This window comes from Mycobacterium sp. RTGN4 (assembly GCF_033804635.1).
In the GTDB taxonomy this organism is placed as follows: Bacteria; Actinomycetota; Actinomycetes; order Mycobacteriales; family Mycobacteriaceae; genus Mycobacterium.
This window is the reverse complement of the sequence record NZ_JAPZLB010000001.1, coordinates 288,178-343,948: the sequence shown is the minus strand read 5'-3', so window position 1 is coordinate 343,948 and position 55,771 is coordinate 288,178. Positions and strand designations below refer to the sequence as shown.

Below are 55,771 nucleotides of genomic sequence, written 5' to 3'. Positions count from 1 at the left end.
TGAGGGCAGTCACGTGACGGATGGTGCGGAATGTAACGATCCGGTAGCGTCCGCCGATGTGACGGTCATGCGAATAGCGAAATCCAAGATCGGGTCGGCATTTGCGATGGCGGCGCTGGTGGCGTCCGCCGGAGTCGCGGTCAGTCAGGGCACGTCCGCTGCCGATCCCGCCGCTGGGCATCAGGTCCACTACTCGTTGACGGCGGCAGGAGGTGCGGATTTCGATCTCTACTATCTGACGACGCAACCTGCCAATAAGGCGGCCTACAACGCCGACTCCTACGCGTATTTGAAGAAGGAGACCGTCACGCTCGCCCCGGGCGTGCCGTGGACGTTCGACACCACGCTGGCGGACCCGCAATGGGCGATCTTGACCGTGAGCAGCACGACGCACGGGGGTCGGGAGGCGCCGAATCCGCATTGCGAAATCACCGTCGATGGTCAGATCGCGGTGCAGCAGGACGCGCCATACAACTTGCAGTGCCAGCTCGGTCAGTGGTGACGCTCAGCGCTCGCCGCTGAACACGTAGACCCACGCCCGTTCGCCCGAGCGCAGCGGGACCAAGACACGTTGATAGTCGTCGACCTCGTAGTCGTCGGCGGCTGCCAAATCGGCTGTGCTGATTGCGAATACCGCGCCCTCGACGCTGACGGAGTGCGTTCCTTAGGAACACAACAACTCGGTCGGCTCAGCGGTCACCGATCCATTGAATACATGAGTCGGCGCATGCCACTGGGCGTCATGGTGATGCTGACGTTCGGACGTGCCCGGGGCAAACGCCAATCACCAATGGGCGGCGGGACGTTCGCGAACGGGCTGATCGTCTCGCTGCTCTGACAGCCGGACCTACCCAGCTCGAGCGGCCCGCAAAACACTAAGGGCTGGCAAGGGTTTGACCTTGCCAGCCCAAAGTTTTGTTGACGTTCTTAGATCGCGGTGACGCCGGTGGCCTGAGGCCCCTTGGCGCCTTGACCGAGGTCGTACGAAACGCGCTGATTTTCCTCGAGCGAGCGGTAGCCGCTGCCCTGGATCTCGGAGTAGTGGACGAAAACGTCCGGGCTACCATCTTCTGGAGCGATGAAGCCGAAGCCCTTTTCGCTGTTGAACCACTTCACAGTTCCCTGCGGCATATCTAATCTTTACCTGTCATCAAACTTGGATGTTGAGTACACCCACCTGCGGATGCGTCTCACATCCGCCCATGAGCTTACTGCACTAAGCCGTCAATGGAAGCGCATGTGCGAATCACGCATCCTTGACGAATTTATCGAATGTATGTTCGACTGCACTATGCGATGGGATCGCCAGAAGTCCGCCGTCGACGATGGAGCCCTGCCCGGGCTTGCGCGGCTCGGTTTGGTGCGCTCGGTGCGCACGCCTCAGTTCGAGGGAATCACCTTCCACGAGGTGCTGTCCAAGTCGGCGCTCAACAAGGTGCCAGAAGCATCCAATCTTCCATTTCGCTTCACCGTCAACGCTTTTCGCGGGTGCAGCCACGCCTGTCGGTACTGTTTCGCCAGGCCAACTCATGAATACCTGGAGTTCGACTGCGGCGACGACTTCGACACCCAGTTGGTGGTCAAGGTCAACGTCGTGGACGTGCTGCGCCGCGAACTTTCCCGCAGCTCGTGGACCCGCGAGACTGTCGCACTCGGCACAAACACCGATCCGTACCAGCGCGCCGAGGGCCGCTACGCGTTGATGCCGGGAATCATTGGTGCGCTCACGGACTCCGGTACGCCGTTTTCGATCTTGACCAAGGGCACGCTGCTGCGGCGTGACCTTCCACTGATCGCGGAGGCAGCCGAGAAGGTCGACGTCAGCGTCGCGATATCCTTGGCCATCGGCGATGCGGAGTTGCACCGCCGCGTCGAGCCTGGAACCCCGACGCCCGAGGCGCGCCTCGGGTTGATCCATTCCGTGCGGTCGGCGGGCCTTGATTGCCATGTCATGGTCGCTCCCGTGCTGCCACACCTGACCGACTCCACGGCGCAACTCGATGCGCTGCTGGGCCGGATCGCCGCCGCCGGCGCGACTGGCGTCACCGTATTCGGCCTGCACCTGCGTGGCTCGACACGTGGCTGGTTCATGGGTTGGCTCAACCGTGAACATCCGGAACTGATAGGGGAGTACCGCGCGTTGTACCGGCGCGGCGCATACCTGCCGCAGAGCTACCGCGAGCAGCTGAGCGCCCGCGTGGCGCCCCTGATCGCCAAGCACGGCTTGGCGTCCGACAATCGACCATTTGCGATGCGCAGCGCCCCGGCGGTTCAATCCGCCGGGGCGTTGCCGCACACACTTCAACCGATGTTGTTCTAACCGAACCGTGCCCGTCGGCTGGAAGGCGGCTCAGCTCACGGCTTGGCGCACCTGCTCCCGTGCCGCCGCGGCGCGCGTCGTGAAGACCACGTCGTCGTCGATGGGGCCGCGGCGCAACAGCGCCACGTCGCGGACGTAGTTCTGATGCAGCCGCCACGGAAGCCGATCGCCCTGCTTGGGCATCAAGTCCATACTGCGTTGCACATACCCCGACGTCAGGTCGAGGAACGGATGCGCGGCTGCCACGCCGCGCGCGTCGGGGGTGATGACGGCGTAGCCCTCGCGGTCCATGTGCGCGATCAGTCGGCATACGTATTGCGCGATCAGGTCGGCCTTGAGCGTCCAGGAGGCGTTCGTGTAGCCGATGGTCCATGCGAAGTTCGGGACACCGGAGAGCATCATGCCCTTGTAGGACACCGTCTCGGACAGCTCCACCGGGTGACCGTCGACCTGCAGCGTCATCCCGCCGATCGCGAGCATGTTCAATCCGGTGGCGCTGACCACGACGTCGGCGGGGAGCTCGGCTCCTGAGGCCAGCCGGATGCCCGTCTCCGTGAACGTGTCGATCTGGTCGGTAACCACCGAGGCGCGACCTTCTCGAATGGCCGTGAACAGGTCGCCGTCGGGAATCAGGCACATCCGTTGGTCCCACGGGTTGTACGACGGGGCGAAGTGGGTGTCCACGGCATAGTCCACGGGCAGTTGTTTCACCGCGGCCTTGCGCAGCATCGACTTCACCAGCTCCGGGCGGCGACGGCTGAGTTGGAAGATGGCCATCCCCTGGAGGGTGTTCTTCCAGCGCACGATCGCGTAGGCCAACTTCTGCGGCAGCCGGGACCGCAACCGGTCGGCGAGCAGATCCCTGGCCGGCTTGGTCGCGACGTAGCTCGGCGAGCGCTGCAACATCGTCACGTGCGCGGCCGACTCGGCCAAGGTCGGGACCAGCGTCACGGCCGTCGCTCCACTGCCGATGACGACAATCCGCTTGCCGCGGTAGTCCAGTCCTTCCGGCCAGTGCTGGGGGTGGAGGACTGGGCCCGCGAAGCGTTCCACGCCGGGAAACTTCGGGCTGAAGCCCTCGTCGTAGCGGTAGTAGCCCGAGCAGACGTACAGGAACGCGCAGCTCATGGTGACGGTCTGGTCGAGGTCGGTGCGATGCACCTCCACGGTCCAGCGGGCGGCGGCGCTGTCCCAACTCGCTTGCACCACTCGGTGATTCACCCGAATCAGCCGGTTCACGTCGAACTCGCGAGCGGTGTCGTGGATATAGCGCAGGATGCTTGGGCCGTCGGCGATGGCCTTGGGTTCCGTCCACGGCCGGAACCGGTAGCCCAACGTGAACATGTCCGAGTCCGACCTGATCCCCGGATAGCGGAAGAGGTCCCAGGTGCCTCCGATCGCCGCTCGCGCCTCGAGTACGACCACGGACTTGTCCGGGCAGTCCTGATGCAGTTGGCACGCGGCGCCGACACCGGACAGCCCCGCCCCCACGACGAGCACGTCGGTGTACTCGATGGGATCGCTCGTCGACATGGGGCGCACCTCTCGTTCGGACTGCCGGTACGTGTGAGTACCGGTGACGGTACCTGAAAGTACCACTATTGAACGTGTGTGGAAAGAGCCCTTGTGGAGTTCGGTACTGAGACGTACCGTAGGGGCGCGCCGCCATCGAGGAGAAGAACATGGGTGAAGCCACCACCGACCCCGTCCGATTGCCACCCGGACCGCCGATTCCGAAGCTGCTGCAGGGCATCGGCTTCGTGGTCAATCGCGACAAGGCCGTCAGAGCGTTCGGCCGCCGGTACGGGTCGGAGTTCACGCTGAATCTGCCCATTTTCGGCCACGCCGTGGTGATCAGCGACCCCGCACTGATCAAGGACCTCTTCACGACCAGTAACGACCTGATCGCCCGCGCCGGAACGCTCGGGGAGGTGCTGGGCCCCGGGTCGACCTTCAGCCTCGAGGGAGTCCCTCACCGCCAGCGCCGCAAGTTGCTTGTTCCACCGTTTCACGGCAAGCGGATGCAGGGCTACGAGCACATCATCGAAGAAGAAGTGATGCGCGAGCTCGAGACTTGGCCGGAAGGCGAAGAATTCGCGACGCTGCCCTCGATGATGCGGATCACGCTGAACGCGATCCTCCGAACGGTTTTCGGCGCCCAGGGAGAAGCCTTCGAGGAACTGCGGGAGTTGTTGCCGCCGATGGTGTTGCGGGCTTCCCGACTTGCCGTGCTGCCTCCCATCGCGCGGCGGGATTACGGCCCGTGGAGTCCGTGGGGTCGAGTGGAGGCCATGCGCCGGCGCTACGACGCGATCATTGCCGGGTTGATCGCCGACGCACGCAACGATCCAGGCTTCGACGACCGCAACGACGTGCTCGCCTTGATGCTGCGGGCGCGCTACGAGGATGGGTCGCCGATCTCCGACGACCACGTTGCCGACGAGTTGCTCACCCTACTTGCAGCCGGCCACGAGACCACGGCGACGACGTTGGCGTGGGCTGTCGAGCGGCTGCGCAGGCATCCTCGGCTGCTCAACCGACTCGCCGACGAGGTCGACGCCGGGAAATCCGACTTACTGCAGGCGACCATTTTCGAGGTGCAGCGCAGCCGCCCGGTCATCAACGCCACCGCGCGAATGACCAAGACGCGAATCAAGCTGGGGGAGTGGGTGATTCCAGAGCGCCACGCCATTATCGTCGGTATCTCACTGGCACACGCGTCAGATCGTAGTTTCCCCGACGCCGCAACGTTCAACCCCGACCGATTCGTCGGCAGCCCGCCGGACACTCACGCCTGGGTGCCGTTCGGCGGCGGCGTCCGACGTTGCATCGGAGCCGCATTCGCCAACATGGAGATGATGGTCACGCTTCGCACCCTGCTGCGCGAGTTCGAGTTCGGCACCACCTATGCCGCTGGGGAATCGATGCACTCCCGCGGTGTGGCCACTGCACCCGGCCGCGGCGGCCGCGCCGTCGTCCACCGCCGGGCACCGCGTGCCGAGCCGGCCGTGCGTGACGGCGCAGCGCAGGTGTCGGCGTGAGCCCGGGCGGCGAGCATGTAGTCGACGTGGGTCGCGGCATCCAGCTGTGCTACGACGCGTTCGGCGATCCGGCCGATCCGCCGGTCCTGCTGATCCCTGGCTTGGGTCAGCAATTGCATTCCTGGCCTTCAGATTTCGCAGCTGCGCTCGCGGCCCGAGGGCGCCGGGTCGTGCGGTTCGACAACCGGGACGTGGGCCGGTCGACGCACATGGACTATCCAGCGCCGAACCCGATTGCCGTTTTGCGTGGCGGCAACCACCCCCGGCAATACCATCTCGGCGACATGGCCCGTGACACTATCGGCCTGCTCGATGGACTCGGGTATCGCGACGCCCACCTGGTCGGAATCTCCATGGGCGGCATGATCGCTCAAACCGTCGCGGCGCAGTACCCGGGTCGGGTCCGCACGCTGACGTCGCTCATGTCGAACACCGGTGCGCCACGCATCGGACGTCCGGCGCCGTCCACCTGGTGGCGCATGGCAACCGCGCGTCCGCCCCGCAACCGCGCGCAGGCAGTCGACGGCGCGGTGAAGGTCTTCAAGCACATCGGATCCCACGGTTTCCCCTTCGACGAGGGGTGGGTGCGGGAGAAGGCTGGCATCGCTTGGGATCGCGACCCCACCTCGGACGGCGTCACGCGACAACTCGCAGGCGTCTTCGCCTCGGGCGACCGGACCGCCGAAATCGGCGCGATCGAGGTACCGACTCTGGTGATCCACGGCGACCGGGACCGCATGGTCCATCCGACTGGAGGCATCGCCACCGCCCGCGCGATACCGGGGGCGAAGTTCGTCACGATGCCCGGCATGGGACACGACCTTCCCTTCGGTGCGTGGGGACGCATCCTCGACCTGATCGCAGACCACACCGCACCGGCGTCCGTCGCCAATCCCACCTATGAGGAGCAAGCATGAGTAGCTCGGCCAAACACGTAATCAGCGGTCGCACCGCGGTCATCACCGGCGCGGCATCCGGCATCGGTCGTGCACTTGCGCAGCGACTTTCGGCTCACGGTTCGGCGGTCGCCATCGCGGACGTCGACGAGCGCGGCTTGAAGGAGACGGAAGCGTCGTTGTCAGGGCCTACCCTCACCCGGGTGCTCGACGTGCGGGACGCGGACGCGCAGCGCGACTTCGCCAATCAAGTGGCCGGGTGGGCGCCGACTCCGTTGGGGGCCGTGTTCAACAATGCGGGCGTCGCCGTCGCATCGTCGGTGCTCGACAGCGTTCCCGAGGACGACCAGTGGTTGTGGGACATCAACTTCCATGGCGTCGTCCACGGAACCCGGTCGTTCCTGCCGTTGCTCGTCGCACAGGACTCCGGATCGATCGTCAACACGTCGAGCGTGTTCGGATTGGCAGGCATGCCGAACCAGAGTGCCTACTGCTCGGCGAAGTTCGCGGTGCGGGGCTTCACCGATTCGCTTCGCCAGGAGCTACGCGGGACGGGCGTTAGGGCGGTCAACGTGCACCCTGGCGGAATCAACACCAACATTGTGCGCAACGCTCGCTTCCGGAAGGACCCGGAGGGACGTGGCCGAAGCCAGGATCAGATGGCGCAGGAGTTCGCCGCCATCACGATGACTCAACCCGAGAAGGCCGCCGCGATCATCCACCGCGGGGTCGAACAGGGCAAGGCACGCATTCTGGTTGGCCCGGATGCCTATCTGTTCGACACGCTTTCGCGGATCGCGCCGACCCACTACTACGACATCCTCAGCCGATTCGAGTCACGGTTGCGCGGCAAGGCGCGCGCGAGCGCACCGGCTGAGGAAGTCCGCGCGTAGTTCAGTCGCGCTTGCGCTTCACCTGATTGAACGGCACGCCGCGGTCGGCCGCGTGTTCGCGCGGGAAACCAAGCACCCGTTCGCCGATGATGTTGCGCGCGATCTCGGTGGTGCCGCCACCGAGCGACGCCGCCTGCCGCGATAGATACCGGTTGCCGACGCTGAACAGCCCGCTTCCGTCGTCGACCACCGCGTTGGCACCCGTCATCGCCAACGTGGTGTCGAGCTCGCACTGAACGTTCTCGGCATGCGAGATGCGGATGATGGAACCCGCTGCGGGAGGCAGCGTTCCGTCGAGTACGCCGTGGTAGACGTGGTCGATCAGCTGTTCGTGAACGGCGCGGACCACCAAGGCGCGGCCGGCCAGCTCGCGGATGCGCTCGTTGTCTGACGCTCCGAGCTCGGTGACCAGGTCCACGTAATCGACGGCCTGGTCGGTCTTGCCCTCGGCGCCGATGCCACTGGCGAACTCGGATCCGCCGCCCACCGCGCGGCGTTCGTGGTACAGCTGACGCGACGCGACGTTCCACCCGTCGTTGACCTCACCGACGACGGCGTCGTCATCGAGCTCGAGCCCGTCGAAGAACTCCTCGCAGAACTCGTTGCCACCGTCGACTTGTTTGATCCGGCGCATGTCGATGCCCGGGCTGTCGAGCTTGACGAGGAACATCGTTAGGCCCTCGTGCTTCGGCACGTCCCATGTGGTGCGGGCCAGCAGTAGGCCGTAGTCGGCGGCGAACGCGCTGGTGCTCCAGGTCTTCGCGCCGGTGACCACCCATTTGTCGCCCTTGCGGTCGGCGCGGGTGATGACGCTGGCCAGATCGGATCCGCCGCTGGGCTCCGAAAGCAGTTGGACGAGTACCTCTTCGCCGCGGATCGCCGCCGAGATGTGCTGGCGTTTCTGCGCTTCGGATCCGGTGTCCAGAATGGTCGCCGCGCAGATGGTGAACGTGGGCACGTTCAAGATGATCGGCAGTTCGTAGCCGCGGGAGACCTCGTCGAACGCCTTTTTGTAGGCGATCGGCAGGCCGAGGCCGCCGTACTCGACGGGGAAGCAGATACCGGCGAAACCACCGGCGTACAACATCTTCTGCAGTTCCCTGGCGCGGAGCCACGGTCCATCTTCGCCACGGTCCGCGTCCGGCGGGTTCCGAGGATCGGTGGTCGGCATGTGCTCGGCCAGCCAGTTCTTGGCCCGCAGTGCGAACTCCTCGACGGTTTCGGTGGTCGGCCTGGCTGAGGTGGTGTCGGTCATGATGCCGCCCGCTCTGCTTCGGCGTGCGCGTACACCCGCAGGTTGTGCTCCTCCGGTGTTCCGAACATGGAGCGGTACAACGTGACTCGACGGAGAAACAGGTGCAGATCGTGTTCCCACGTGACGCCGATTCCGCCATGCAGTTGAATGCACTGTTGCAGCATGGGCGCCGCGTGTTCACCGATGTAGGACTTCGCGACACTGGCCAGCAGGTCGGCGTCGGTCGCGCGGGCACCCACTGCGGCGACTGAGGCCCGCGAGGTAGCCCGGCAGGCCTCCAACCAGATCTTCATGTCGGCGAAGCGGTGCTTGAGCGCCTGGTACGACGCCAGCGGCCGTCCGAAGGAGTACCGGTCCAACGCCCACTGGATCGTGAAGTTCATGACGGTGTCGAGCACACCGACTACCTCGGCGCACTGCAGCACCTGGGCAACCTGCGCCTGGCGTGCGATGAGCGCCGCCGTCTGGTCGGCCGAGCCAACCGCGGCATCGGCGCCTACCTCGACGCCGTCGAAGATCACTCGGGCATAACGCTTTACCAGGTCGACCGACTGCTGCGCCTCGACCGTCACGCCTGGCGCATCCGCGGGGACGAGGAACTGCCGCAGTTCGTCGCCGCACCGGGCGACCACGAGGAAGACGTCACTCTCGGACCCGGCCTCGACGCGATCCTTGGCACCGTCGATCCGGAACCCGCCGTCGGCAGGCGTTGCGGTGACCGTCGACTCCAGAGGTGACCAGCCGCACTTGGGCTCGTAGACGGCCCACGACGCGATGAGCTCGCCCGCGACCAACGCTTCGATGGTGTCCGAGTGTGCCCCTGCATTGTCGGCATCCACCAGTCCGGCCAGCACCGTGTTCACCGGATGCAGCGGGCCCGGTGCGACGGTCCGGCCGATCAACTCGGCGATCAACGCGAGATCGCCGACGCCGTCGCCGGAGACGCTGCCGCCGCCGAGTTCCTCAGGCACCAGCATGCTGGCCCAGCCGAGTTCGGCGGCGCGCCGCCACCAGTCCCGTTCGAAAGACTTGCCGGAGGCGTGCAATTCGCGGACCCGACTCAGGGCGGCTTCCTTCTCGAGGAATGCCTGGGCGGTCGAGGCGAAGAGCATCCGTTCTGGGTTTGCGACGTCGGTCATGAGCTCGGTTCAGCCTCTTGGGTTGTGGAGTTGCCGGTTGTGGAGTTACCGCCGCGGCGGGCTCACCGGCAGGATTCCGGCGCGCCCGCCGCAGCGGTATGAGCGATCAGGTAAGGACGAGCGCGGGCACGTCGGGCTTGTGCACGATCTTGTTCTCGACCTTGAAGAGGTCGATCATGTTGCCGCCCATCACTCTCCGTTGGCCCTCCTCATCGAGGCCCTGAAGGTCGTCGACGAGGGTGATCGGGTCGGACATGCCTTCCGGGTGCGGCCAGTCGGATCCGAAGATGATCCGGTCGACGCCGCACAGGTCGGCCATCTCAGCGAAGTCGTCCTCCCAGAACGGTGCGACGTACACACCGCGCTTGAACGACACGATCGGGTCCTCGAGGAACTCCTGCGGCATCTTCGAGTAGACGTCCTTGAACTGCTTGAAAAGGGTGGGCACCCACGATGCGCCGTTCTCGACCGAGAGGATGCGCAGCTCGGGGTTGCGGGTCAGCGCGCCGTGGCACACCAGCGCCGCCATGGTGTCCTCGATGGGCCGCTTGCCCATCGCGACCATCCGGAACGACGTCGGCGAGAACGGCTTGAACTCGCTGGCTGGCTCCCAGTCGTTCAGGTACTCGGAGTAACCCGAATCCGAAGCGTGCATCGACACGGGAATGCCCGCCTTGACGCAGGCGTCCCAGAACGGGTCGAACTCTTCGACACCCATGGAGCGACTCCCGCGGTAGCCGGGCACCGGTGCGGGCCGGACCAGGACGGTCTTGGCGCCCCGATCGAGGCACCACTCGAGTTCCTCGAGGGCACGATCGACGTTGGCCAGGTTGATGACCGGGGTGGAGAAGATGCGGTCCTCGTAGTTGAACTGCCAGGTCTCGTACATCCACTGGTTCAGTCCGTGCACGATGTCGAGGATCAGGTCGGGATCGTCCTTGAGGCGCTCCTCGACCAGGCTGGCCAGCGTCGGGAACATCAGCGTGTAGTCCAGGCCGAGGCTGTCGAGCACCTCGAGGCGCGCCGCGGGATCACGGAAGGCGGGGATGGCCTTCATCGGCTTACCCATCACCTCGCGGAAGCTCTTGCCGCCGCTGCCGTGCCGGAAGTAGTCCTCTTGGGCGCCGGGTCGGGCGACCACCTCGAACGTCGGGTTCGGAATGTAGTCGCTGACCTGGTTGCGGACCATGATCTTGGTGCGGCCGCGGACGTCGATGTAGTCGATGACGCCCTTGCGGTGATCGGGCAAGAACTGAGTGAGCGCTTCCTTGGGCTCGTAGAAGTGGTTGTCGGCATCGAACACCGGATATGGAAGCTCGCGGCTGGGCATTTCCGCCTCCTGAAGGTCTTGTTCTGGTGAAGTGGTAATGACGTTACCACGTCGGGACCAGCGCCGATACCACCCCGGCCGAAACGGCGTGCGGCGTGCTGTCGGTGCTGGTCAGTGGGCTGCGGGGGTTACTTGCGCAGCGTGCGAAGGCAGAAGTCCTTGATGTGGCCCGACTCAAGGGGCACGTCGTTGAGTTCGGCGCCAAGCACGCGAAGGCGCATCGCGCCCATCGAGGACTGCATGATCAGCGTCGCCGTGGGGGCGACGTCCAAGTCGGGTGCGAAGACGTCCTCGGCAATGCCGCGCTTGATGATGTCCTTGATGAGCTCGTGCACCGGGGAGAGCACCCGCGCGTACTCGCGCGGCAACGACTCGGCGAGATGGTCGTTGTAGAAGGTCAACCCGCGGTTGATGCTGTCCTGGGTGGTCGAAGACGCTGGGGCGCTTACCCGATCGATCAGATGGCTCAGTGCCGCGGCGGCGTCGAGGCTGTCGGTCTCCTCGCGCCACTTGAGCGTCGACTCACTCATGATCCGGTCGATGAGCGCCAGCAGAAGTTCGTCCTTAGTCGAGAAGTGCTGATAGAACGACCGGAGTGAGGTCTTCGACCGTTCCACCACCTCGAGCACGGTGAAGTCGGTGCGACCGGTCTCGCCGAGGATCGCCAACGCCGATCGCATGAACCGCTTATCCCGTGGCTCCTCTTCGCCGGCGCCGGCGTCCGCCGCACCGGTCGAGGGACGGGCGCTCGACTTGGCCATGAGAATGACGTTACCGTCTTGGTCGAGCCAGCGGTGTCGTTGCGGCCAAGGTGTCGCTCGCATGGGCGCCCCGACTGGTCCGTCAGCGTTGATACGAGAGATGGAGTCACCATGACCACGGAGTCCGATCAGGCCCAATGGACCGTCGAGCGATTGCTAGACCTGTTCGACGTCGAGCCGGCAGGGGACGGCGCATTCGTCGGGCGGACCGGTATCGCAGGAGCCGACGAACGTCAGGTGGTCGAGGGGACCCAGGTGCTCGCCCAGGCCATCGTCGCCGTGGCCAAACGTTTTCCGGAGAAGTCAGTCCGCTCGGTTTACGCGGTGTTCGCCCGCGCGGTCGTCGTCGGTCCGCCGGTCGAATTCGCGATCGACGTGGTCGCCGAAGGTCGTTCGACGGCAACGGCCGTCGTCAATGTGACACAGAACGGCAAACGCTGCATCACCGTCACGGCGTTCACCGACGTTCCGTCCGGCGACGTGATCCGCCACCATCTTCCACGGCCGGACGTCGCTGCGCCCGCGGACGCCATCCACTCGGAGATGCCGATGGTCGGGCGCCAGCTCAGGCTCGTCGACGTCGCGGACGTCAACAGCCCCGACGAGGTTGGGCCGCCCGAGTTGTTCGCCTGGCTGCACTACGACCCCATTCCTGCGCGGGCCGACCTGGCGAAGGCGCTCGTCGCGTACTTCACTGGGCACCTTGGGATTTCGACCACGATGCGGGCACACGAAGGCATCGGTACCGCCCAAGCGCACCTCACGGTTTCGACGGCACCGATGACGATCTCGGTCAGCTTTCACGAGCCGTTCGGCTGGGGCGGCTGGATTCTGTACTCGCACGAGAGCACTCAGGTGGGCGCAGGCATGTCATATGTTCGCGGCGCGGTGCACACCGAGGAGGGCGAACTCATCGCGTCGTTCGCCCAAGATGCACTGATCCGCCCGCTACGGACCACCGACACGGCAATCGGAGCGGAATCCCGCCTCTAGATCTTGAGGTAGCCCTTGTCGGCCGGAATCTGAGCAGCGGTCACGAGCGACGAGGAGTCGCTGGCCAGCCAGAGCACGATGTCGGAGACGAGGTCGGGCGCTGCCAGCGAGTCCGTCGGCAACGCGCCGGGGGAGAAGCTGTGGATGTAGGTCTGATGGTCGGCGAACATCTGATACATCGACAGGTCGTTGCCCATCGGGGTGTCGGTGCCATACGGGTGGACGGAGTTGACTCGAATTCCGAACTCGCCCAACTCGACTGCCAGCGAGTTGGTCAATGCGACCACTCCGAACTTGCTCGCGCAGTAATGCCCGCAGCCCGGCACGGCCTTGATGCCCGCGGCCGAGCTGATGTTGATGATCGACCCCCCGTTGCCAGCCTCGATCATCGGCGGCACCACGGCCTTGATGGTGTGCCACACGCCGGTCAGGTTGGTGTCCAGGGTGTCCTGCCACTGTTGCTCTGAAATCTCCCACAGCCGGCCCCAATTGAGCACCCCGGCGTTGGCGACGACGACGTCGAGGCGGCCGAACTGTTCGACGGCCTCGGCGACGACCCGCTGCTGACCTTCGAGATCGCGGACGTCGACTTCCTTGGCGAGGATCTTGCGCCCCTCGCTCTCGACCAGTCGTACGGTTTCGCCGAGGTCCTCGGGCGTCGATGGCGCGTAGCCGTTGCTGTCTGCGACCGGGCCGCAGGCGTCGATGGCGACCACGTCAGCGCCCGCCCTGGCCAGTCGCACACAATGCGAGCGGCCTTGTCCGCGTGCGGCTCCCGTGACATAGGCGACGCGTCCGGCGAGTGGCTTGTCTGTGGTCTCGGCGGCGCTCATGCGGAGGTGCTCCTCAATGGGTGACGTCCCATGCGTGGTGAACGATGTCGTGCAGGTGATAGCGCGCGATCGAGGTGATGGTGAATTCGCTACCGTTGCTACGTAGTCCGCGCCGTGGCCATGCGTCGGCCGGTACGCGGGCGTAAGTGTCAGCGATGGCGTTCGCGGCCTGCGATAGTTCGCCCGCGACCGTCGTCGGATCCTGCGATCCATAGTCGTCGGCCGCCGCAGTCTGGTCCTGGTCCCAGTTGGGAAACGTCGGGACCTCTTCGGCGAGCATCAGTTCCACGCGGTGGTTGAAGATGCGGTGAACGTCGCGAACGTGGCAGCCGTATTCGAGGGTCGACCAGACGCTGGGCGTGGGGCGGATGGCGACCCCTGGCCTCTGCAGCCGGGTGACCCAGTCGGTCGCGTCTCGACGAAGGTGTTCCCCGACATCCGTGGGATGCACCCGCGCCCCGTCGTAACCGCATTGGGGACACGGGCGACTCAACACCCAGGTCCAGTCCTTGCCGTCGGGCGTGATGGCGTCATCCGGCGTCATCGCGGTGCGGCGGCGGTCATTACTCGTGGAGGTCCTGAGCGGAGAAGGTGTCGCACTGGTTCGCGTCACCTGTCTTGTAGCCCTGGGTGAACCAGTACTGGCGCGCATTCGACGAACCGTGGGTCCACGACTCCGGATTGACCCGGCCAGTCGACGTCTTCTGGATGCGATCATCACCGACCGACGAAGCTGCCGAGAGCGCATCGTTGATGTCCTTGTCGGACAGCGGTTCCAGGAATGGCACGTCCGAACCTGCCTGCTTCGTAATCGCGGCGTAGTGCGCCCACACGCCGGCATAGCAGTCGGCTTGCAGCTCGGTTCGCACCCCGTTGCCCTGCGACCCGGTAGCACCCTGCTGCGCCCGGCCGAGCGTGCCCATCAGATCCTGTACGTGGTGTCCGAATTCGTGGGCTACCACGTACTCCTGCGCGAACGGGCCACCGCTGGAGCCGAATTGGTCGACCAGCACCTGGAAGAAGGAGGTGTCGAAGTACGCGGTCTTGTCTACCGGGCAGTAGAACGGACCCACGTCGGTGGTCGCAGGCCCGCATCCGGTGTTCACCTGCTGACTGAACAACCGCACCTTGGGTCGGGTGTAGCCCTTCAGTAGTTGTGACCACACCCCGTCCACCGAGTTACCGGTCGCGATGACCCGGCAGTCGACGTTGGTGTTGGCGTCCTTGCCCGTCTTGCACTGGCTCACGTCGAATCCGGGTGCGTCGACGTTTTGGGTGTCGTACTGGTTGACGCTGCCGCCCTGCGGCAGCACCGAGCCGGGGTCGACGCCGAGGAAGAGCGCCACGACGACGATGAGCAGGCCGCCGATGCCGCCGCCGACCGCAATGCCCCGGCCACCGCCTCCGCCGCCACCACCGCTCGTCGACGTGGTGCTGGTGTCGATCTGCATACCTTCGTTGAAGGTCATCCCACGGGTCCTTTCGCAGCGATCGGCCGTCCAGCCGCGTAACTCAGACACCCCCGTTGGGAATGCTTGGCGCCAGCCGCGTTCAGCTTCCCACACTACGATTCAGCCGGTGGGCGCCCTGAAAGAAACTGCCGAACTTTCGACCATCGTTCAGACTGCGGCCGGACTTCTGCGAGGTACCACCGAAGGTGGTGTGAACGTCTGGCGCGGGGTCGCCTACGCCGAGCAACCAGTGGACGGCCGCCGATTTCTGGCGCCTACCCCGCTGGAGCCGTGGTCCGATGTCCGCGATGCCGTCGAGCACGGGCCGCTGCCTCCGCAGGGCCGGTCGTTCGTCGGCGGCGGCCGCGACGACCCGAAGATCCGTGATGAGGCGTGCCTGACCGTGACGGTATGGTCGCCCGACGTCACGGGGGCGTTGCCCGTCATGGTGTGGATTCCTGGTGGGGCATTCGTCTATGGCGCGGGGCAGTTGCAGCTGTACAACGGTTCGAGGCTGGCGGCCAACGGCAACGTGGTGGTGGTCAACGTGACCTACCGGCTCGGCGTATTCGGCGGATTCGAACTAGGAGACCTCGGCCCGGGATTCGACGACAACCTTTGTCTGCGGGACCAACTCGCTGCGCTGGCCTGGGTGCGCGACAACATCGCGGCCTTCGGTGGGGACCCAGATCAGGTCACGGTGTTCGGCGAGTCAGCTGGTGCGACATCGGTGTTGGCGCTGCTGGCCAGTCCGGCCGCCGACGGACTGTTCGGCCGGGCGATCGCCCAGAGCCCGGCGCTGCCGCTGATCGCCGACCGTGAGACGCGGGCCAGGCAGGCGCACCGGTTCGTCGAGCAACTCGGCGTCGGTGTCGGCGAGCTCAAGCTGCTACCGCAGCGGGCCTTGCGTCGGGCGGCGGGGATGCTGCAAGCGGAGAGCGCGGCCAACACTCCGGTGCTTGCGTTCGGGCTCACCCACGGCGTCGATCTTCTGCCGCACCACCCGATCGAGGCGGCCAGGGCAGGCGCGGTGTCCGGCGTGCCGCTGATCGTCGGCACCAACAGCCACGAGGCGTCGATGTTCGCGTGGGTCAAGCCGCCGATGCTGCCGACCACCCGGGAGACCGTCGACGCCTACTTCGACCGCACGGCGCCGGAAGCCAAGCAGCGCGTGCTGGCGGCCTATCCGGATCATCCACGCCGACGCGCCCTCGTCGCCATCGGCTCGGACGCGATGTTCGGCGCCCCGGCGTGGGCGTTCGCCGACGCGTACAGCGGGCACGCCCCGACCTATGCGTATCGCTTCGACCACACCACGTGGACGCTTCGGGTGCTGGGGCTCGGCGCCACGCACGGCAGCGAGATCGTCCACATCCAGCACAGCTACTCGTCGTATCTGGGCCGCAAGCTGCATCCGCTGGGTCGTCGCGTGCAGCCGCGGGTCGGCAGGCGCATGCAGCGCACCTGGTTGAACTTCGCCACCGGCGAGTTCGGGCCGGAAGACGAAGCGTGGCCGCGCTACGAAACCGAACATCGCCGCACCCGCGTCATCCGTTCGACGCGTGACGACACCGTCGCCGACCCGGACGGGGTCAGACGTTCGGCGTGGGAGGGTTTGTACTGACTTCGAGCGAGAAGCGGAGCGGATCGCGTCAGTCGGTAGCAGCGAACCGCTCGTTCGCGTAACGCCGGAGATTGTGCAGGAATCGCTGGAACAACCAGCCCATGACCGGTTGTCCCGCGGTCATGCCGAGCCTGCCCGCCAGGCCGCTCGGCTTCATCGCCATCACCCAGGTGAGGTGGCAGCCTTCGGCCGTCTCGGTGACCCGATAGTCCTCTGCGAAGGCCGAGATGGCGTTCGACGTACTCTGATTGAACCGAAATGCCATGTGCGAGAGCGGCTCCCATGCGATGAACTCTTCGTCGCCGACGATGTTGCCGCGCATGCTGACGGTGCGGGTGGTGCCAATGCCGCGGGGCTCCGGGCTGGTCCAGACCACGTTGGTGATCACCGTCGCCCAGTGCGGCCACGACTCCGCATCGCCCAGCACCTCGAACAATTGCTCCGGGGTGATGGCGAGGTCGACCTTGCTGACGAACCGGAACGGTGCGGTGTCGATGAAGTCGAGCGCGACCTTCTCACACGGGTACGTCTTCGCCATGAGTGGACACTTTAGGCGGCGGTGTCTACTGCTCAGCCGGGACCGTCACTGGCGGCGGCCAGCAGCGGAACCAGGACGTCGCTAACGGGGGTGGGGAGCCCGTGCTCGGCGGCCTTGCGGGCGATGACGCCGTTGCGGATGTCCCACTCCAGCGGCCTGCCCTGCTCGCGGTCGGTCAGGATCGACGTCGTCATGTCCTCGGGCACCTCGGTAAAGAGGCTGACGGTCTGCTCGATGAGCTCGTCGCCGAGCTTGGCGCCCTCCGCCCGCGCCACTGCCAGGCATTCGGCGACGTAGCTTCGTGCGAGCGCGGCGATGTCGGCACGCCGGAACATGCCCGACTTCCGTCCAGTCAGCACCATGAATCCGGCCACGGCGTTGACGAGCAGCTTGTGCCACGTCGCGGTCACGAAGTCGGGATCGGTGTCGAGGGACAGCCGCGGGCCGCGCAGCACCTCGAGTCGACTCGCCGCCGGCTCGTCGGGCAGCACCAGGCGGACGGGCGTGCGCAGTCGCACCCAACCGTCGGGCTGCGTCTGCGCCGAGAACCACACGACGGCGGGCAGCACCGTTGACTCCGGGCACCACCTTCCGACGCGTTCGCGTTGTTCCACGCCGTTCTGCAACGCGCAGACGACGGTCCGCGCGTCGCACAGCCTGGCCAGCCACCCGGCGGCGGCCTCGGTCTGGGTGTCCTTCACCGCAAGCAACACGACGTCGACGGGCCCGGCGACTTCAGCGGGATCGGTGCACACCGGCTCGGGCACCACGATCGGAGCGCCGTCGTCGGGCCTGAGCTCGCTGGACGCCCGGGCGGTCCGGCCGCACACCAACACGGGATGACCTTCGGCGTGCACCAGGGCCGCGATCGTCGTGCCGATCGCCCCAGGGCCGACCACGGCGATCGAAGGAGCCTGACCCAGTGCGCGTTCATCCACACTGGCCAAATTACCTATGGAGTCGCCCCTCTAGACTGATGAGTCAGTCCCATCCCATTTCACTAGGAGTTTTTGTGCTGCGCAGCCATGCCGCCGGTTCGTTGCGGTCCACTGAAGTGGATCAGACGGTCACGCTCGCCGGATGGGTGGCGCGGCGTCGTGACCACGGCGGAGTCATCTTCATCGATTTACGGGACGCGTCGGGCGTTGCGCAGGTCGTGTTCCGCGACGCGGTCGTGCTCGAGCAAGCGCACCGCCTTCGGGCGGAGTTCTGCGTCGCGGTCGAAGGCGTCGTGGAGGCCCGGCCCGAGGGCAACGCCAACTCCGACATCGCTACCGGCGACATCGAGGTCAACGCCACGAAACTGACGGTGCTGAGTGAGAGTGCTCCGCTGCCCTTCCAACTCGACGAGACGGCGGGAGAGGAAGCCCGGCTCAAGTACCGCTACCTCGACCTGCGCCGCCAGGGACCGGGCGATGCAATTCGGTTGCGTTCCAAGGTGAATGCCGCTGCTCGCGGAGTGTTGGCGGAGCGCGACTTCATCGAGATCGAGACCCCGACCCTGACCCGCTCGACACCCGAGGGGGCACGCGACTTCCTAGTGCCCGCCCGCCTGCAGCCCGGGTCGTTCTACGCACTGCCGCAGAGCCCGCAGTTGTTCAAGCAGCTGTTGATGGTCGCGGGTATGGAGCGGTACTACCAGATCGCCCGCTGCTACCGCGACGAGGACTTCCGCGCCGACCGCCAGCCCGAGTTCACTCAGCTGGACATGGAAATGAGCTTCGTCGACGCCGACGACGTGATCGCCGTCTCCGAGCAGGTGCTGCGGGCGCTCTGGGCACTCATCGGGTACGACCTACCGCTTCCCATTCCGCGCATCGGGTACGACGAGGCCATGCGACGGTTCGGCTCCGACAAGCCGGACCTGCGCTTCGGAGTCGAACTCGTCGAGTGCACGGAGTACTTCTCCGACACCACGTTTCGGGTGTTTCAGGCGCCGTACGTCGGCGCGGTCGTCATGCCGGGCGGAGCGTCGCAGCCGCGCCGTACGCTGGACGGCTGGCAGGAGTTCGCCAAGCAACGCGGTCACAAGGGCCTGGCCTACGTGTTGGTCGCCGAGGACGGCACGCTTGGCGGCCCCGTCGCCAAGAACCTCACCGACGCTGAACGCGACGGCCTCGCCGCGCACGTGGGCGCGAAGCCGGGGGACTGCATCTTCTTCGCGGCGGGTACGGCGAAGGCGGGCCGCGGACTGTTGGGCGCCACGCGCATCGAGATCGCCAAGCGGCTCGACTTGATCGACCCGGCTGCCTGGGCGTTCACCTGGGTGGTCGATTGGCCGCTGTTCGAGCCTGCCGACGACGCCACGGCCTCTGGTGACGTCGCGGTGGGCTCCGGCGCCTGGACTGCCGTGCACCACGCGTTCACCTCGCCGCAGCCCGAGTCGGAGGACAGCTTCGACACCGATCCGGGCAGCGCGCTGGCCAACGCCTACGACATCGTCTGCAACGGCAACGAGATCGGCGGCGGTTCGATCCGTATTCATCGCCGCGACGTCCAGGAGCGGGTGTTCGCGATGATGGGCATCGACCACGATGAAGCGCAGGACAAGTTCGGATTCCTGTTGGACGCGTTCACCTTTGGGGCACCGCCACACGGCGGCATCGCCTTCGGATGGGATCGCATCACCGCGCTTTTGGCAGGTACCGATTCCATCCGCGAGGTGATCGCGTTCCCGAAGTCCGGCGGCGGCGTCGACCCACTGACCGATGCGCCGGCCCCGATCACCGCGCAGCAGCGCAAGGAATCGGGAATCGACGCCAAGCCGAAATCCGATTAGTGGTTTGTGCACGCGGACGCGTAGGGCGCGATCGCGCGTGCACGGAAACGCGCGGTGGGGAATACGTACGCGCGGTGGCTCCTTGTCCATTGGCATGACCTCTGAGGACATGAATCAAATCGACCGAAGCAAGCTGGTGGCCGATACGGCAGCGCTCGACGACTTCAATCGCGGCGTCGTCGAGGAGTTCCGCGCGAATGGCGGCAAGGTGGGCGGCCCCTTCGAGGGGGGAACGCTGCTGTTGCTGCACACCACCGGCGCGAAGTCGGGCAAGCAGCGGTTGTCGCCGTTGGCCTACCTCACCATCGACGACAAGCTGCTGATCATCGGCTCGTACGCCGGCGCACCGAAGGATCCGGCTTGGGTGCACAACCTGCGCGCCGACCCGAAGGCTCACATCGAGATCGGCACCGAGTCCTACGACGTCACTGTGCGCGAACTGCCCGACGACGAACGGGACGCCACGTACCCGACGATCACCGAGATCGCACCGGTGTTCGCCGAGTACCAGGCGAATACCACGCGGGCGATCCCGCTGTTCGAGCTCATCCGCAGCTGAACTGAGCGACTTCGGCGCGGAAACCCCACACAGCCAAGGTTTCCGCGCCGAAGTCACTATGCGATGGCGTAGTCCAGTTCGAACAGTGCGCGGTTTCGTTGAGGAAGTCCTCGACGGTGTAAGGGTTTCGGCTCAATGCGGGATGCAGAACCCCCGCAGTCATGCTGCGGGGGTTCTGTCACTCTTGTCCGGTTGCAATCCGAAGTTCGCGGATGCTGTTCAGATGCCGCTTTTCCAGGCGAAAGTATGGAATGACGGTCAATTCTCGGCCCATTGCGGGAAAAATCATGACCGACATCTGCCCCGGAACATCGCTGGCACCGACTATCGCCCCGGCGAACACTTCACCGCCAGGAACCTTCTCCAGCACCGAATACGCTACTTTCTGAACCTCCCACCTGACCTGACCGCTGATCGTCAAATCGTTGACTCGATAGAGGTTTCCGTCATCCGCGACGATGTAGACCTCGTCGGCAGCGGTGTCCAGAGTGTGGGCGAAGTCCCACTGGGGTTCGTCGGGCAGAGGCGAGCCGTCTTTGTTTTGGTGTGCCTGAATCAGCGGATCAGCTCTATCGAGAACTGGTTTCGCGTGAATGAGGATTCCGGTCGAACGCAGAACCATCGCCTCGTTGAAGTCCTTGAATGTCTTGTACTCAACGTGTTGCTTGCCGTCTGGGCCAAACAGCTTGCCGTCCGGGGGAATGCTGAAGGCCGGTGAATTCGTTCCCAGCCAACAGCTTTGGACGGGCCAGCAAAGGTTGAGTGCTAACGTGTGGATGTGGTCGGTGGGTACGCCCGACATGGGGGCGAGGTCGGGGAACTGCTCGGACATCGGTTTGTCCCACGGCTTGAACTGGTAGAGGTCAACGCCGTGATAGTTCGCCTTCTTGATCGCGGTGTCGCTGTAGCCCGACGATGAGACGATTGCGCGGTGCGTGACTGAGGGCATGTCGTTGAACTTGTTGACGAGACTGTCCACGTCGTCCACGCTCAGAGCCGTACCCCAATGCTTGACTTCGTAGCCCTTGAAAGCGTGCACACCGTCTTCTGCGTTGACGGTGACAGTCACGTCCACGTCGCGTGTCGAGTCGGAAGCAACATCGGGCACCATTTTGCCCAACGTCACGTCGACCGCGCTGGCGTCCCACTTCAACGCGCACAAGCCGGCGAGGTATTGCACAAGCATGGGCGAGAGGGGAAGCGTCTCCGACGCAGACTTATTGGACACGAATCTAAGTTAACTGACGACACCGACAAGTCACCTGGAGCACGGAGAGCCATAGGCGGATAAGCGGGGTGGTGGCAGCGTGCCTACCACCCCGCGCGGCTATGCCGACCCGACTAGTTCAGCCGCTCGATGATGGTGGCGTTCGCCATCCCGCCGCCCTCACACATCGTCTGCAATGCGTACCGTCCGCCGCGCTGCTCCAAAGCGTTGACCATCGTCGTCATGATGCGGGCACCGCTGGCGCCCAGCGGGTGGCCGATGGCGATCGCGCCGCCGTTGACGTTCGTCTTGGCGAGATCGGCGCCAGTGTCGCGCGCCCACGCCAGCACGACCGGTGCGAACGCCTCGTTCACCTCGAACAGGTCGATGTCGGACAACGCCAGCCCTGCGCGAGCCAACACCTTCTCGGTGGCGGGGATGACGCCGGTGAGCATGTACAGCGGGTCGGACCCGACCACGGTCATGGTGTGGATGCGGGCCAGCGGGCGCAGGCCCAACTCGCGGGCAACCTTGCCACTGGTGATCATCACCGCGGCGCTACCGTCGGACAGCGGCGACGAGTTGCCGGGTGTGATCTCCCAGTTGATTTGCGGGAAGCGCGCCGCGTAGGCCTCGTTGTAGAACGCAGGCTTCAGGCCGGCCAACGTCTCGACAGTCGTTCCGGGACGGATGATTTCGTCAGTGGACAGTCCCGCGATCGGAATTAGTTCGTTGTCGAACAGCCCGTCCTTGGTGGCGCGGGCGGCCTTCTCGTGGCTGCTTGCCGAGAACTCGTCGAGCTCGGTGCGCGAGAGCCCCCACTTGGCGGCGATCAATTCGGCGCTGATGCCCTGTGGGACGAGCCCGTCGGGGTAGCGCTCGCCCATGCCGTGGCCAAACGGGTCACTGCCCGGCAGCACGCTAGAGCCCATCGGCACCCGAGACATCGACTCGACACCGGAGGCGATCACGATGTCGTAGGACCCCGCGAGCACGCCCTGGGCCGCGAAACTGATGGCCTGCTGGCTGCTTCCGCACTGCCGGTCGACCGTCGTGCCTGGAACGCTCTCCGGGAAACCGGCGCCGAGCAACGCGTTGCGGGCAATGTTGACGGACTGATCGCCGACCTGGGTGACCGCGCCCGCGATGACGTCGTCCACCGTGGCCGGATCGATTCCGGTGCGTGCGACGAGCTCGCGCAAGCTGTGGGCGAGCAGGTCGACGGGTAGGACGTCGTGCAATGCGCCGTTGGCCTTGCCCTTCCCGACGGGTGTGCGCACGGCTCCGACGATGACGGCGTCGCGATCCGAATATCCGGCCATTTTGGTTCTCCTGAACTCGTCGCTGAGTACTGCTCTCTATACTTAGATGTAACACCTAGGTCTAGTTCTAACAACCCAGCTGCGGAGTGATGTACATGACAATGCTGCAAGGCGGTCTCGCCGATCGCGACGCGTGGTCGCCGGTGGGGAAGTGCTCGATCGAGAAGACGATGGCGCTCGTGGGGACCAAGTCGGCCATGCTCATCCTGCGCGAGGCCTACTACGGCACCACGCGATTCGATGACTTCGCCCACCGCGTCGGCATCACGAAGGCGGCCACGTCCACCCGGCTGTCCGAACTGGTGGACGCGGGGCTGCTGATCAAACGCCGGTATCAGGAACCCGGCCAGCGCAGCCGCGATGAATACGTGCTCACCGACGCGGGAACCGAGTTCATGCCGGTGGTGTGGGCGATGTTCGAGTGGGGCCGAAAGCACCTGAGCGACACCGGGCTTCGGCTGACGCACCTCGATTGCGGAGCCGAGGCGACCGTCGAGATCCGGTGCGCGAAGGGGCACGAGGTGCCACCCGACGAACTTGGCGTGCGACTCGTCAGGCGCGCTCGGCGAGAAACGCCCTGACCAACGATAGTGTGCGGCGGTGCTGCACTTACGGGTGATTGCCCCGGAAGACCTTCGTGAACAGGTGCTCGACCTGCTGCGCGCCGAGGTCGGCGTCGCCAACCTGCTGCTCTATCCGGGGGCCGCCCTCATGCCGCCCGGTGACGAGATCACCGCCGACATCGCGCGGGAATGCGCGAACGACCTGATCAAGGAACTCAAGGCACTCGACGTACAACACCGCGGGGCGATCACGCTGGAACTGCTCGACACCATGCTGTCGACAAGGGCGCACCGGGCCGAGGACGAGGCGGAGGGCGACCAGGCGGACGCCCTGCTGTGGGACGAACTGATCTCCCGTACCCGCGACGACGCCACGCTGTCCATCACGTTCGTGCTGTTCCTGACGGTGGCGTGCTTGCTCGCGGCCATCGGTGCGGTCACCGATTCGACGGTGACGGTCGTCGGCGCCATGGTGCTGGGACCGGAGTTCGGGCCGTTGGCGGCGTTGAGCGTAGCCATCGTGCGCCGACGAGCAGACCTGGCCCGTCGTGCGGGACTCGCCCTGCTGGTGGGATTTCCGGTCGCCATGGGAAGCACCGCGTTGGCGACCGTCGGCGCAGAAGCGGTCGGGTGGTTGAGCCTCGACACGGTGAGGCACGTCACCGAGGTGGACTTCATCTTCCAGGTGGGACCGATCTCGTTCGTCGTGGCCCTGCTGGCGGGCGCTGCGGGAATGCTGTCGCTGGTGTCGTCGAAGTCCGCGGCACTCGTCGGCGTCTTCATCTCCGTCACGACGGTGCCCGCCGCGGGATTTGCCGTCGTCGCCGCCATCCTCGGCGATTGGGACGTAGCGACGAAGTCGGCCGCGCAACTCTTCGTGAACCTATTGGGCATCGTCGTCGCCGGCGTCCTCGTGCTCGTCGTCCGCCCCCGGTCTGCATCGATCCCGCGCACGACTCGGACCTGAGCCGCCGGGCACGCATTCTGCGCGGGCGTGCCGCGTGTGGTGGGATCAACCCCTATGGGCATCAAGGTGGCGCTGGAGCATCGCACCAGCTACACGTTCGACCGGCTGGTGGAGGTCTATCCACACGTCGTCCGGCTGCGTCCGGCGCCGCACTCGCGTACCCCCATCGAGGCCTATTCACTGAACGTCGAACCGGCCGACCACTTCATCAACTGGCAGCAGGACGCGTTCGGAAACTTCCTGGCCCGCCTGGTCTTTCCCGATCGCACTCGCAGCCTGACCATCACCGTCGGCCTCATCGCCGACCTCAAGGTCATCAACCCGTTCGACTTCTTCATCGAGGAGTGGGCCGAGCACATCGGATGGGAATACCCGAAGGCGCTGCTGGAGGACCTCAAGCCGTATCTACGCCCGGTCGATGAGTCCGTTGACGAGGACGGAGCCGGGTCCGGGCCCGGTGAGCTCGTCGCCGACTGGGTGAAGAACTTCGCCGTCCGGCCGGGCACCCGAACCATCGACTTCCTTGTCGCGCTGAACCAGGCCGTGAACGCCGACGTCGGGTACAGCCTGCGCATGGAACCGGGCGTGCAGACTCCAGACTTCACCTTGCGCAGCGGGATCGGATCCTGTCGCGACTCGGCGTGGCTGCTCGTCTCGATCCTGCGAGAGCTCGGGCTGGCCGCTCGGTTCGTGTCGGGTTACCTCGTTCAGCTGACGTCTGACATTCCGGCGCTCGACGGTCCGTCCGGTCCGGTTGCGGACTTCACCGATCTGCACGCCTGGACCGAGGTCTACGTCCCCGGCGCGGGCTGGATCGGGATGGATCCCACCTCGGGGCTGTTCGCCGGCGAGGGCCACATCCCGCTGTCGGCCACCCCGCACCCGGCGTCGTCGGCGCCGATCACCGGCGCCACCGAGGTCGCCGAGACCGTGCTTGACTTCTCCAACACCGTCATCCGGGTGCACGAGGACCCACGCGTGACGCTGCCCTACACCGAGCAGGCGTGGGCCGACATCAACGCACTCGGTGCCAGTGTCGACGAGAGGCTCGTCGCAGGCGACGTCCGGCTCACTGTCGGCGGCGAACCGACCTTCGTCTCCATCGACAACCAGGTCGACCCGGAGTGGACGACCGACGCCGACGGTCCGCACAAACGAGAACGCGCCTCGGTGCTCGCGGACCGGCTGAAGAAGGTGTGGGCGCCGCAGGGCCTGGTGCAGCGCAACCAAGGCAAGTGGTATCCGGGGGAACCGTTGCCGCGCTGGCAGATCGGGCTTCACTGGCGGACCGACGGCGAGCCGTTGTGGACCAACCCCGACCTGCTCGCCGACCCGTGGGCCACCGAACCCCCAGCTGATTCCGCTGTTCCAGATTCTCCGCAGCGGCTGCTGGCGGCGATTGCCTCTGGGCTGCACCTACCTGCCACTCAGGTACGACCGGCCTACGAAGACGCGCTGAGCCGGCTGGCCAGTGCGGTCCGGCTGCCCGCGGGCGAGCCGCCCGCGCAAGAGGACGACCTCGCTGCCGATGACGCCGACGCCAGGGCCACGCTGATCGACCGGCTGGAGGATCCAGTCGTCGAACCGGCCGCGTACGTGCTTCCACTACATCGCAGGGAAGACGAACAGGGGTGGGCCAGCGCGGACTGGCAGCTGCGCCGCGGTCGCATCGTGTTGCTGGACGGCGACTCACCGGCCGGGTTGCGCCTGCCGCTGAGCTCGATCAGCTGGCGCCCGCCGCGGCGCACCGTAGAGGCGGATCCACTGGCCGCCCGGGGGCGATTGCGGGCCGAACCCGACGTGATCGAAGCCGTCGTCGACGACGAGGACACCGCCCCCACTACGGCGATGGTGGCCGAAGTCCGGGACGGCATCCTCTACGTCTTCCTGCCGCCGACAGAGGAACTCGACCACTTCGTCGAGCTGATCACCCGCATCGAGGCAGCCGCCGCCGCGATCGCCTGTCCGGTGGTCGTCGAGGGCTACGGTCCGCCGCCCGATGACCGCCTGAAGTCGATGTCCGTCACCCCTGATCCTGGCGTCATCGAGGTCAACGTCGCACCGACGGCAAGCTTCGCCGAACAGCGCGAGCAGCTCGAGACGCTCTACGAAGAGGCCCGCCAGTCGCGGCTGAGTACCGAGGCGTTCGACGTCGACGGCACCCACGGCGGAACCGGTGGTGGAAACCACATCACGCTCGGCGGACTCACCCCGGCCGATTCCCCGATGTTGCGGCGGCCCGATCTGCTGGTGTCGCTGTTGACCTACTGGCAGCGGCACCCGTCGTTGTCGTATTTGTTCTCGGGCCGTTTCATCGGCACCACCTCGCAGGCGCCGCGCGTCGACGAGGGGCGCGGCGAGGCGCTGTACGAACTCGAGATCGCGTTCGCCGAGATAGCCCGCCTGACGGGAACGGACGCCAAGCTGGATCATGGTCGCTCCGAAAGCTTCGCTCCGTCACATGGTCGCTCCGCAAGCTTCGCTCCGTGGATCACCGATCGTGCACTGCGGCATCTGCTGACCGACATCACCGGCAACACCCACCGCGCCGAGTTCTGCATCGACAAGCTGTACAGCCCCGACAGCGCCAGAGGCCGACTCGGGCTGCTGGAACTGCGCGGCTTCGAGATGCCTCCGCACTTCCAGATGGCGATGGTGCAGTCGCTGCTGGTGCGAGCGCTGGTGGCGCGATTCTGGGACGAGCCGCTACACGCCCCCCTGATTCGCCACGGCGACAACTTGCACGGCCGATACCTGTTGCCGCACTTCATTATTCAAGACATCTCCGATGTTGCCGCGGACCTGCGGGCACATGGCTACGAGTTCGACACCAGCTGGCTGGACCCGTTCACGGAGTTCCGCTTTCCGCGCATCGGAACCGCCGTCTTCGACGGCGTGGAGCTCGAACTGCGAGGGGCGATCGAGCAGTGGAACGTGCTCGGTGAGGAGTCCACCACGGGTGGGACGGCGCGCTACGTCGACTCGTCCGTCGAGCGCATTCAGGTGCGGACCATCGGCGCCGACCGACACCGGTACGTGGTCACATGCAACGGCGAGCCGATACCGCTGCTTGCCACCGACAAGTCGGACATCCAAGTGGGTGGGGTGCGCTTCCGCGCATGGCAACCGCCCAGCGCGCTTCACCCGACCATCACCGTCGACGGACCACTGCGCTTCGAGCTCGTCGACCTGTCCTCGGGCACCTCGCGCGGCGGCTGCACGTACCATGTCTCGCATCCGGGCGGGTTGGCGTACGAGAAGCCCCCGGTCAATGCGGTGGAGGCCGAATCGCGCCGTGGCAGTCGCTTCGAGGCGACCGGATTCACCCCCGGCAAGGTCGACATTTCCGACATCCGCGAGAAGCAGGCCCGCCAGTCCACCGATGTCGGCGCGCCGGGCATCCTGGACATGCGCCGGGTGCGTACCGTTCTGCGTTGATGGTCCTTCGCGCTAGCGGCTCTCCGGAGCCCAATCCTGCCGTCGGGCAGCCTGACACCGACAACGTGCTGACGCATTACCGAACCGCACGTGCCCAGGAAACCCTGTTCGATCTTCGTGGCGGATCGGGCACCGGGTACGACGAGTTCGTCGACGGTGTCGGCACCGTGCGACCCGCATGGCAGGAACTGGCCGAATGCGTGGCCGAGCGCGGTCGCGGCGGACTGAATCGGCTCCGCACGGTGGTGCGCAGCCTCGTCGACAACGACGGCATCACCTACGTCCAGGTGGACCCGCACGGTGACGCCGTCACCAATGGCGACGGAACGGCCGTGCCGGGTCCGTGGCATCTCGACGCACTCCCGTTGGTGATCTCCTCATCGGATTGGGACACCCTGGAAGCCGGCCTGGTGCAACGGTCGCGGCTGCTCGATGCCGTGCTCACCGACCTCTACGGCGAGCGCCGCTCGATCACCAGCGGAGTACTGCCCGCTCAGCTGCTGTTCGCACATCCTGGTTACGTGCGCGCCGCCCGTGGCATCGAGGTGCCGGGCCGCCACCAGCTGTTCCTTCACGGATGCGATGTCAGCCGCAATGGCGCGGGCGAGTTCGTGGTCAACGCCGACTGGACACAGGCGCCGTCGGGGGCCGGTTACGCGCTCGCTGATCGCCGGGTGGTCGCACACGCCATCCCCGACCTCTACGAGCGAATCGCCCCTCGGCCCGCTTCGCCGTGGGCCCAAGCGTTGCGGTTGGCCCTCATCGACGCCGCACCTGACTCCGCCGAGGAGCCCGTCGTGGTGGTGCTCAGCCCGGGCATCCACTCCGAGACGGCGTTCGATCAGGCGTATCTGGCGAGTGTGTTGGGCTTCCCGCTGGTGGAGAGCGCCGATCTGGTGGTCCGCGACGGCAAGCTGTGGATGCGCTCACTCGGCACGCTCAAGCGGGTCGACGTGGTGCTGCGTCGCGTCGACGCCGAATACGCCGACCCACTCGATCTGAGGGCGGATTCTCGGCTGGGCGTCGTTGGGCTGGTCGAGGTATTGCGCCGCGGGGCGGTCACCGTGGTCAACACGCTTGGCAGCGGTGTGCTGGAAAGCCCTGGGCTGCTGCGGTTTCTACCCGAGCTGGCCGATCGGCTGCTCGGCGAGACGCCGCTGTTGCGGACCGCGCCGCTCTACTGGGGCGGTATCGACGTCGAACGATCGCATTTGCTGACCCACCTCTCGTCGCTGCTGATCAGGCCCGTCGGCGGGGGCGACGCCATCGTCGGGCCCACGTTGTCTGAATCGCAGCGCGAAGAGTTGGCCGCACGTATTGGCGCGTCACCGTGGCGGTGGGTGGGCCAGGAACTGCCGGAGTTCTCCTCGGCCCCAACGGACTACCATCCTGGCGGCCTGTCGGCGGGGAACTTCGGCATGCGGCTGTTCACCGTCGCTCAACGGGGTGGCTACGCCCCGATGATCGGTGGGCTGGGCTACCTGTTAGCCCCTGGTGCCGCCGCGTACAAGCTCAATACCATTGCCGCAAAGGATATTTGGGTTCGCACTCCCGCTCGCGCGACGGCCGAGCGGACCCCAACTCCGACGGTGGATCTGTCCGCCGGTCTTCCGGCTCCGATGACGCCGAGTCCGACTCGCGCGGTGAGCTCACCCCGCGTGCTTTCCGACCTGTTCTGGCTCGGGCGCTACTCGGAACGAGCGGAGAGTACGGCCAGGCTGCTCAACGTCACCCGCGAGCGCTATCACGAATATCGCTACCGCCGCGAGCTGCCCGGCAGTGAATGCGTGCCGGTGTTGCTTACCGCGCTTGGTCAGATCACCGGAACCGACACCGGGGTGGGAGGGGACGCCACCGAGCTGATTGCCATCGCACCAACCACGCTGTGGTCGTTGACCGCCGACCGCCATCGCTCCGGCGCATTGGCGCAATCGGTGGAACGACTCGGGTTGGCCGCCAGGGCCGTTCGCGACCAGATGTCCAACGACACGTGGATGGTGCTGGCCGCGGTGGAGCGCGCGGTCCTTCAGTCGAGGGCTGTACCGCCTGATTCGAGTTCGGAGGGCGAGGCCTACCTGGCCGAAGCGCACAGTCAGACACTCGCGGGAATGCTGGCGCTGTCCGGGGTGGCCGCGGAATCGATGGTGCAGGACGTCGGCTGGACGGTGATGGACATCGGCAAGCGCATCGAGCGGGGCATCTGGCTGACGGCGCTGCTACGTGCGACGCTGACGACGGTACGCAATCCCGGTGCGGAACAAACGATCACGGAGTCGACGCTGGTGGCCTGCGAGTCGTCGATCATCTACCGCAGGCGAACGCTTGGCAGCATCAGTATCGCCGCGGTGGCCGACCTGGTGTTGTTCGACGAGGAGAACCCGCGCTCGCTGACCTACCAGTTCGAGCGGTTGCGGGCCAACCTGAAGGCGCTACCGTCGTCGTCGGGATCGTCGCGGCCGGAACGACTCGTCGACGACGTCGCCGCGAGGTTGCGCAGAATCGACCATGGTGACCTCGAGGTCGTCGCCGACGACGGTACTCGGGCCGAACTCGCCGACCTGCTCGACGGCCTGCATTCCGATCTCCGAAACCTGTCGAAACTCATTACCACGACGCATCTTTCGCTGCCAGGGGAGATGCAGCCGTTGTGGGGGCCGGATGAACGGAGGGTGGTGTCGTGAGCGACGCACCCCTGGCGGTGGCCGGCCGGAGCTACGAGGTCACTCACCGGACGCTGTACCGGTACTCCGATGACGTCACCAGCTCATACGGTCGCGGCTTTCTGACGCCGCGCGACTCGGCGCGACAGCGCTGCCTGTCCCACGAGCTCGTCATCGAGCCCGAGGCCGCCGACAGTTCCACCAGCCGCGACGGATACGGCAACATCAGCTCGTACTTCCACGTGACCGAACGGCACCGCACCCTCACCATCACCAGTCACTCGGTGGTCGAGGTGGATCCGCCTCCCGCCGGGCTCTATGCCACGGGGTCGGCGTCGGCGCCGTGGGAGATCGCGCGCCCAGTCGGTCCGGATGGCGCACTGGCCACCGAGTTCGTCCTCGATCTGCAGCCGCCGGAGATCACCGACGCCGTGCGCGCATATGCCGCCCCCAGTTTTGTGCCCGAGCGTCCACTGATCGAGGTGCTGCGCGATCTGAACGCCAGGATCAACCACGACTTCACCTACCGATCGGGTTCGACGACGGTGTCCACCCAGGTTGCCGAGGTTTTGGCGGCCGGCGAGGGGGTATGTCAGGATTTCGCCCGGCTCGCGATCGCTTGCCTGCGCGCCAACGGTCTCGCCGCCAGCTACGTCTCCGGATATCTCGCGACGGACCCGCCGCCTGGAAAGGAACGCATGGTTGGGATCGACGCGACGCACGCCTGGGCCTCGGTGTGGACGCCGCAGAATCAGTGGCTCGGGTTCGACCCCACCAACAACCAGTTGATCGACGAGCGCTATGTGGTGGTCGGGTACGGCCGCGATTACGCCGACGTCCCGCCGCTGCGCGGAATCATCTACACCGACTCGGAGAGCAGTAAGATCGACGTTTCCGTCGACGTAGCACCCTTCGATGGAGGGATTCTCCGTGCGTGACTTCATCTGTCCCAACTGCGGGCAGCACCTGGCCTTCGAGAACTCCGTCTGTCTGAGCTGCAAGAGCAAGCTCGGGTTCTCGCTCGACGACATGGCCTTCCTGGTGATCGCATCGGGACCCGAGAGCGAGCACGGCGGTGCCGTTGACTCCAGTGAATATCAGCTGTGTGCCAACCTGCATGCGGCCGAATGCAATTGGTTGGTCAGAGTGGCTCCGGTGCGGAGGTTGTGCACGTCGTGTGCCCTGACCCGAACCAGACCCAACGACGCCGACAAGAAGGCCATGGGGGCCTTTGCGACGGCGGAGAAGGCCAAGCGCCGGCTCATCGTTGAGCTCGTCGACTTGAAGCTCCCGATCGTGGGACGTGACGAGGACCCGAACTATGGCCTGGCCTTCGATCTGTTGTCCAGTGAGCTCGAAAAGGTCTTCACCGGCCACGAGAACGGCGTCATCACGCTCGACCTCGCCGAGGGCGACGACGTGCATCGCGAGCAACTGCGCATTGCGATGGCCGAGCCGTACCGCACGTTGCTCGGACACTTCCGCCATGAGATCGGGCACTACTACTACTACCGCCTCGTCGACACAGCGGCCCAGTATCAGCAGACGGCCCGCGAACTTTTCGGCAACGCCGAAGCCGATTACCAGGCCGCGCTCGATCGGCACTACAGCCACGGCGCGCCGCCGGGGTGGGAGTCGACCTACGTCTCGTCCTACGCCACCATGCATCCCGCCGAGGACTGGGCCGAGACGTTCGCCCACTATCTGCACATCCGCGACACCCTCGACACCGCGGCGGCCTTCGGTTTCGCCGCTGCCTCGGCGACGTTCGAGCGAAGGAACCTGGGGCCCAGCGGGTTCGACGCAATCATCGAGATGTGGCTTCCGCTGTCGTGGGCGCTCAACATGGTCAACAGGTCGATGGGTCACGACGACCTGTACCCGTTCGTGCTGCCGACGAAGGTGCTGGAGAAGATGCGGTTCATCCACACTGTCATCGACGAGGTGACGTCCGACCCGGCCAAGCTCGCAGCTGCCAGCGGCAACGGCTAGCCGCACGACTGGCTCGACTCCAAGGGCTTGGATGCTGCTTCGCTGAAACATTCCTGCACTTGACCTGTGGCAAACCTTAGATCATGATCACGGCTCATGATGCGAACGCGATTAGTCCGTGTTGGGGTGGCACTGTTCATCGGTCTGATCGGGTTGGGAGTCACCGCATGTGGCTCGACGATCAAGCCCGAAGGCGCCGCGCAGTCCGTCACCGACCTGGTGTCGGAGAAGACCGATTTCAAGCCGACCGACGTGAAGTGTCCGGACGGGATCGACGCCAAGGTCGGCGTGACGTTCGACTGCCAGTTCACTGGTCCGGACGGTGACTATGTTGCGCACCTGAGGGTGCTGAAGATCGAGGGCGAGCAGGTCCTCTTCGACATCAACACCGAGCTCAAGAAGTAGCGCTCGGATTCAGCTGTCCAGGTCGGGTGCCCACGCCACGCCGTTGATGTGTCCGCCGCCGTCGACGAACAACGTATTGCCGGTCAGGTAGCGCGAACCCTCACTGGCGAGGAACACGGCAACGGGAGCGATGTCCTCGTACGGGTCGCCCATGCGTCCCATCGGGTTCGCGGCGTCGGCCATCGCCTCAAGCTCCGGGTATTCGCCGATCGCGCGAAAGAAGGCCTGGCTCTTGGCCGCCGGGCACAGTGCATTGACGGTCACCCCGGTGGGGGCCCATTCTCGCGCGGCGGTGCGAGTCAACGCACGTAGCGCCTCCTTGGCGGCGTTGTATTCCAGTGAGCCGACGTGTGCGTTGACGCCGTTGAGGCTGCACATGTTGACGACGCGGCCCCAGCCGCGCTCCTTCATGTGTGGGAACGCCGCCCGCATCGCCCAGAACGGGCCGTAGTAGCCGATGGCGACGCCGAGAGCCAACTCGTCGTCGGTCTTCTTCTCGACTCTGGCGAGTCCGCCTCCGCCCCAGGCGTTGTTGACGAGCACGTCGAGCGATCCGTACTCGGCCAATGCCGCCGCGACGGCGGCCTCGACCTGGCCCCGGTCGGCGACGTTGGTCGCGACGAAGAGTCCGCCGACCTCGTCCGCGACGGCTCTTCCGGAGGCCTCGTCGAATTCGGCGACGACCACGCGCGCACCCTCGTCGGCAAAACGGCGCGCGACGCCCGCGCCGATGCCTGCACCCGCGCCGGTGATGAGTGCGACCTTGCCCTCGAGCAGGGCAGTCATCGGATTACCCCAGCGACGCCAGCCGCCAGCAACTCGCGGGCCTCGGTGCCGCCGTCCAGCGCACGGGTGGTGCGGTGCACGATCTGCCACCTGCCGTCCGTCCGATGGAGTCGGAAGTGATTTGCTCCGGCTCGGGACACGTGAAAGCCCTTGGTGCCCTTGACGAACAGCGCGGATTCGCATACCGCGACGGCGGTGTCTCCGTCGACGGTGGCCACGACCGGGCCGAGAAAGTGACAGCAGCCGCGCGAGATGAGATTTTGATGGGCGTCGGAGCGCACCATTGCGGCGACGTCGTCGCGGCTGCGCATCGGCCAACCCTCCACGTCGTATGTGCCGTCGATCGCCCACATCTCGGCGGTCGCGTCGGCTGCTCCGGCATCGACTAATGGACCGTAGGAAGCGATCATGCGCTCGATGGCGCGCTCGTCCTCGAGTCGCCGCAGCCGCTGCTCCAGCGCGTCGATCCGATCGTCGGTCATCGAGTGCCTCCTTCGATTTCGTCGGAAAGCGCACGCAGTGCGCCGAGTTGTGCGCAGTAGTGCTCGGGCGAGTCCGCCGCGATCGCGCAGGTGGCCGACGTCGCGCCCAATTCCCGGAGCGCCAGCAGTCGCCGCCGGACCTCGTCGGGTGTCCCGGTGGGATCGAGCGGTCCACATGGCAGCACGACCTCGAAGTCCGGCGGAAGCGCAACGGCGGCAAGCATTTTCGCGATGTCCTTTGCGCGCAACCCGAACGGGATCCAGCCATCGGCCAGCGTGACGGCACGCCGCAAAGACCGCCCCGTGCGCCCGCCCACCCAGATCGGCACGCGCTCCTGCGCGGCGCACGGATCCATCACCACCGAGTCGTAGCTGAAATACTCGCCGGAATAGGCGGGCCGGTTGGTCGAGAACGACGCGCGCAGCGCCCGTAGTGCGTCGTCGGCGCGTGGACCCCGGTCGGTGAACGGAGCGCCGAGCAATTCGAACTCCGCCTCGAGTGAGCCGACTCCGACGCCGAGGATCAGTCGGCCGCCGCTGAGCCGGTCCAGTGTTCCGTATCGCTTGGCGATCGCCAGCGGATGGTGATAACCGAGCACCACGACGGCGGTGGCCAGTCGGATCCGTGTCGTGCGCGCAGCCAGAAATGCCAGCGTCGCAACGGGATCCCAGTAGGTGGACCCGCGGATGGCCGCGTCGTCCTCGGGCACGATGACGTGCTCGGGGCACGTCAGGTAGTCGAATCCGAGCCCATCGGCGGTTTCGGCGATGCGGACGATGTCCTCGACCTCGGCGGCTAGTTCCCAGTTCGAGGACGCACCTGGCATCCGTATGACCACCGGGGTGGACAGTCCGATCCGCACGCCCGGTTATATCCCGCGCCGGGCCCGGCGCGGGTCTTGCGTCCCGATGACCGGGACCGCTACGTTGGTAGAACCAATTCTCGTTCAGGGGGCCGCGATGGCGATGGTCGATCGGTTCACGTCGATCATCGACGCATTCGACGACACCACCACGGGGCTGAGCCTCGACCAGGTAGCCACCCGCGCCGAACTGCCCCGATCGACGGCCCACCGGATTCTCGACCACCTGGTGCGGTTGCAGTGGTTGCAGCACACCGAACGCGGTTATGGCCTTGGCGCGCGGGCGATTTCGTGGGGTGCCGGGGACGCCGCCGATCTCCGGCTGCGGGAGGCAGCCGCGCCCGTGCTGCACGAGATACAGGTGCGGACCGGCTCCGTCGTGCACTTGGGGGTGCTCGACGGGCACGACGTGGTGCACGTCGACAAGCTCGCGGGAGCGCTCGCCGAGCGGGTACCCACCCGTGTCGGAACACGCCTGGCCGCCGACCGGGTGGCCCTGGGACTGGCCGCGCTGGCGGCGACGTCAGCCGACGATGCCTCCGTCGACCTGGCCGCCGAACTTCACCGTATTCGCCGCGCGGGCGGACTCGTGCGCTCCGGTGACTACGCGGCAGGGTTGACTTCTGTCGCTGCCACCGTCAGAGGCGGCGCCGCAGTGGGAATCGTGCTGCCAGAGCAGATTTCCGGAGATCGATACCTGCCGCTGGTACTCGACGCGGCAGCCAGGATTCGGCGAGCTCTCGGCTCGCCGTCTTAGTCGGGCCCGATCAACTGCTGCATGAAGCGATGGGTGCCGAGCACGACCTTGGCCCGGTCGGGGTGGTTGCGTCGCACGATGTCCTCGGTGTTTCCGCCGGCAATGAAAACCGGCCCATTCGGCAACTGCGCCAGTCCTTCCCGCGCGACGTCGGCCGGCTCCGCGACCTTGAGGCCCGGCACGTCGAAGTTCAGCCCCACCCGTTCCATCGCCGGCGTTCGGGTGACGCCGAGCACCAACTCGAGGACGTGGACGTCGTACTCGCGTAGCTCCAGCCACAAGCTCTCGGCGAAGATGCGGCCGAACGCCTTCACGCCCCCATAGACGCTGTGCCGCATGGAGCCAAGGTAGCCCGCCATGGACCCGACGAACAGAAGCCCGCCGCGGCGGCGCGCCCGCATCGGGCGGCCGAAGTGCTGTGCCAGCGCCATCGTCGCGGTGATGTTGAGCTCGATGACCCGGCCGAAGTCCGATAGCTCGGCGTCGAGGAAACGCTCGCTGCAGGTGTTGGCTCCCGCGTTGTAGATCAACAGCCCAACCTCGATGTCGGCGGTCGCGTCCGCGATGGCGGCGACGCTCCCCGGGGCCACCAGATCGATTGCCAGCGTGCGGACTTCGACGCCAAGAGCGCGACAACTCGCGGCCGTCTCGGCAAGTGGGCCGGGCTTGCGGGCCAAGAGCACGAGGTTGAGCCCCGCCTCGGCGAGCAGTCGGGCGAACTCCGCGCCCACCCCTTCGGACCCACCGGCGATGACCGCCCACGGCCCATACCCATCGAGTTCCGTCACGGTTCGATGGTCACGCAACGTCGAGACCCATGCGGGAGTCGTCCCGCTCATCGGTACAACACCGGCGTGACGGCACCCATGGCCGATACTCGGGGACATGGTGCGAATCGGCGAGCAGCGGTCACCCGCGCTGCCGTCGACCAGCGACCAGCAAGCCCGTCGGGCCGCGATCCTGACGGCAGCCACCCGGCTTGGCCGCGCCAGTGCGATCGACCGGATTCATGCTCGGGAGATCGCTGCGGAGGCAGGCGTTGCGCTACGCACGCTGTACCGCTACTACCCGTCCAAGTACCACGTGTATGCCGCCGTGCTTCAGTTCCAAGTGGCGGAACTGGGTGCGTCCGCCCGACCCGACACCGGTGCCGCTCCTGCCGCTGCGGTGGCCGCACTGATGGCGGGGGCTTGCCGAAACATGTTGCGACACGGACATCTTGCCCATGCGATGATCACCTCGACACAGACGGTGCGAGCGCAATCGGGCGCCATCGGCGACCACACGGTTCGCGACCTGATCCTGCGCACCGCAGGCGTGGCGGACCCGACCGACGAGCAATTGCGCATCGCCCGATTGATCGAACAGGTGACGTTCGGGGTGCTCACCTGGACGGTCGGAGGAGAGGTGGACGCGACCGACGCGGTCGACGACGTCCGGCGCGCCTGTGAGTCGCTGATCGGTGACTCCTTCGGTTGATGACGGTGTGGCGCCACCGCGTTGGCGCCACGTCTTCCTAGGATTCCTCCGGTGACTGATCGATACGGCTCCGACGTGCTGGCCCGCGACCCGCATGGGTCGAGGCGGCCCCGATCCACCGAGCAACCCGTGGAAATCGGCCTGGTGGTCGAGGATGCGCAGACCGGGTACGTCGGCGCCGTGGTCCGCGTCGAGTACGGCCGGATGGAACTCGAAGACAGGAATGGGCACCGGCGCCCGTTTCCCGTCGGTCCTGGCTACCTGATCGACGGGAAACCGGTGATCCTGACCGCGCCGCGCAAGGCGGCCCCAACGGCCGCGGCCACGACCGCCTCTGGCTCGGTGGCCGTCAAGGGGGCCCGCGCCCGCGTGGCACTGGCCAGTCGCATCTACGTCGAAGGACGCCACGACGCCGAACTCGTCGAGCAAGTCTGGGGCGACGACCTACGTGTCGAGGGCGTCGTCGTCGAATACCTGGGCGGGGTCGACGAACTCGTCGATGTCGTGGCCGACTTCCGCCCCGATCCGAACCGTCGGCTCGGGGTGCTCGTCGACCATCTCGTCACGGGTTCCAAGGAGGCGCGCATCGCCGAGGCCGTCCGTCGCAGTCCGGGTGGCGCCCACACGCTGGTGGTGGGGCATCCGTTCATCGACATCTGGCAGGCGGTCAAGCCCGCCCGGCTGGGCATGGCGCAGTGGCCGGTCGTGCCGCGCGGCATCGATTGGAAACACGGCGTCTGTGAGGCCGCGGGCTGGCCGCACGCCACGCAGGCCGACATCGCGGCGGCGTGGCGTCGCATTCGCTCGCGTGTCCGGGATTGGAACGATCTGGAACCCGACCTGATCGGGCGCGTCGAGGAACTCATCGACTTCGTGACCGCGCCCGACGGATAGCGACGGCCGCCGAAACCTGCGAATTCGGCCCATCCGGGAATTGAGGGTGGACGCGACCGTCGGAATACGCGACCATCCCTGGCATGACCGAGCCTCAGCCGCCGTACGAGCCACCTCCGCTATACGGTGACCAGCCACTGCCGCCGCCCGCGAATCCGTACGGCCCTCCGCCGTCGAACTTCGGGCCGCCCCCGGCGTATGGCGCCCCGCCCCCGCCCTACGGCGCCCCGCCGCCGCCCTACGGCGCGCCGCCGCAGTACCCGGGCAACAATCCCTATCCGCAGCCAGGGGCGCCGTTCGGGGTCGACGCCTATGGGCGCCCGCTTTCGGACAAGAGCAAGATGCTGGCCGGGCTGCTGCAGTTGTTCCTCGGCACATTCGGTATCGGCCGGTTCTACCTCGGCTACACGGGACTCGGCGTGGCCATGCTGCTGCTTTCGTGGCTGACCTGTGGCATCTGGCCGTTGGTCGACGCGATCCTGATCCTGGTGGGCAAGGTGCCCGACTCGGACGGGCGGACGCTGCGCGAGTGAGCGGGCGCTCGGCGCGCCTGTGGTATGCCTGAACCGTGTCCGACGGCCTGTTCGACCTCGCTGGCGACTCCGGTCACGCTGAGCTTGGGGCCGGTGCGCCGGCGTCGGCACCGCTGGCCGTTCGGATGCGGCCGACGAGCCTCGACGAGGTAGTGGGACAGGGCCACCTGTTGCGGCCCGGATCGCCGCTGCGCAGGCTCGTCGACGGTTCGGGCGCGGCATCGGTGATCCTGTACGGCCCGCCAGGAACCGGCAAGACCACGCTTGCCTCGCTGATCTCGCAGACGACGGGGCGCCGCTTCGAGGCCTTGTCGGCGCTGTCGGCCGGGGTCAAGGAAGTCCGTGCAGTCATCGACGTGGCGCGTCGGTCGGCGGTTCACGGTCAGCAGACGGTGTTGTTCATCGACGAAGTGCACCGATTCTCCAAGACCCAGCAGGACGCGCTGCTGGCCGCTGTCGAGAACAGGGTCGTACTGCTGGTGGCGGCCACCACCGAGAACCCGTCGTTCTCGGTGGTCGCGCCGTTGCTCTCGCGATCACTGATCCTGCAACTGCAGCCGCTCACGCCCGAGGACATCCGGGCCGTCGTCGAGCGCGCCATCGCCGATCCTCGGGGACTGAACGCCGCCGTCGAGGTGGACTCCGATGCCGTCGACCTGCTGGTGCAATTGGCTGCCGGCGACGCGCGGCGTGCGCTCACCGCACTCGAGGTCGCCAGTGAAGCCGGCGAGCGGGTGACGGTCGAGACCATCGAGCAGTCCCTCGACAAGGCAGCGGTGCGCTACGACCGCGACGGCGACCAGCACTACGACGTGATCAGCGCGTTCATCAAGTCGATTCGCGGATCCGACGTGGACGCCGCGCTGCACTACCTCGCCAGGATGCTGACGGCGGGGGAGGACCCGCGGTTCCTGGCGCGGAGGTTGGTGATCCTCGCCAGCGAGGACGTCGGGATGGCCGATCCATCGGCCCTGCTGACCGCGGTGGCCGCTGCGCAGACCGTGGCACTGATCGGCATGCCCGAGGCTCAGCTGACGTTGGCACACGCAACCGTGCACCTCGCCACGGCGCCCAAGTCGAACGCGGTGACGACCGGTTTGGGCGCGGCCATGGCCGACATCAAGGCGGGGAAGGCGGGGTTGGTGCCTGCGCACCTGCGCGACGGCCATTATTCGGGCGCCGCCGCGCTGGGCAACGCGCAGGGTTACAAGTACCCTCACGATGATTCGGATGGCGTTGTCCCGCAACAGTATCCGCCAAGCGAACTCGTTGGCGTGGACTACTACCGGCCGACTGCCCACGGCGCCGAGCGCGACCTCGGCAGCCGAATCGACAAGCTGCGCGCCATCATTCGGCGCGGCCGCTAGGCGTGAGATCAACTTTTTGCAGAGGAAGTGCGAGTAGCGGCCTGCAAAAGGTTGATCTCACGGAAGCGCTCGCTCGAATCACCCCTTGACACCGCCGCCGAGTGCCCCTAACTTTGTATTCAATCAATTGATTGATCAAAGAAGAGGTTGACAATTGAGAAGTGATGCAGACGCGGAGACTGGGCTCGACCGGGCGTTCCTGGCGTTGGCCGACCCGGTCCGACGGGCCATCGTGGCGCGGTTGTCACGCGGCCCGGCGACGGTGAACGAGCTGGCCGAGCCGTTCGACATCACGAAGCAAGCGGTGTCCAAGCACATTCAGGTGCTCGAGCAGGCCGGGTTGGTGACGCGCAGTCGCGATGCCCAGCGCAGGCCCGTGCACCTGGACGCGGCCGCTCTGGAGCGACTTACCTCCTGGATCGATCGCTATCGGTTGGACGCCGAACGCAATTACCGCCGACTGGACGAACTGTTGGCAACCATGAACGAGGACAAGGGGAAGCCACGATGACGAACGCACTCAACCTGATCGCGCCGGTCGACACACTGGCGATGGACTTCACTCGCGAGTTCGCCGTACCGAGGGAGACGCTGTTCCGCGCACACGCAGAGCCCGACCTGGTGAAGCAGTGGCTGGGCCCGGCGAGCAACGAGATGTCCATCGACCGTTGGGATTTCCGGACCGGCGGCGGTTATCGCTACCTTCACCTGGGCCCCGACGGCGGCGAGTACTGGTTCAACGGGATTTACCACAGGGTGAGGGACGACGAGCTCATCATCCAGACCTTCGAATTCGAGAGCGCGCCTGACATGGTCAACATCGAGTTCATGTGGTTCGAGGCGCTCGGCGCCGGCCGCAGCCGGTTGCGTGGCCGCTCCATCTGTCCGAACGTCGAGGCTCGCGATGGGCTGCTGTCGTCGGGGATGGAGGGCGGGATGACCGAGGGCTACGACCGGCTCGACGCGCTGCTGGCATCGGCCTGACACTCAGGCTTGGGCAGCGACTCATCGAAAATGGCGTTGCCGCCGGGATCCTCGAAGATCGTGAGGGGGAATCACGATATTTCGAGTTCACTGATCCCGACGGCAACGCATGGAGAGTGCGGCAGATGAAGGTCGGGGCGGGAACCCCTACGGCCGCACTGAAGTCGGTTAGCGCAGCAGCCCCGAGCGGCGGCGTCCTCCGAAGATGCCCGTGCGGCGGCGGCCCATCAAGGCGGACAGCAGCGCGACACCTACCGCCGCGACGACGACCTGCACGAGAAGTTCGAGCCAGTCGATGCCATTGGTCATGGTGGGGATTCCGAGTGCTCGCGCGAGGGCGGTTCCGATGAAGGCCGAAACTATGCCGACCAGAACCGTGACGAGCATGCCTATACGTTGCTTGCCGGGTACGAGGAGGCGGCCGAGCACGCCGACCACGATGCCGATCAGGATCGCGGTGATCACGCCGGTGATGGTCATTTTCTGTCCTCCGTAGATGAGTGGTTGAAGAGCAATACCCCGGAGCCTTCGAAATAAACACCAGCGTCAACCAAGGTGCGCTCGTAGGCTCATCGACGTGGATTCCAACGTGCTCGACGTAGACACCGCGCAGCGGACGACGGCCGATCTCACCGCTGAGGTGAAGGCGTTCTGTGCAGGCCGTGGCGACGGGTTGTGCAACGTCTTCGTCCCACACGCCACCGCTGGGGTCGCGATCATCGAGACCGGCGCGGGCTCCGATCACGATCTGATCGACACGCTGGAGCGGCTGCTTCCGCGCGACGACCGCTACCGGCACGCCCACGGCTCGCCGGGGCACGGGGCGGATCACGTCTTGCCCGCCATCGTGGCGCCGTCAGTCACGCTTCCGGTGCAGGGTGGGCAGCCGATGTTGGGCACCTGGCAGAGCGTGGTGCTCGTCGACCTCAACCGCGACAATCCCCGGCGCTCGGTGCGGTTGAGCTTCGTCAAAGGCTGATTGGGCACCAGTCGGGTCTGCCGTTCGTTGCGCTTGCGGCGCCAAGAACGCGGGCCGGTACTGTAATGCGGTCGAGAAGACCCCGACATCCTCCACGATCGAGAAGGACAGCGAGCACGTGCAGACACACGAGATCAGGAAGCGTTTCCTTGATCACTTCGTGAAGGCAGGCCACACCGAGGTGCCTAGCGCCTCGGTGATCCTCGACGACCCCAATCTTTTATTCGTCAACGCCGGCATGGTGCAGTTCGTCCCGTTCTTCCTCGGTCAGCGCACCCCGCCGTGGGAGCGGGCGACGAGCATCCAGAAGTGCATCCGAACCCCCGACATCGACGAGGTCGGGGTCACCACCCGGCACAACACGTTCTTCCAGATGGCGGGCAATTTCTCTTTCGGCGACTACTTCAAGAAGGGCGCCATCGAGTTCGCTTGGACACTGCTGACCAATCCGCAGGACCAGGGCGGCTACGGCTTCGATCCCGAAACAATATGGGCCACAGTATATCTCGATGACGACGAGGCAATCGCGCTGTGGCAGGAAGTGGCCGGGCTGCCGCTCGAGCGCATTCAGCGCCGCGGGATGGCCGACAACTACTGGTCGATGGGCATTCCCGGACCGTGCGGCCCGTCCTCGGAGATCTACGTCGACCGAGGGCCGGAGTACGGCATCGGGGGTGGCCCGGAGGCCAACGAGGACCGCTACATCGAGATCTGGAATCTCGTCTTCATGCAGAACGAGCGCGGTGAGGGCACCAGCAAGGCCGACTTCGACATTCTCGGGCCGTTGCCGCGCAAGAACATCGACACCGGCATGGGTGTCGAGCGGGTGGCCTTCCTGCTGCAAGGCGTCGACAACGTCTACGAGACCGACCTGATGCGGCCCGCCATCGACCTCGTCGCAGGCATCGCCCCGCGCGGGTACGGCGCGGGCAACCACGAGGACGACGTGCGCTACCGCGTCATCGCCGACCACAGCCGCACCGCGGCGATCATCATCGGCGACGGCGTCAGTCCGGGCAACGACGGCCGTGGCTACGTGTTGCGCCGCTTGCTGCGTCGAGTCATCCGGTCGGCCAAGCTGCTCGGCATCGACACCCCTATCGTCGCCGACCTGATGCTGACGGTGCGCGACGCGATGGGTCCCTCGTACCCCGAACTCGTCACCGACTTCGATCGCATTCAGCGCATCGCGGTCGCGGAGGAGACCGCATTCAACCGCACCCTGGCCTCGGGTTCGAAGTTGTTCGAGGACGCGGCCAACACCACCAGGTCGTCGGGCGCCACCGTGCTGTCCGGCACCGACGCCTTCGCGCTGCACGACACCTACGGCTTCCCGATCGAACTCACGTTGGAGATGGCCGCCGAGGCCGGGCTCAGCGTCGACGAAGAGGGCTTCCGCGGCCTGATGGCGCAGCAGCGCAAGCGCGCCAAGGACGACGCCGCCGTCCGCAAGCACGCCCACGCCGACCTGACCGCCTATCGCGAGTTGGTCGACGCCGGCCCAACAGAGTTCACCGGCTTCGACGAACTGACCTCGGACGCACGAATTCTCGGGATATTCGTGGATGGCAAGCGGGTGCCCGTCGTCGCGCACGGCGGCGAGGCGACCGCGGCCGACCGCGTGGAATTGGTGCTCGATCGCACCCCGTTGTACGCCGAGTCCGGTGGGCAGATCGCCGATGTCGGCACCATCGCAGGCACGGGCTCGAGCGAAGCCGCCAGGGCCGCCGTCACTGACGTGCAGAAGATCGCCAAATCGCTTTGGGTGCACCGGGTCAACGTCGAATCAGGCGAGTTCGTCGAGGGCGACACGGTCGCCGCGGCGGTTGATCCGAAGTGGCGGCACGGCGCCACCCAGGGCCACTCCGGCACCCACATGGTGCACGCCGCACTGCGGCAGGTGCTGGGCCCCAACGCGGTTCAGGCCGGCTCGCTCAACCGGCCCGGCTACCTCAGATTCGACTTCAACTGGCAGGGCGCGCTCTCCGACGAACAGAAGACTCGGATTGAAGAGGTCACCAACGAAGCGGTCGAGGCCGACTTCGAGGTGAAGACCTTCAATACCGAACTCGAGACGGCCAAGTCGATGGGTGCGATGGCGCTCTTCGGTGAGAACTATCCCGACGAAGTGCGCGTCGTGGAGATCGGCGGACCCTTCTCGCTGGAATTGTGCGGCGGCACCCACGTGCGCAACTCGGCGCAGATCGGCCCCGTGACCATCCTCGGAGAGTCTTCGGTGGGATCGGGCGTGCGCCGTGTCGAGGCCTACGTCGGGCTGGACTCGTTCAAGCACCTCGCGAAGGAACGCGCGCTCATGGCGGGGCTGGCGTCATCGCTCAAGGTGCCTTCCGAAGAGGTGCCTGCCCGCGTGGCGAATTTGGTGGAACGGCTGCGGGTCGCCGAGAAGGAACTGGACCGCATGCGGTTGTCCACCGCACGCGCGGCTGCGGTAAACGCCGCCGCAGGAGCGGAGCTGCTCGGTAAGGTCCGTGTCGTGGCGCAGCGGATGCCTGCCGAGACAACGGCGGGAGACCTCCGGTCCCTCGTCGGCGACATCCGCGGCAAGCTCGGATCAGAACCTGCCGTCGTCGCATTGATCGCCGAGGGCGAAGACGATTCGGTGCCATACGTGGTGTCGGTCAATGCGGCCGCCCAGGACCTGGGGCTGAGCGCCAACGATCTGGTGAAGGCGCTGGGGCAGTCAGTAAACGGCCGCGGGGGCGGCAAGGCAGAACTTGCGCAGGGCTCCGGTAGCGGCGCCTCGGGCATCGACGCGGCACTTGCCGCGTTGCGTGCCGAGGTAGGCCGGAGCTAGCTGGGTGGCTGAGAGCGGCGACCGGCAACCCGACCGGCCCGGGGACTCCTTGAATCCCCCAGACCCCGGACGTGGGCGAAGGCTCGGCATCGACGTGGGCACCGTGCGCATCGGCGTCGCGACATCCGACCCTGACGGTGTGCTTGCGACACCCGTAGAGACCGTGCGGCGTGACCGCACCGAAAAGCACATACGGAGGTTGGCGAAATTGGTCGACGAACTCGGTGCCGTCGAAGTCGTCGTCGGATTGCCGCGCACCCTCGCCGATCGGACCGGGCCGTCGGCCATCGACGCGATCGCGGTGGCCGACGAACTGGCAGCACGGATCGCTCCGACTCCGGTGCGGCTGGCTGACGAGCGATTGACGACGGTGACGGCGCAACGCTCACTGCGCGAGGCCGGGGTACGCGCCAAGGGACAGCGGGCGATGATCGATCAGGTCGCCGCGGTTGGAATTCTGCAGTTCTGGCTGGACCAGCGGCGGGCTGCGCTGGCTGAACACGACGGAGCGCCGCGTGCCTGACGAGTGGATTCGCGAACGCCCGGAGCCGGTGGCAGTTGGCCGGCCGCGACGGGTAATGAGCCGAGCGCAGCGCGTGAAGGCGACGCGCGACAAGAAGCGCCGACGGTTCGTCAGCAGCTTCTCGCTGGTGGTGCTGATCGTGGTGGTCATCGGCGCAGTCTTCCTGGGGTCCCGGCTCTGGCATGGCGTCTTCGGCGGCGGCGGGGACGACTACGCCGGTGGTGGCGCCAAGGACCTGGTCATCGAGGTTCACAACGGCGACTCCACGACGACGATCGCGCAAACCCTGCACGAGAAGAACGTCGTGGCCACGGTCAAGGTCTTCGTCGAGGCCGCCGCGCAGAACACCGCGATCGCCGCGATCCAGCCGGGGTTCTACAAGATGCGTACCGAGATCCCCGCGTCCGATGCCGTTGCGCGACTTGCTGATCCGGAGAATCGAGTCGGGCGTCTTGTCATCCCGGAGGGTCGCCAACTCGACGACGTCACCGACGTCAAGACCAAGGCCGTGACGAAGGGCATCTTCTCGCTGATATCCGATGCCACCTGTGTGAACCTCGACGGAACCACGCAGTGCGTGAAAGCGCAGGACATGCAGCAGGCCGCCAAGACGGCCGAGCCATCGGCGCTGTCGATTCCGGACTGGGCGCTGGGTCCGGTCAAGGCGCTTGGTGCCGACCACCGGCGCATCGAAGGCCTCATCGCGCCGGGCACGTGGAACGTGGACCCGTCGGCCACCGGGCAGCAGGTGCTGTCGACGCTCATCGGCGCGAGCGTCAGTCAGTACGAGCAGGAGGGTTTGCTCGACGCGGGGGCGGAGCAGAACCTGTCGCCCTACCAGGTGCTGACCGTGGCGTCGCTCGTGCAGAAGGAGTCCCAACCGCAGGACTTCGGGAAGGTGGCCCGGGTCATCTACAACCGGCTGGTCGCGCCCGATCACCGCAAACTCGAATTCGACTCGACGGTGAACTTCTCGCTCGACCGACAAGAAGTGGCCACCACAGACGCCGACCGCGCCGCCGCTACGCCGTGGAACACCTATGCGCGCGAAGGACTTCCAGCGACACCGATCTGCTCACCCGGCCAGCCGGCGCTTGCGGCCGCAGAACACCCCGAGCCCGGAGACTGGCTGTACTTCGTCACCGTCGACCTCCAGGGCACCACGTTGTTCACTCACGACTACCCACAGCACCTGGCCAACATCGAACTGGCTCGACGCAACGGCGTGCTCGACAGCGCGCGATGAGCGTGCGAAGAGCGCAATTAGACAGCGCGCGATAGGCGGTTCGGGGCATGACCGCACGCAAGGCCGCAGTGCTTGGGTCGCCGATCGTGCATTCCCGTTCCCCTCAGCTTCACCTCGCCGCGTATCGGGCGCTCGGCCTCGATGACTGGACCTACGAGCGGATCGAGTGCAGCGCAACGGAACTGCCCGCACTGGTCGGCGGATTCGGGCCCGAGTGGGTGGGGTTGTCGGTGACCATGCCGGGCAAGTTTGCGGCGCTGCAATTCGCCGCTGAGCGCACCCCGCGGGCCGAACTGGTCGGTTCGGCGAACACCTTGGTTCAGACCGAAACCGGTTGGCGCGCCGACAACACCGACGTCGACGGGGTGATGGGAGCGCTGGGGACGGGAATCGGCAGTGGCGGCCGGGCCGCCGTGTTGGGGTCGGGCGGTACCGCACCCGCAGCCGTCGTGGCCCTCGCGGACCTCGGAATCACCGACCTCACCGTCGTCGCCCGCAATCCCGACAAGGCACGACCGCTGGTGGCACTCGGCAGTCGGCTCGGTATCGAAGCGCGATGGATCGCGTTGGGAGCCCCGATCGTCGGCGTCGACGTCGTCGTTAGCACCTTGCCCGCCGAGGTCGCCGCGCAGTATGCCGCCACCGTGCGCGGCGTTCCGCTGCTACTCGACGCGATATACGACCCCTGGCCGACGCCACTGGCTCAATCGGTGGCTGCGGCAGGCGGCCGCGTCGTCAGCGGACTGCAGATGTTGTTGCACCAGGCCTTCGCGCAGGTCGAACAATTCACCGGGCAGCCAGCCCCGAAAGAGGTGATGAGCGCCGCCCTTGGCTGACGTTAGCCTCGGTTGATGGGGGTCGGGGCCGCCGTCGTGCTGATCGTGTGGATGCTGGCACTGAGCGGCTTCGACATCCGGCAGCGCAGGCTCCCGAACGCTCTGACGCTGCCGGGTGCGGTGGCAGTACTCCTTGCGGCGGCCGCGATGGGACGCGGCGTGCCTGCGGCGGCAGGGTGCGCCGCGCTGGTCTTGGTCTATCTCGCCGTGCACGTCGTCACGCCTGCGGGACTTGGCGCGGGTGACGTCAAGTTGGCGCTGGGCGTTGGCGCGCTCACTGGTGCGTTCGGTGTCGACGTGTGGGTCCTGGCCGCGGTGACCGCTCCGCTGCTGACCGCGTTGTGGGCCGTGCTCGTCGTCGTGGGCAGGCGGTCGGCCACCGTGCCGCACGGGCCGTCGATGTGCGTCTCCGCGCTGGCTGCGGTCGCGCTAGTGATTGGGTAGCCATACGGTTGGGCGGATGCCAGAGTCATCCGTCCGTACTGCGTCACAGACCGACCTCGACGCCATCGCAGCGCTCTATGCCCACTACGTCGACACCAGCGTCGCCACGTTCGAACTGGACGCACCCGACCGGGCGGAATGGGCCAGGAGGTTCGACGCGATCACCGAGGCCGGGTTGCCCTTTCTTGTCACTGAACGTGCCGGAAGTCTGGCCGGCTACGCCTACTGCGCGCCGTGGAAGACACGCCCCGCCTACCGTTCTACCGTCGAGGACTCCGTCTACGTCGCGCCGTGGGCCGTCGGCCAGGGATGCGGCACCGAACTCATGACGGCGCTGCTCGACGCATGCCGCAGCGCAGGCCTCCGGGAAGTGATCGCGGTGATCGCCGACACTGGGGATCCGGCCTCGGTCGAACTGCACCATCGGTTCGGCTTCGTCGATGCCGGGCGGCTGACCCGCGTCGGATACAAGCACGACCGGTGGATCGACACGGTGTTGTTGCAGTGCACGCTGGCCTGACGGAATGGGCGGCTTACTCGACAGTTTTCGCTGGGCCGACCCCGTCATGGGAAGATGGGACGCGTGTTGCGATGGACCACAGCTGGTGAATCCCATGGCCGGGCCTTGGTGGCCTTGGTCGAAGGCATGGTTGCGGGTGTCGCCATCACCTCGGCGGACATCGCAGCAGAGTTGCAGCGGCGCAGGCTCGGCTACGGCCGCGGCGCCAGGATGAAGTTCGAAGCCGACGAGGTCACCATCCTGGCCGGGGTGCGCCACGGCCTCACGCTCGGTGGCCCCATCGCGATCCAGATCGGCAACACCGAGTGGCCGAAGTGGGAAACGGTGATGGCCGCAGATCCGGTGGCCGCCGCTGACCTGGACGTCGCGCGCAACGCACCCTTGACTCGACCGCGGCCCGGGCATGCCGACTACGCGGGCATGTTGAAGTACGGCTTCGACGACGCGAGGCCCGTGCTCGAACGCGCCAGCGCGCGCGAGACCGCGGCCAGGGTCGCCGCTGGGACCATCGCGCGCGCGTTTCTCCGACAGGCGCTCGGCGTCGACGTGTTGTCGCACGTCGTCTCGATCGGCGCATCGAAGCCCTACGACGGCCCGCCACCAGGGCCCGCTGACTTGCCCGCGATCGACGACAGTCCGGTCCGCGCGTTTGACGAGGAAGCTGAGCAGTCCATGATCGCCGAGATCGAAGCGGCCAAGAAGGACGGCGACACGCTCGGCGGAATCGTCGAGGTGGTCGCCGACGGCCTGCCCGTCGGGTTGGGCTCCTTCACCAGCGGGGACAACCGGCTGGACAGCCAACTCGCCGCCGCCGTGATGGGCATTCAGGCCATCAAGGGCGTCGAGATCGGAGACGGTTTCGAAACCGCGCGTCGCCGCGGGAGCGTCGCCCATGACGAGATCTACCCCGGTTCCGATGGCGTGATGCGGTCGACCAACCGGGCCGGTGGACTCGAGGGCGGCATGACCAACGGCCAGGCTCTGCGCGTGCGGGCCGCGATGAAGCCGATCTCGACGGTGCCGCGGGCGCTGGCCACCATCGACATGGCCACAGGCGAAGAGGCCGTTGCCATCCACCAGCGCTCAGACGTGTGCGCGGTGCCCGCCGCGGGTGTGGTCGTCGAGACCATGGTGGCGCTGGTGCTCGCACGGGCCACGCTGGAGAAGTTCGGCGGCGACTCACTCGGCGAAACCCGTTCCAACGTCGACGGCTATCTCAAGGCGATCGCTTCGCGCCGGCCAGCCGAGGTCGCGGACTGATGGCGCCCAAGGCGGTGCTGGTTGGCATGCCGGGTTCGGGCAAGTCGACCATCGGGCGCAGGCTGGCCAAGGCGCTCGACGTTCCGCTGCTCGACACTGACGTCCAGATCGTCGAGACTACTGGCCGCACCATCCCCGAGATCTTCCTCGAGAGCGAAGCGGAGTTCCGTCGCATCGAGGTCGAGGTGGTGCGGAAGGCGTTGGCCGAACACGAAGGTGTCGTGTCGCTCGGCGGTGGTGCCGTCACCTCACCGGAGGTCCGCGACGCCCTTGCCGGCCACACCGTCGTGTATCTCGAAATCAGTGCGGCCGAAGGTATCCGGCGCACGTCTGGAAGTACGGTCCGCCCGTTGCTTGCCGGCGACGATCCGGCCGAGAAGTTCCGCACCCTGATGTCGCAACGTGTCCCGTTGTACCGCAAGGTCGCAACCATTCGGATAAACACCAACCGACGCAATCCCGGCGCGGTGGTGCGCCACATCGTGCACAAGCTGGAAGCGGCCTCCTGCGGTCGACAGCAGACTGCGCGCAAGCGGCGGCCCGCATGGCGGCGGCTGCCCACTGTCCTGAATCCGGCCCCCACCACCGAGGCTCCGCCGAGTCCGGCGGCGTTGGCCCGTCGAGCGGAAGCACGCAATGACTGAACCTGTGACCGTCGACGTCCTCGTCGAGCGGCCGTATCCCGTTGTCATCGGCCGGGGCTTGCTCGAAGACCTCACCCGCACGCTCGACGGTCGTCACAAGGTGGCGATCCTGCATCAGCCCGCGCTCAACCGAACTGCCGAGGCCATCCGAAGTCATCTGTCCGACAAGGGTATTGACGCACATCGCATCGAAATTCCCGATGCCGAGGCCGGCAAGGAATTGCCCGTGCTCGGCTTTATCTGGGAAGTGTTGGGCCGCATCGGAATTGGGCGCAAGGACGCCATCGTGAGCCTCGGCGGGGGAGCGGCCACCGACGTGGCAGGCTTCGCCGCTGCAACCTGGCTACGCGGCATCGACATCGTGCACGTGCCGACCACCCTGCTCGGAATGGTGGACGCGGCCGTCGGCGGCAAGACCGGGATCAACACCGACGCGGGAAAGAACCTGGTCGGCGCGTTCCACCAGCCGCTCGCCGTGCTGGTCGACCTGGCGACTCTGGAAACCTTGCCGCGCAACGAGATAATTGCCGGCATGGCCGAAGTCGTCAAGGCCGGCTTCATCGCCGACCCGGTCATCCTCGAGTTGATCGAAGCCGACCCGGAGGCCGCGCTCGACCCAACGGGAGCCGTGCTGCCGGAACTGATTCGGCGCGCGATCGCCGTCAAGGCTGAAGTGGTCGCCGCCGACGAGAAGGAATCCGCGCTACGCGAAATCCTCAACTACGGCCATACACTCGCCCACGCCATCGAACGCCGCGAACAGTACCGCTGGCGCCACGGGGCTGCCGTGTCGGTGGGGCTGGTCTTCGCCGCCGAGCTCGGTCGGCTGGCGGGGCGACTCGACGACGAGACCGCCGCTCGGCACCGGGCCATTCTCACCTCGCTCGGGCTGCCCGTTTCCTACGACGTCGACGCACTGCCGCAACTGCTCGAATACATGGCAGGCGACAAGAAGACGCGCTCGGGCGTACTGCGGTTCGTCGTGCTCGACGGGCTGGCCAAGCCCGGACGGCTCGAAGGTCCAGACCCGGCACTGTTGGCCGCCGCCTACTCGGAGATCGGAGCCGCATGACCGTCAACGTGATCAACGGGCCGAACCTGGCCAGGCTGGGCCGTCGCCAGCCAGAGGTCTACGGCAGCACCACGTATGGCGATTTGGTAGCGCTCATCGAACACGAAGCCGCGGAGCTCGGGCTGGACGTCCGGGTGCGCCAATCCGACAGCGAAGCGGAATTACTGAACTGGATTCACGACGCGGCCGACGCGGGGGAGCCGGTGGTGCTCAACGCTGGTGCGCTGACCCACACGTCCATCGCCCTGCGCGATGCGTGCGCCGAACTGCGTGCGCCATTGATCGAGGTGCACATCTCCAACGTGCATGCGCGCGAAGAGTTTCGACACTCGTCGTACCTGAGCGCCCTGGCGACCGGAGTGATCGTCGGACTCGGGGTGCAGGGCTACCTGCTGGCGCTTCGTTATTTAGCCGAGGGCGGCTAAGGGGGCATCTAGCCGCGAGCGGCTAGGGGTTCTTCTCGAGGTTGACCGGGGTGGTCTCCTCGCTGGCTGGCGCGCCGGCGTGCACGGTCTCCTGTCCGTCCTCCCGCACCGCCTCGAACACGTCGGTGTCGGCACGGTCGTTATCGATGCGCTGGCGCACGAACGGCCCGGCCTTGCGGTCCACCAGGTACCGGCCCAGCGCGACGCCTGCGACGCCCGCGACGAACACCACCAGCGCGGTGAACGCGGCGAAGGTCGTGACTTCGTTGAGCAGCCCCTCGGCGTAGAGGTTGTCGTAGAACTGCGCGATCACCCACGACACCAGGCCGCTGAGGATGCCGGCGACGAGGCCGGCCAGCAGCCACGTCATCGCCAGGTCCCCACGACGGTCGGGGTCGGGGTTGGCCTGGGCGTCGGCGCGCCCGTCAGCGGTTCCCCAGAAGAGCGCGACAAGTGCGAACAAGATGACCAGCGTGACGCTGATCGTGAGGGCCCACGTATCCAAGGCGTTGATCAGCACGCCCTGAAGCAATCGGACGAACACCATCAACGCCGCGAACACCAGTCCGCGCAGCAGCCACTTACTCATGGGGCAACAGCGTAGCGAGTAGCGTCAACCCCCGTGACGATTTCCCACCGCAGGGACTTATTGCGGCGCCGTTTGGCCGCGGCCGAATTGGATGCGCTGCTGGTAACGGACCTGGTCAACGTGCGCTATCTGTCCGGTTTCACCGGGTCCAACGCGGCGCTGCTGGTCCGTGCCGACGACGAAACGCCGGTGCTGGCGACCGACGGGCGCTATCGAACTCAGGCCGCGCTGCAGTCGCCCGACGCCGAAGTCGTCATCGAACGCGCCTGCGGACCTGCACTCGCCGCCAGGGCGGCCCTCGATGGGGTGCGCCGGCTGGGCTTCGAGAGCCACGTCGTCACCGTCGACAACTACGCGATCCTTCAGCGTGCCGCCCCCGACCTCGAGTTCGTCCGGGCCGCAGGCACCGTGGAGGTGCTGCGTGAGGTCAAGGACGCGGGCGAGCTCGCACTGCTCAGGCTGGCCTGTGAGGCCGCCGACGCCGCGCTGCTCGACCTGGTGGAGGCCGGCGGATTGCGGCCAGGCCGGACCGAGAAGGAGGTGGGCCGCGAGCTCGAGTCGCGGATGCTCGATCACGGCGCGGATGGGATCTCGTTCGAAACCATCGTCGCGGCGGGCACGAACTCCGCCATCCCTCACCATCGGCCCACTGATGCCGTGCTCGCTGCGGGTGACTTCGTGAAGATCGACTTCGGCGCGCTGGTCGCCGGTTATCACTCCGACATGACCCGCACCTTCGTTCTTGCGCCGGTCGCACAGTGGCAGCGGGAGGTCTACGACATCGTCGCCACCGCGCAGCGGGCGGGCCGCGAAGCGTTGGCGCCCGGAGCCGTCTTGAAGGACGTCGACGGCGCGTCGCGGAAGGTGATCGCTGATGCCGGGTACGCAGAGAACTTCGGGCACGGACTGGGACATGGCGTAGGACTAGAGATCCACGAGGCCCCTGGAATCAGCGCGTCGGCCCCAGGCACGCTGCTTGCAGGCTCCGCGGTGACCGTAGAGCCCGGGGTTTATCTGCCTGGCCGAGGCGGAGTGCGCATCGAAGACACACTGGTCGTGGGCCGTGACGCCGCGTGCACACCCGAGTTGCTCACCCGCTTCCCCAAGGAACTGGCTGTGCTGGGTTGACGGAAGCGGCCTGATTCTTCGACTCGGCGATCATCTGCCAGGATGGCAGGGCACCAGCACGGCGAGATCGAGCGATCGACGCCTGCACAGAATTCTTCAGATGGATAGCTAGGAGTTGTACCGAACGTGGCTTCGACCGCAGACTTCAAGAACGGGCTCGTCCTGCAGATCGACGGCCAGCTGTGGCAAATCGTCGAGTTTCAGCACGTCAAGCCTGGTAAAGGCCCGGCATTCGTGCGGACCAAACTCAAGAACGTGCTCACGGGCAAGGTCGTCGACAAGACCTACAACGCCGGCGTGAAGGTGGAGACTGCAACGGTCGACCGGCGCGACGCCACCTACCTGTACCGCGACGGCAGCGACTTCGTGTTCATGGACTCAGAGGACTACGAGCAGCACCCGCTGACGGAGGCGCTCGTCGGCGAGGCCTCGGATTTCCTGTTGGAGAGCATGCCGGTGCAGATCGCCTTCCACGAGAGCGCTCCGCTGTACCTCGAACTGCCGACGACCGTGGAGCTCGTCGTGACACACACCGAGCCGGGCCTTCAGGGCGACCGGTCCAGCGCGGGCACCAAGCCGGCCACCGTCGAGACCGGTGCCGAGCTGCAGGTGCCCCTGTTCATCAACACCGGCGACAAGCTGAAGGTCGATACCCGCGACGGCAGTTACCTGGGCCGAGTCAATGCCTAACACCCCGCTGCCTAACCAGCTTCATGCCTGACCGTCGCTCGGACCGGGGCCGCCATCAGGCCCGCAAGCGCGCCGTCGACGTGCTGTTCGAGGCCGAGGCCCGCGGGTTGACGCCCGCCGAGGTGGCCGACTCGCGAAACACGTTCGCGGAAAGCGATTCCGAAGTATCCGCGCTCAACCCTTACACGGTGACGGTGGCCCATGGGGTCACTGAGCACGCCGCCCACGTCGACGACCTGATTTCTGCTCACCTGCAGGGTTGGACGTTGGAGCGGCTGCCCGCCGTCGACCGGGCGATCCTGCGCGTGGCGGTATGGGAACTTCTGCACGCCGAGGACGTACCCGAGCCGGTAGCGGTGGACGAGGCCGTCGAGCTGGCGAAGAAACTCTCCACCGATGACTCGCCCGCGTTCGTCAACGGCGTGCTCGGCCAGGTCATGTTGGTGACGCCACAGATTCGGGCAGCAGCGCAGGCGGTGCAGGAGGCGGTCCGCGGCCCCGAGGGCGTCTGATGGTGGTGCCGCAGGACTGGGCTCCGTACTCGAGCCTGGAAGACGCGGCCAAGGTATATCTGCGCGACCCGGACCTGGCCCTGGATCAGCTGCGTTCGCTGGTGGACTTCCCGGTGGTCAAGTCGTTCATCATGTCGCGAGGCGTCACCAGCGAGTTCTCGGGTGACGCGCTCTGGCAGGAAGTCGTGCTCACCGACGGGCGGCGGCTGATCATCTGGCGGGCCGACGACGGGTCGACCGGGTCCGACGACGATGACGACGAGCCGCGCAGGCATCATCTGGACGCCTCGGTGCGGACAATTCTCCTGTCCACCATCACCGATCACATCTTGACCACGGAGTTCGAGGTGCTCGACGACGGCACCCGCAGGCTCGCGGAGGTTCGGCTGCGGATGTACACGCAGTTACTGACCCGCTCGCGCCAGAAGACCGCCGTCGACACGGAGTTGTTCTGCGAGTCCTTCCGGTACGTGAAAACGGTCGACAGCGGCGGACTGGCTCAAATGGAGCGGCTGCTGCAGTTCGGACGGGTGTTGTCGCGGTCGATGTGACCGCCGCTACCTGAGTACCGACGTTCGTCCGATCCCAAATTCGAGTAGGCCACTACTCAAGTGCGGCGCGGGTTACTGGCCGACGATCTCCTGGTAACACGCTTTACGTCACCGAAGCGATCAATGACATCGGCGACGCCGGCATTTCGGGATGCCGGCCTTGTCGGCGGTGCCGCGAACGTGACGTGAAGGGGCGGGGGGGACTGACACCGGCGACGAGGGGTTGCCGGTGTCAGCCCGCTCCCCGGGTGGCTACGCTTCTGCCCCGCCGGATGGGTAGTCCGGCAGTTCGATGGAATCCGCCTTGCTCATCCACAAGCGGTTGGCGATGGGGCGGAACGGCCAGCGCTGCATCCACTTCATCACCGATGCGTTGATCGCAATGTCCGCGTTGGACTTTGGCGCATAGCCGTCGATTCCAGCAGG

The 55,771-nt window shown here is 66.3% G+C and carries 59 protein-coding genes and 2 pseudogenes (2 of these 61 running past the window's edge); 40 read left to right on the top strand and 21 right to left on the bottom strand.

Features of this window, described 5'->3' with window-relative positions:
* Both dtd and SLQ30_RS01635 read left to right on the top strand, forming a co-directional pair.
* On the top strand, positions 1-3 hold the 3' portion of the coding sequence (dtd, locus tag SLQ30_RS01640) for a D-aminoacyl-tRNA deacylase (protein WP_319445573.1). Its footprint begins 429 nt before the window's first position; only the last 3 of its 432 coding nucleotides appear in the window; its start codon lies off the left edge, out of view; its stop codon occupies positions 1-3.
* 64 nt (positions 4-67) lie between these two features.
* Complete coding sequence (locus tag SLQ30_RS01635; RefSeq protein WP_319445572.1) at positions 68-502, top strand: hypothetical protein; 435 nt, start codon at positions 68-70, stop codon at positions 500-502.
* 3 nt (positions 503-505) lie between these two features.
* On the opposite strand, the pseudogene SLQ30_RS01630 reads toward SLQ30_RS01635, so the two are convergent.
* Positions 506-646: pseudogene (locus tag SLQ30_RS01630) on the bottom strand (gamma-glutamylcyclotransferase); the annotation flags it as partial.
* A 69-nt stretch (positions 647-715) separates the two neighbouring features.
* Here SLQ30_RS01630 and SLQ30_RS01625 point away from each other — a divergent pair.
* Entirely contained in the window at positions 716-838 is a 123-nt protein-coding gene (locus tag SLQ30_RS01625; RefSeq protein WP_319445096.1) for a hypothetical protein, read from the top strand.
* Positions 839-927: 89 nt separating this feature from the next.
* On the opposite strand, the gene SLQ30_RS01620 is transcribed toward SLQ30_RS01625, so the two are convergent.
* A complete protein-coding gene (locus SLQ30_RS01620; RefSeq protein WP_319445095.1) occupies positions 928-1,131 on the bottom strand; it encodes a cold-shock protein in 204 nt (67 codons plus the stop codon).
* Positions 1,132-1,291: 160 nt separating this feature from the next.
* Here SLQ30_RS01620 and SLQ30_RS01615 point away from each other — a divergent pair, with 160 nt between their 5' ends.
* Entirely contained in the window at positions 1,292-2,320 is a 1,029-nt protein-coding gene (locus SLQ30_RS01615; protein WP_319445571.1) for an Rv2578c family radical SAM protein, read from the top strand.
* A 30-nt stretch (positions 2,321-2,350) separates the two neighbouring features.
* On the opposite strand, the gene SLQ30_RS01610 is transcribed toward SLQ30_RS01615, so the two are convergent.
* Positions 2,351-3,853 carry an NAD(P)/FAD-dependent oxidoreductase gene (locus SLQ30_RS01610; protein ID WP_319445094.1) on the bottom strand — a complete coding sequence of 501 codons (1,503 nt, stop codon included), beginning with the start codon at positions 3,851-3,853 and terminating at the stop codon, positions 2,351-2,353.
* Between the two features lie 149 nt (positions 3,854-4,002).
* Here SLQ30_RS01610 and SLQ30_RS01605 point away from each other — a divergent pair, with 149 nt between their 5' ends.
* From SLQ30_RS01605 to SLQ30_RS01595, 3 genes are read left to right on the top strand one after another with little or no spacing between them, the layout of a single operon-like run.
* Positions 4,003-5,361 carry a cytochrome P450 gene (locus tag SLQ30_RS01605; protein ID WP_319445093.1) on the top strand — a complete coding sequence of 453 codons (1,359 nt, stop codon included), beginning with the start codon at positions 4,003-4,005 and terminating at the stop codon, positions 5,359-5,361.
* Positions 5,358-6,278 carry an alpha/beta hydrolase gene (locus tag SLQ30_RS01600; RefSeq protein WP_319445092.1) on the top strand — a complete coding sequence of 307 codons (921 nt, stop codon included), beginning with the start codon at positions 5,358-5,360 and terminating at the stop codon, positions 6,276-6,278. The genes SLQ30_RS01605 and SLQ30_RS01600 overlap by 4 nt, the downstream gene beginning before the upstream one ends.
* Positions 6,275-7,150, top strand: coding sequence for an SDR family oxidoreductase (locus SLQ30_RS01595; RefSeq protein WP_319445091.1), 876 nt, complete (start codon positions 6,275-6,277; stop codon positions 7,148-7,150). Before SLQ30_RS01600 ends, SLQ30_RS01595 begins: the two co-directional genes overlap by 4 nt.
* A 1-nt stretch (position 7,151) precedes the next feature.
* Here the strand turns inward: SLQ30_RS01595 and SLQ30_RS01590 are convergent, their stop codons facing one another.
* The 4 genes from SLQ30_RS01590 to SLQ30_RS01575 form a co-directional block, all read right to left on the bottom strand.
* Positions 7,152-8,405 (bottom strand): acyl-CoA dehydrogenase family protein, encoded by a 1,254-nt coding sequence (locus SLQ30_RS01590; RefSeq protein ID WP_319445090.1) that lies wholly within the window; start codon positions 8,403-8,405, stop codon positions 7,152-7,154.
* Positions 8,402-9,544: an acyl-CoA dehydrogenase family protein gene (locus tag SLQ30_RS01585; RefSeq protein ID WP_319445089.1), complete on the bottom strand. Its 1,143-nt coding sequence runs from the start codon at positions 9,542-9,544 to the stop codon at positions 8,402-8,404. Before SLQ30_RS01585 ends, SLQ30_RS01590 begins: the two co-directional genes overlap by 4 nt.
* A gap of 106 nt (positions 9,545-9,650) precedes the next feature.
* Positions 9,651-10,874 (bottom strand): amidohydrolase family protein, encoded by a 1,224-nt coding sequence (locus tag SLQ30_RS01580; protein ID WP_319445088.1) that lies wholly within the window; start codon positions 10,872-10,874, stop codon positions 9,651-9,653.
* A gap of 128 nt (positions 10,875-11,002) precedes the next feature.
* Positions 11,003-11,635, bottom strand: coding sequence for a TetR/AcrR family transcriptional regulator (locus SLQ30_RS01575; protein WP_319445087.1), 633 nt, complete (start codon positions 11,633-11,635; stop codon positions 11,003-11,005).
* A gap of 111 nt (positions 11,636-11,746) precedes the next feature.
* Between SLQ30_RS01575 and SLQ30_RS01570 the strand changes: the two genes are divergently transcribed.
* The gene (locus SLQ30_RS01570; RefSeq protein WP_319445086.1) at positions 11,747-12,628 is read left to right on the top strand and encodes an acyl-CoA thioesterase; all 882 of its coding nucleotides are present in this window, start codon (positions 11,747-11,749) and stop codon (positions 12,626-12,628) included.
* Here the strand turns inward: SLQ30_RS01570 and SLQ30_RS01565 are convergent.
* From SLQ30_RS01565 to SLQ30_RS01555, 3 genes are read right to left on the bottom strand one after another with little or no spacing between them, the layout of a single operon-like run.
* On the bottom strand, positions 12,625-13,461 hold the full coding sequence (locus tag SLQ30_RS01565) for a mycofactocin-coupled SDR family oxidoreductase (protein ID WP_319445085.1): 837 nt from the start codon (positions 13,459-13,461) through the stop codon (positions 12,625-12,627). The genes SLQ30_RS01570 and SLQ30_RS01565 overlap by 4 nt on opposite strands.
* A 13-nt stretch (positions 13,462-13,474) precedes the next feature.
* Positions 13,475-14,005 (bottom strand): DinB family protein, encoded by a 531-nt coding sequence (locus SLQ30_RS01560; RefSeq protein WP_319445084.1) that lies wholly within the window; start codon positions 14,003-14,005, stop codon positions 13,475-13,477.
* A gap of 19 nt (positions 14,006-14,024) precedes the next feature.
* Positions 14,025-14,930 (bottom strand): neutral zinc metallopeptidase, encoded by a 906-nt coding sequence (locus tag SLQ30_RS01555; protein ID WP_319445083.1) that lies wholly within the window; start codon positions 14,928-14,930, stop codon positions 14,025-14,027.
* A gap of 109 nt (positions 14,931-15,039) precedes the next feature.
* Here SLQ30_RS01555 and SLQ30_RS01550 point away from each other — a divergent pair, with 109 nt between their 5' ends.
* Positions 15,040-16,536, top strand: coding sequence for a carboxylesterase/lipase family protein (locus SLQ30_RS01550; RefSeq protein WP_413467894.1), 1,497 nt, complete (start codon positions 15,040-15,042; stop codon positions 16,534-16,536).
* A gap of 28 nt (positions 16,537-16,564) precedes the next feature.
* Here SLQ30_RS01550 and SLQ30_RS01545 read toward each other — a convergent pair whose 3' ends face one another.
* Positions 16,565-17,074 (bottom strand): SRPBCC family protein, encoded by a 510-nt coding sequence (locus SLQ30_RS01545; RefSeq protein WP_319445082.1) that lies wholly within the window; start codon positions 17,072-17,074, stop codon positions 16,565-16,567.
* A gap of 32 nt (positions 17,075-17,106) precedes the next feature.
* A complete protein-coding gene (locus tag SLQ30_RS01540; protein ID WP_319445081.1) occupies positions 17,107-18,012 on the bottom strand; it encodes an oxidoreductase in 906 nt (301 codons plus the stop codon).
* Positions 18,013-18,050: 38 nt separating this feature from the next.
* On the opposite strand from SLQ30_RS01540, the gene aspS reads away from it, so the two are divergent.
* The gene (aspS, locus tag SLQ30_RS01535; protein WP_319445080.1) at positions 18,051-19,853 is read left to right on the top strand and encodes an aspartate--tRNA ligase; all 1,803 of its coding nucleotides are present in this window, start codon (positions 18,051-18,053) and stop codon (positions 19,851-19,853) included.
* A 109-nt stretch (positions 19,854-19,962) separates the two neighbouring features.
* Complete coding sequence (locus SLQ30_RS01530; RefSeq protein WP_319445079.1) at positions 19,963-20,412, top strand: nitroreductase family deazaflavin-dependent oxidoreductase; 450 nt, start codon at positions 19,963-19,965, stop codon at positions 20,410-20,412.
* Between the two features lie 178 nt (positions 20,413-20,590).
* On the opposite strand, the gene SLQ30_RS01525 is transcribed toward SLQ30_RS01530, so the two are convergent.
* Together SLQ30_RS01525 and SLQ30_RS01520 are read right to left on the bottom strand one after the other, a co-directional pair.
* Positions 20,591-21,640 (bottom strand): hypothetical protein, encoded by a 1,050-nt coding sequence (locus SLQ30_RS01525; protein WP_319445078.1) that lies wholly within the window; start codon positions 21,638-21,640, stop codon positions 20,591-20,593.
* Positions 21,641-21,753: 113 nt separating this feature from the next.
* A complete protein-coding gene (locus tag SLQ30_RS01520; protein WP_319445077.1) occupies positions 21,754-22,941 on the bottom strand; it encodes a thiolase family protein in 1,188 nt (395 codons plus the stop codon).
* 95 nt (positions 22,942-23,036) lie between these two features.
* On the opposite strand from SLQ30_RS01520, the gene SLQ30_RS01515 reads away from it, so the two are divergent.
* The 7 genes from SLQ30_RS01515 to SLQ30_RS01485 all read left to right on the top strand — a co-directional run bounded on the left by SLQ30_RS01515 (position 23,037) and on the right by SLQ30_RS01485 (position 32,966).
* Positions 23,037-23,522, top strand: a complete 486-nt coding sequence (locus tag SLQ30_RS01515) for a helix-turn-helix domain-containing protein (RefSeq protein WP_319445076.1) — start codon at positions 23,037-23,039, stop codon at positions 23,520-23,522.
* Between the two features lie 19 nt (positions 23,523-23,541).
* Positions 23,542-24,471, top strand: coding sequence for a DUF389 domain-containing protein (locus SLQ30_RS01510; protein ID WP_319445075.1), 930 nt, complete (start codon positions 23,542-23,544; stop codon positions 24,469-24,471).
* 54 nt (positions 24,472-24,525) lie between these two features.
* Positions 24,526-27,909, top strand: a complete 3,384-nt coding sequence (locus SLQ30_RS01505) for a transglutaminase family protein (protein WP_319445074.1) — start codon at positions 24,526-24,528, stop codon at positions 27,907-27,909.
* Complete coding sequence (locus SLQ30_RS01500) at positions 27,909-30,590, top strand: circularly permuted type 2 ATP-grasp protein (RefSeq protein WP_319445073.1); 2,682 nt, start codon at positions 27,909-27,911, stop codon at positions 30,588-30,590. Before SLQ30_RS01505 ends, SLQ30_RS01500 begins: the two co-directional genes overlap by 1 nt.
* Entirely contained in the window at positions 30,587-31,507 is a 921-nt protein-coding gene (locus tag SLQ30_RS01495) for a transglutaminase family protein (RefSeq protein ID WP_319445072.1), read from the top strand. Before SLQ30_RS01500 ends, SLQ30_RS01495 begins: the two co-directional genes overlap by 4 nt.
* Positions 31,500-32,561, top strand: coding sequence for a putative zinc-binding metallopeptidase (locus SLQ30_RS01490; protein ID WP_319445569.1), 1,062 nt, complete (start codon positions 31,500-31,502; stop codon positions 32,559-32,561). Before SLQ30_RS01495 ends, SLQ30_RS01490 begins: the two co-directional genes overlap by 8 nt.
* Positions 32,562-32,687: 126 nt before the next feature.
* Positions 32,688-32,966, top strand: a complete 279-nt coding sequence (locus SLQ30_RS01485; RefSeq protein WP_319445071.1) for a DUF4333 domain-containing protein — start codon at positions 32,688-32,690, stop codon at positions 32,964-32,966.
* A 9-nt stretch (positions 32,967-32,975) separates the two neighbouring features.
* Here SLQ30_RS01485 and SLQ30_RS01480 read toward each other — a convergent pair whose 3' ends face one another.
* From SLQ30_RS01480 to SLQ30_RS01470, 3 genes are read right to left on the bottom strand one after another with little or no spacing between them, the layout of a single operon-like run.
* Positions 32,976-33,752: an SDR family oxidoreductase gene (locus SLQ30_RS01480; RefSeq protein ID WP_319445070.1), complete on the bottom strand. Its 777-nt coding sequence runs from the start codon at positions 33,750-33,752 to the stop codon at positions 32,976-32,978.
* Positions 33,749-34,234 carry a nuclear transport factor 2 family protein gene (locus SLQ30_RS01475; protein ID WP_319445069.1) on the bottom strand — a complete coding sequence of 162 codons (486 nt, stop codon included), beginning with the start codon at positions 34,232-34,234 and terminating at the stop codon, positions 33,749-33,751. Before SLQ30_RS01475 ends, SLQ30_RS01480 begins: the two co-directional genes overlap by 4 nt.
* Positions 34,231-35,097, bottom strand: a complete 867-nt coding sequence (locus SLQ30_RS01470; RefSeq protein WP_319445068.1) for an LLM class F420-dependent oxidoreductase — start codon at positions 35,095-35,097, stop codon at positions 34,231-34,233. The genes SLQ30_RS01475 and SLQ30_RS01470 overlap by 4 nt, the downstream gene beginning before the upstream one ends.
* Before the next feature lie 97 nt (positions 35,098-35,194).
* On the opposite strand from SLQ30_RS01470, the gene SLQ30_RS01465 reads away from it, so the two are divergent.
* Positions 35,195-35,854 carry an IclR family transcriptional regulator gene (locus SLQ30_RS01465; RefSeq protein WP_319445067.1) on the top strand — a complete coding sequence of 220 codons (660 nt, stop codon included), beginning with the start codon at positions 35,195-35,197 and terminating at the stop codon, positions 35,852-35,854.
* On the opposite strand, the gene SLQ30_RS01460 is transcribed toward SLQ30_RS01465, so the two are convergent.
* Positions 35,851-36,642, bottom strand: a complete 792-nt coding sequence (locus tag SLQ30_RS01460) for an SDR family NAD(P)-dependent oxidoreductase (protein ID WP_319445066.1) — start codon at positions 36,640-36,642, stop codon at positions 35,851-35,853. The two genes, SLQ30_RS01465 and SLQ30_RS01460, sit on opposite strands and share 4 nt — an antisense overlap.
* 97 nt (positions 36,643-36,739) lie before the next feature.
* On the opposite strand from SLQ30_RS01460, the gene SLQ30_RS01455 reads away from it, so the two are divergent.
* The 6 genes from SLQ30_RS01455 to SLQ30_RS01430 all read left to right on the top strand — a co-directional run bounded on the left by SLQ30_RS01455 (position 36,740) and on the right by SLQ30_RS01430 (position 41,111).
* Positions 36,740-37,333, top strand: coding sequence for a TetR family transcriptional regulator (locus SLQ30_RS01455; RefSeq protein WP_319445065.1), 594 nt, complete (start codon positions 36,740-36,742; stop codon positions 37,331-37,333).
* A 51-nt stretch (positions 37,334-37,384) separates the two neighbouring features.
* Positions 37,385-38,227, top strand: a complete 843-nt coding sequence (locus SLQ30_RS01450; RefSeq protein WP_319445064.1) for a DUF3097 domain-containing protein — start codon at positions 37,385-37,387, stop codon at positions 38,225-38,227.
* Between the two features lie 83 nt (positions 38,228-38,310).
* On the top strand, positions 38,311-38,760 hold the full coding sequence (locus SLQ30_RS01445) for a TM2 domain-containing protein (RefSeq protein ID WP_319445063.1): 450 nt from the start codon (positions 38,311-38,313) through the stop codon (positions 38,758-38,760).
* A gap of 35 nt (positions 38,761-38,795) precedes the next feature.
* Positions 38,796-40,127 carry a replication-associated recombination protein A gene (locus SLQ30_RS01440; RefSeq protein WP_319445062.1) on the top strand — a complete coding sequence of 444 codons (1,332 nt, stop codon included), beginning with the start codon at positions 38,796-38,798 and terminating at the stop codon, positions 40,125-40,127.
* Between the two features lie 154 nt (positions 40,128-40,281).
* Entirely contained in the window at positions 40,282-40,638 is a 357-nt protein-coding gene (locus tag SLQ30_RS01435) for a metalloregulator ArsR/SmtB family transcription factor (RefSeq protein WP_319445061.1), read from the top strand.
* Entirely contained in the window at positions 40,635-41,111 is a 477-nt protein-coding gene (locus tag SLQ30_RS01430; RefSeq protein ID WP_319445060.1) for an SRPBCC family protein, read from the top strand. Before SLQ30_RS01435 ends, SLQ30_RS01430 begins: the two co-directional genes overlap by 4 nt.
* A gap of 168 nt (positions 41,112-41,279) precedes the next feature.
* Here the strand turns inward: SLQ30_RS01430 and SLQ30_RS01425 are convergent, their stop codons facing one another.
* The gene (locus tag SLQ30_RS01425; protein WP_319445059.1) at positions 41,280-41,591 is read right to left on the bottom strand and encodes a GlsB/YeaQ/YmgE family stress response membrane protein; all 312 of its coding nucleotides are present in this window, start codon (positions 41,589-41,591) and stop codon (positions 41,280-41,282) included.
* 109 nt (positions 41,592-41,700) lie between these two features.
* Between SLQ30_RS01425 and SLQ30_RS01420 the strand changes: the two genes are divergently transcribed.
* The 11 genes and pseudogenes from SLQ30_RS01420 (at position 41,701) to aroQ (ending at position 51,875) form a co-directional block, all read left to right on the top strand.
* Entirely contained in the window at positions 41,701-42,090 is a 390-nt protein-coding gene (locus SLQ30_RS01420; protein ID WP_319445568.1) for a secondary thiamine-phosphate synthase enzyme YjbQ, read from the top strand.
* A 118-nt stretch (positions 42,091-42,208) separates the two neighbouring features.
* Positions 42,209-44,905, top strand: a complete 2,697-nt coding sequence (gene alaS / locus SLQ30_RS01415) for an alanine--tRNA ligase (RefSeq protein WP_319445058.1) — start codon at positions 42,209-42,211, stop codon at positions 44,903-44,905.
* Positions 44,906-44,909: 4 nt separating this feature from the next.
* Positions 44,910-45,428, top strand: coding sequence for a Holliday junction resolvase RuvX (gene ruvX / locus SLQ30_RS01410; RefSeq protein WP_319445057.1), 519 nt, complete (start codon positions 44,910-44,912; stop codon positions 45,426-45,428).
* Positions 45,421-46,674: an endolytic transglycosylase MltG gene (locus SLQ30_RS01405; RefSeq protein WP_319445056.1), complete on the top strand. Its 1,254-nt coding sequence runs from the start codon at positions 45,421-45,423 to the stop codon at positions 46,672-46,674. The genes ruvX and SLQ30_RS01405 overlap by 8 nt, the downstream gene beginning before the upstream one ends.
* Positions 46,675-46,721: 47 nt before the next feature.
* Positions 46,722-47,510, top strand: a complete 789-nt coding sequence (locus tag SLQ30_RS01400; RefSeq protein ID WP_319445055.1) for a shikimate dehydrogenase — start codon at positions 46,722-46,724, stop codon at positions 47,508-47,510.
* Positions 47,511-47,525: 15 nt separating this feature from the next.
* Entirely contained in the window at positions 47,526-47,954 is a 429-nt protein-coding gene (locus SLQ30_RS01395; RefSeq protein ID WP_319445054.1) for an A24 family peptidase, read from the top strand.
* A gap of 16 nt (positions 47,955-47,970) precedes the next feature.
* Positions 47,971-48,474, top strand: coding sequence for a GNAT family N-acetyltransferase (locus SLQ30_RS01390; protein WP_319445053.1), 504 nt, complete (start codon positions 47,971-47,973; stop codon positions 48,472-48,474).
* Between the two features lie 63 nt (positions 48,475-48,537).
* Positions 48,538-49,734 carry a chorismate synthase gene (gene aroC, locus SLQ30_RS01385; protein ID WP_319445052.1) on the top strand — a complete coding sequence of 399 codons (1,197 nt, stop codon included), beginning with the start codon at positions 48,538-48,540 and terminating at the stop codon, positions 49,732-49,734.
* Positions 49,734-50,240, top strand: a pseudogene (locus SLQ30_RS01380) (shikimate kinase); the annotation flags it as partial. The gene aroC and the pseudogene SLQ30_RS01380, both read left to right, overlap by 1 nt.
* Positions 50,241-50,370: 130 nt before the next feature.
* On the top strand, positions 50,371-51,450 hold the full coding sequence (gene aroB, locus SLQ30_RS01375) for a 3-dehydroquinate synthase (protein WP_319445050.1): 1,080 nt from the start codon (positions 50,371-50,373) through the stop codon (positions 51,448-51,450).
* Complete coding sequence (gene aroQ, locus SLQ30_RS01370; protein ID WP_319445049.1) at positions 51,447-51,875, top strand: type II 3-dehydroquinate dehydratase; 429 nt, start codon at positions 51,447-51,449, stop codon at positions 51,873-51,875. The genes aroB and aroQ overlap by 4 nt, the downstream gene beginning before the upstream one ends.
* Positions 51,876-51,897: 22 nt before the next feature.
* On the opposite strand, the gene SLQ30_RS01365 is transcribed toward aroQ, so the two are convergent.
* Positions 51,898-52,464 carry a B-4DMT family transporter gene (locus SLQ30_RS01365; RefSeq protein ID WP_319445048.1) on the bottom strand — a complete coding sequence of 189 codons (567 nt, stop codon included), beginning with the start codon at positions 52,462-52,464 and terminating at the stop codon, positions 51,898-51,900.
* A gap of 33 nt (positions 52,465-52,497) precedes the next feature.
* Between SLQ30_RS01365 and SLQ30_RS01360 the strand changes: the two genes are divergently transcribed.
* From SLQ30_RS01360 to SLQ30_RS01345, 4 genes are all read left to right on the top strand, one after another.
* Positions 52,498-53,592 carry a Xaa-Pro peptidase family protein gene (locus SLQ30_RS01360; RefSeq protein ID WP_319445047.1) on the top strand — a complete coding sequence of 365 codons (1,095 nt, stop codon included), beginning with the start codon at positions 52,498-52,500 and terminating at the stop codon, positions 53,590-53,592.
* A gap of 126 nt (positions 53,593-53,718) precedes the next feature.
* A complete protein-coding gene (gene efp, locus SLQ30_RS01355; RefSeq protein ID WP_319445046.1) occupies positions 53,719-54,282 on the top strand; it encodes an elongation factor P in 564 nt (187 codons plus the stop codon).
* Between the two features lie 23 nt (positions 54,283-54,305).
* Entirely contained in the window at positions 54,306-54,794 is a 489-nt protein-coding gene (nusB, locus tag SLQ30_RS01350; protein WP_319445045.1) for a transcription antitermination factor NusB, read from the top strand.
* Positions 54,794-55,345 carry a hypothetical protein gene (locus tag SLQ30_RS01345; RefSeq protein ID WP_319445044.1) on the top strand — a complete coding sequence of 184 codons (552 nt, stop codon included), beginning with the start codon at positions 54,794-54,796 and terminating at the stop codon, positions 55,343-55,345. The genes nusB and SLQ30_RS01345 overlap by 1 nt, the downstream gene beginning before the upstream one ends.
* Before the next feature lie 252 nt (positions 55,346-55,597).
* Here the strand turns inward: SLQ30_RS01345 and SLQ30_RS01340 are convergent, their stop codons facing one another.
* A protein-coding gene (locus tag SLQ30_RS01340; RefSeq protein WP_319445043.1) for an FAD-dependent monooxygenase crosses the window boundary here: on the bottom strand, positions 55,598-55,771 show its 3' portion. 1,068 nt of this gene lie beyond the right edge of the window; 174 of the gene's 1,242 nt are visible here — the last part of the coding sequence; the start codon falls outside the window, past its right edge; the stop codon is at positions 55,598-55,600.

Excerpts from the sequence above, each read along its gene's own strand:
- SLQ30_RS01615 (WP_319445571.1), top strand. The coding sequence starts at position 1,292 with ATGCGATGGGATCGCCAGAAGTCCGCCGTCGACGATGGAGCCCTGCCC.
- SLQ30_RS01575 (WP_319445087.1), bottom strand. The coding sequence starts at position 11,635 with ATGGCCAAGTCGAGCGCCCGTCCCTCGACCGGTGCGGCGGACGCCGGC.
- SLQ30_RS01580 (WP_319445088.1), bottom strand. The coding sequence starts at position 10,874 with ATGCCCAGCCGCGAGCTTCCATATCCGGTGTTCGATGCCGACAACCAC.
- SLQ30_RS01400 (WP_319445055.1), top strand. The coding sequence starts at position 46,722 with ATGACCGCACGCAAGGCCGCAGTGCTTGGGTCGCCGATCGTGCATTCC.
- SLQ30_RS01500 (WP_319445073.1), top strand. The coding sequence starts at position 27,909 with ATGGTCCTTCGCGCTAGCGGCTCTCCGGAGCCCAATCCTGCCGTCGGG.
- SLQ30_RS01480 (WP_319445070.1), bottom strand. The coding sequence starts at position 33,752 with ATGACTGCCCTGCTCGAGGGCAAGGTCGCACTCATCACCGGCGCGGGT.
- aroQ (WP_319445049.1), top strand. The coding sequence starts at position 51,447 with ATGACCGTCAACGTGATCAACGGGCCGAACCTGGCCAGGCTGGGCCGT.
- SLQ30_RS01425 (WP_319445059.1), bottom strand. The coding sequence starts at position 41,591 with ATGACCATCACCGGCGTGATCACCGCGATCCTGATCGGCATCGTGGTC.
- SLQ30_RS01585 (WP_319445089.1), bottom strand. The coding sequence starts at position 9,544 with ATGACCGACGTCGCAAACCCAGAACGGATGCTCTTCGCCTCGACCGCC.
- SLQ30_RS01345 (WP_319445044.1), top strand. The coding sequence starts at position 54,794 with ATGGTGGTGCCGCAGGACTGGGCTCCGTACTCGAGCCTGGAAGACGCG.
- aroB (WP_319445050.1), top strand. The coding sequence starts at position 50,371 with ATGACTGAACCTGTGACCGTCGACGTCCTCGTCGAGCGGCCGTATCCC.
- SLQ30_RS01555 (WP_319445083.1), bottom strand. The coding sequence starts at position 14,930 with ATGACCTTCAACGAAGGTATGCAGATCGACACCAGCACCACGTCGACG.
- aspS (WP_319445080.1), top strand. The coding sequence starts at position 18,051 with ATGAGTCAGTCCCATCCCATTTCACTAGGAGTTTTTGTGCTGCGCAGC.
- SLQ30_RS01465 (WP_319445067.1), top strand. The coding sequence starts at position 35,195 with ATGGCGATGGTCGATCGGTTCACGTCGATCATCGACGCATTCGACGAC.
- SLQ30_RS01520 (WP_319445077.1), bottom strand. The coding sequence starts at position 22,941 with ATGGCCGGATATTCGGATCGCGACGCCGTCATCGTCGGAGCCGTGCGC.
- SLQ30_RS01395 (WP_319445054.1), top strand. The coding sequence starts at position 47,526 with ATGGGGGTCGGGGCCGCCGTCGTGCTGATCGTGTGGATGCTGGCACTG.
- SLQ30_RS01595 (WP_319445091.1), top strand. The coding sequence starts at position 6,275 with ATGAGTAGCTCGGCCAAACACGTAATCAGCGGTCGCACCGCGGTCATC.
- SLQ30_RS01560 (WP_319445084.1), bottom strand. The coding sequence starts at position 14,005 with ATGACGCCGGATGACGCCATCACGCCCGACGGCAAGGACTGGACCTGG.
- SLQ30_RS01515 (WP_319445076.1), top strand. The coding sequence starts at position 23,037 with ATGACAATGCTGCAAGGCGGTCTCGCCGATCGCGACGCGTGGTCGCCG.
- SLQ30_RS01620 (WP_319445095.1), bottom strand. The coding sequence starts at position 1,131 with ATGCCGCAGGGAACTGTGAAGTGGTTCAACAGCGAAAAGGGCTTCGGC.
- SLQ30_RS01565 (WP_319445085.1), bottom strand. The coding sequence starts at position 13,461 with ATGAGCGCCGCCGAGACCACAGACAAGCCACTCGCCGGACGCGTCGCC.
- SLQ30_RS01475 (WP_319445069.1), bottom strand. The coding sequence starts at position 34,234 with ATGACCGACGATCGGATCGACGCGCTGGAGCAGCGGCTGCGGCGACTC.
- SLQ30_RS01635 (WP_319445572.1), top strand. The coding sequence starts at position 68 with ATGCGAATAGCGAAATCCAAGATCGGGTCGGCATTTGCGATGGCGGCG.
- SLQ30_RS01430 (WP_319445060.1), top strand. The coding sequence starts at position 40,635 with ATGACGAACGCACTCAACCTGATCGCGCCGGTCGACACACTGGCGATG.
- SLQ30_RS01390 (WP_319445053.1), top strand. The coding sequence starts at position 47,971 with ATGCCAGAGTCATCCGTCCGTACTGCGTCACAGACCGACCTCGACGCC.
- SLQ30_RS01605 (WP_319445093.1), top strand. The coding sequence starts at position 4,003 with ATGGGTGAAGCCACCACCGACCCCGTCCGATTGCCACCCGGACCGCCG.
- SLQ30_RS01530 (WP_319445079.1), top strand. The coding sequence starts at position 19,963 with ATGAATCAAATCGACCGAAGCAAGCTGGTGGCCGATACGGCAGCGCTC.
- SLQ30_RS01610 (WP_319445094.1), bottom strand. The coding sequence starts at position 3,853 with ATGTCGACGAGCGATCCCATCGAGTACACCGACGTGCTCGTCGTGGGG.
- SLQ30_RS01590 (WP_319445090.1), bottom strand. The coding sequence starts at position 8,405 with ATGACCGACACCACCTCAGCCAGGCCGACCACCGAAACCGTCGAGGAG.
- SLQ30_RS01505 (WP_319445074.1), top strand. The coding sequence starts at position 24,526 with ATGGGCATCAAGGTGGCGCTGGAGCATCGCACCAGCTACACGTTCGAC.
- SLQ30_RS01445 (WP_319445063.1), top strand. The coding sequence starts at position 38,311 with ATGACCGAGCCTCAGCCGCCGTACGAGCCACCTCCGCTATACGGTGAC.
- SLQ30_RS01455 (WP_319445065.1), top strand. The coding sequence starts at position 36,740 with ATGGTGCGAATCGGCGAGCAGCGGTCACCCGCGCTGCCGTCGACCAGC.
- SLQ30_RS01365 (WP_319445048.1), bottom strand. The coding sequence starts at position 52,464 with ATGAGTAAGTGGCTGCTGCGCGGACTGGTGTTCGCGGCGTTGATGGTG.
- SLQ30_RS01570 (WP_319445086.1), top strand. The coding sequence starts at position 11,747 with ATGACCACGGAGTCCGATCAGGCCCAATGGACCGTCGAGCGATTGCTA.
- nusB (WP_319445045.1), top strand. The coding sequence starts at position 54,306 with ATGCCTGACCGTCGCTCGGACCGGGGCCGCCATCAGGCCCGCAAGCGC.
- SLQ30_RS01625 (WP_319445096.1), top strand. The coding sequence starts at position 716 with ATGAGTCGGCGCATGCCACTGGGCGTCATGGTGATGCTGACGTTCGGA.
- SLQ30_RS01545 (WP_319445082.1), bottom strand. The coding sequence starts at position 17,074 with ATGGCGAAGACGTACCCGTGTGAGAAGGTCGCGCTCGACTTCATCGAC.